The sequence below is a fragment of the Clostridia bacterium genome, from assembly GCA_016887505.1.
Taxonomy (GTDB): domain Bacteria; phylum Bacillota; class TC1; order TC1; family UBA5767; genus UBA5767.
This window is the reverse complement of sequence record CP069393.1, coordinates 461,372-519,042: the sequence shown is the minus strand read 5'-3', so window position 1 is coordinate 519,042 and position 57,671 is coordinate 461,372. Positions and strand designations below refer to the sequence as shown.

At 40.3% G+C, this 57,671-nt stretch carries 54 protein-coding genes, 4 tRNA genes and 1 other annotated feature (2 of these 59 running past the window's edge); of the genes, 4 read left to right on the top strand and 54 right to left on the bottom strand.

Going from position 1 to position 57,671, the window contains the following annotated elements:
- The 52 genes from ltrA to JR334_02280 form a co-directional block, all read right to left on the bottom strand.
- Positions 1–227, bottom strand: partial view of a group II intron reverse transcriptase/maturase gene (gene ltrA, locus JR334_02535; protein ID QRN86126.1) — the 5' end (the start) only. The gene continues 1,072 nt to the left of window position 1, outside the view; 227 of the gene's 1,299 nt are visible here — the first part of the coding sequence; the start codon lies at positions 225–227; its stop codon lies beyond the left edge, outside the window.
- A 553-nt stretch (positions 228–780) separates the two neighbouring features.
- Positions 781–3,255: a leucine--tRNA ligase gene (locus JR334_02530; GenBank protein QRN86125.1), complete on the bottom strand. Its 2,475-nt coding sequence runs from the start codon at positions 3,253–3,255 to the stop codon at positions 781–783.
- 28 nt (positions 3,256–3,283) lie between these two features.
- Positions 3,284–3,625, bottom strand: coding sequence for a ribosome silencing factor (gene rsfS, locus JR334_02525; protein ID QRN86124.1), 342 nt, complete (start codon positions 3,623–3,625; stop codon positions 3,284–3,286).
- Positions 3,603–4,199: a bis(5'-nucleosyl)-tetraphosphatase (symmetrical) YqeK gene (gene yqeK / locus JR334_02520; GenBank protein ID QRN86123.1), complete on the bottom strand. Its 597-nt coding sequence runs from the start codon at positions 4,197–4,199 to the stop codon at positions 3,603–3,605. The genes rsfS and yqeK overlap by 23 nt, the downstream gene beginning before the upstream one ends.
- Positions 4,192–4,830, bottom strand: a complete 639-nt coding sequence (locus JR334_02515) for a nicotinate-nucleotide adenylyltransferase (GenBank protein QRN86122.1) — start codon at positions 4,828–4,830, stop codon at positions 4,192–4,194. The genes yqeK and JR334_02515 overlap by 8 nt, the downstream gene beginning before the upstream one ends.
- 2 nt (positions 4,831–4,832) lie before the next feature.
- On the bottom strand, positions 4,833–6,086 hold the full coding sequence (locus JR334_02510; protein QRN86121.1) for a glutamate-5-semialdehyde dehydrogenase: 1,254 nt from the start codon (positions 6,084–6,086) through the stop codon (positions 4,833–4,835).
- A gap of 10 nt (positions 6,087–6,096) precedes the next feature.
- Positions 6,097–7,218, bottom strand: coding sequence for a glutamate 5-kinase (gene proB, locus JR334_02505; protein ID QRN86120.1), 1,122 nt, complete (start codon positions 7,216–7,218; stop codon positions 6,097–6,099).
- A gap of 10 nt (positions 7,219–7,228) precedes the next feature.
- Positions 7,229–7,519 carry a YhbY family RNA-binding protein gene (locus JR334_02500; protein QRN86119.1) on the bottom strand — a complete coding sequence of 97 codons (291 nt, stop codon included), beginning with the start codon at positions 7,517–7,519 and terminating at the stop codon, positions 7,229–7,231.
- An 8-nt stretch (positions 7,520–7,527) separates the two neighbouring features.
- Complete coding sequence (gene obgE, locus JR334_02495; protein QRN86118.1) at positions 7,528–8,805, bottom strand: GTPase ObgE; 1,278 nt, start codon at positions 8,803–8,805, stop codon at positions 7,528–7,530.
- A 95-nt stretch (positions 8,806–8,900) separates the two neighbouring features.
- Positions 8,901–9,185 carry a 50S ribosomal protein L27 gene (gene rpmA / locus JR334_02490; GenBank protein QRN86117.1) on the bottom strand — a complete coding sequence of 95 codons (285 nt, stop codon included), beginning with the start codon at positions 9,183–9,185 and terminating at the stop codon, positions 8,901–8,903.
- Positions 9,178–9,522: a ribosomal-processing cysteine protease Prp gene (locus JR334_02485; GenBank protein QRN86116.1), complete on the bottom strand. Its 345-nt coding sequence runs from the start codon at positions 9,520–9,522 to the stop codon at positions 9,178–9,180. Before JR334_02485 ends, rpmA begins: the two co-directional genes overlap by 8 nt.
- Positions 9,522–9,833: a 50S ribosomal protein L21 gene (gene rplU, locus JR334_02480; protein ID QRN86115.1), complete on the bottom strand. Its 312-nt coding sequence runs from the start codon at positions 9,831–9,833 to the stop codon at positions 9,522–9,524. Before rplU ends, JR334_02485 begins: the two co-directional genes overlap by 1 nt.
- Before the next feature lie 133 nt (positions 9,834–9,966).
- Complete coding sequence (locus JR334_02475) at positions 9,967–11,427, bottom strand: Rne/Rng family ribonuclease (protein QRN86114.1); 1,461 nt, start codon at positions 11,425–11,427, stop codon at positions 9,967–9,969.
- Positions 11,428–11,436: 9 nt separating this feature from the next.
- On the bottom strand, positions 11,437–12,126 hold the full coding sequence (locus tag JR334_02470; GenBank protein QRN86113.1) for a DUF2344 domain-containing protein: 690 nt from the start codon (positions 12,124–12,126) through the stop codon (positions 11,437–11,439).
- Complete coding sequence (locus JR334_02465) at positions 12,116–14,005, bottom strand: TIGR03960 family B12-binding radical SAM protein (GenBank protein QRN86112.1); 1,890 nt, start codon at positions 14,003–14,005, stop codon at positions 12,116–12,118. The genes JR334_02470 and JR334_02465 overlap by 11 nt, the downstream gene beginning before the upstream one ends.
- Before the next feature lie 9 nt (positions 14,006–14,014).
- Positions 14,015–15,160, bottom strand: a complete 1,146-nt coding sequence (gene rodA / locus JR334_02460) for a rod shape-determining protein RodA (GenBank protein QRN86111.1) — start codon at positions 15,158–15,160, stop codon at positions 14,015–14,017.
- A 2-nt stretch (positions 15,161–15,162) separates the two neighbouring features.
- Positions 15,163–17,244 (bottom strand): penicillin-binding protein 2, encoded by a 2,082-nt coding sequence (locus JR334_02455; protein QRN86110.1) that lies wholly within the window; start codon positions 17,242–17,244, stop codon positions 15,163–15,165.
- 14 nt (positions 17,245–17,258) lie between these two features.
- Positions 17,259–17,771: a rod shape-determining protein MreD gene (mreD, locus tag JR334_02450; protein ID QRN86109.1), complete on the bottom strand. Its 513-nt coding sequence runs from the start codon at positions 17,769–17,771 to the stop codon at positions 17,259–17,261.
- On the bottom strand, positions 17,768–18,586 hold the full coding sequence (gene mreC / locus JR334_02445; protein ID QRN86108.1) for a rod shape-determining protein MreC: 819 nt from the start codon (positions 18,584–18,586) through the stop codon (positions 17,768–17,770). The genes mreD and mreC overlap by 4 nt, the downstream gene beginning before the upstream one ends.
- A gap of 16 nt (positions 18,587–18,602) precedes the next feature.
- Positions 18,603–19,637 (bottom strand): rod shape-determining protein, encoded by a 1,035-nt coding sequence (locus tag JR334_02440; GenBank protein ID QRN86107.1) that lies wholly within the window; start codon positions 19,635–19,637, stop codon positions 18,603–18,605.
- Positions 19,638–19,738: 101 nt separating this feature from the next.
- Positions 19,739–20,422 (bottom strand): DNA repair protein RadC, encoded by a 684-nt coding sequence (gene radC, locus JR334_02435; protein QRN86106.1) that lies wholly within the window; start codon positions 20,420–20,422, stop codon positions 19,739–19,741.
- Positions 20,423–20,593: 171 nt separating this feature from the next.
- Positions 20,594–21,175, bottom strand: coding sequence for a TVP38/TMEM64 family protein (locus JR334_02430; GenBank protein ID QRN86105.1), 582 nt, complete (start codon positions 21,173–21,175; stop codon positions 20,594–20,596).
- Positions 21,176–21,748, bottom strand: coding sequence for a septum formation inhibitor Maf (gene maf, locus JR334_02425; GenBank protein ID QRN86104.1), 573 nt, complete (start codon positions 21,746–21,748; stop codon positions 21,176–21,178).
- A 45-nt stretch (positions 21,749–21,793) separates the two neighbouring features.
- Positions 21,794–22,429 (bottom strand): redox-sensing transcriptional repressor Rex, encoded by a 636-nt coding sequence (locus JR334_02420; protein QRN86103.1) that lies wholly within the window; start codon positions 22,427–22,429, stop codon positions 21,794–21,796.
- Positions 22,430–22,484: 55 nt separating this feature from the next.
- Positions 22,485–23,792, bottom strand: coding sequence for a bifunctional folylpolyglutamate synthase/dihydrofolate synthase (locus JR334_02415; protein ID QRN86102.1), 1,308 nt, complete (start codon positions 23,790–23,792; stop codon positions 22,485–22,487).
- Between the two features lie 8 nt (positions 23,793–23,800).
- Positions 23,801–26,446, bottom strand: a complete 2,646-nt coding sequence (locus JR334_02410; GenBank protein QRN86101.1) for a valine--tRNA ligase — start codon at positions 26,444–26,446, stop codon at positions 23,801–23,803.
- Between the two features lie 45 nt (positions 26,447–26,491).
- Positions 26,492–26,694 (bottom strand) — a binding site (T-box leader).
- A gap of 100 nt (positions 26,695–26,794) precedes the next feature.
- Positions 26,795–27,331: an HD domain-containing protein gene (locus JR334_02405; GenBank protein QRN86100.1), complete on the bottom strand. Its 537-nt coding sequence runs from the start codon at positions 27,329–27,331 to the stop codon at positions 26,795–26,797.
- Positions 27,332–27,405: 74 nt separating this feature from the next.
- Complete coding sequence (locus tag JR334_02400; GenBank protein ID QRN86099.1) at positions 27,406–28,749, bottom strand: hypothetical protein; 1,344 nt, start codon at positions 28,747–28,749, stop codon at positions 27,406–27,408.
- Positions 28,739–30,004, bottom strand: coding sequence for a glucose-6-phosphate isomerase (locus JR334_02395; GenBank protein ID QRN86098.1), 1,266 nt, complete (start codon positions 30,002–30,004; stop codon positions 28,739–28,741). Before JR334_02395 ends, JR334_02400 begins: the two co-directional genes overlap by 11 nt.
- A 258-nt stretch (positions 30,005–30,262) precedes the next feature.
- Positions 30,263–30,868 carry a YihA family ribosome biogenesis GTP-binding protein gene (locus tag JR334_02390; protein QRN86097.1) on the bottom strand — a complete coding sequence of 202 codons (606 nt, stop codon included), beginning with the start codon at positions 30,866–30,868 and terminating at the stop codon, positions 30,263–30,265.
- Positions 30,858–33,209, bottom strand: a complete 2,352-nt coding sequence (gene lon / locus JR334_02385; protein ID QRN86839.1) for an endopeptidase La — start codon at positions 33,207–33,209, stop codon at positions 30,858–30,860. Before lon ends, JR334_02390 begins: the two co-directional genes overlap by 11 nt.
- A gap of 74 nt (positions 33,210–33,283) precedes the next feature.
- A complete protein-coding gene (gene clpX, locus JR334_02380; protein QRN86096.1) occupies positions 33,284–34,549 on the bottom strand; it encodes an ATP-dependent Clp protease ATP-binding subunit ClpX in 1,266 nt (421 codons plus the stop codon).
- An 18-nt stretch (positions 34,550–34,567) separates the two neighbouring features.
- Entirely contained in the window at positions 34,568–35,155 is a 588-nt protein-coding gene (gene clpP / locus JR334_02375) for an ATP-dependent Clp endopeptidase proteolytic subunit ClpP (GenBank protein ID QRN86095.1), read from the bottom strand.
- Positions 35,156–35,252: 97 nt separating this feature from the next.
- The gene (locus JR334_02370) at positions 35,253–36,560 is read right to left on the bottom strand and encodes a trigger factor (protein ID QRN86094.1); all 1,308 of its coding nucleotides are present in this window, start codon (positions 36,558–36,560) and stop codon (positions 35,253–35,255) included.
- Positions 36,561–36,682: 122 nt separating this feature from the next.
- Positions 36,683–36,757: transfer RNA gene (locus JR334_02365), tRNA-Gly, on the bottom strand.
- Between the two features lie 5 nt (positions 36,758–36,762).
- A tRNA-Leu gene (locus JR334_02360) sits at positions 36,763–36,847 on the bottom strand.
- Positions 36,848–36,851: 4 nt separating this feature from the next.
- Positions 36,852–36,928, bottom strand: a tRNA-Lys gene (locus JR334_02355).
- Between the two features lie 5 nt (positions 36,929–36,933).
- Positions 36,934–37,008 (bottom strand) — tRNA-His (locus tag JR334_02350).
- 104 nt (positions 37,009–37,112) lie between these two features.
- Positions 37,113–37,676, bottom strand: coding sequence for an HDIG domain-containing protein (locus tag JR334_02345; GenBank protein QRN86093.1), 564 nt, complete (start codon positions 37,674–37,676; stop codon positions 37,113–37,115).
- Between the two features lie 8 nt (positions 37,677–37,684).
- Positions 37,685–38,230 carry an isochorismatase family protein gene (locus JR334_02340; protein QRN86092.1) on the bottom strand — a complete coding sequence of 182 codons (546 nt, stop codon included), beginning with the start codon at positions 38,228–38,230 and terminating at the stop codon, positions 37,685–37,687.
- Between the two features lie 10 nt (positions 38,231–38,240).
- A complete protein-coding gene (locus tag JR334_02335) occupies positions 38,241–39,032 on the bottom strand; it encodes an aminotransferase class IV (GenBank protein ID QRN86091.1) in 792 nt (263 codons plus the stop codon).
- 4 nt (positions 39,033–39,036) lie between these two features.
- Positions 39,037–40,134, bottom strand: coding sequence for a polysaccharide deacetylase family protein (locus tag JR334_02330; protein QRN86090.1), 1,098 nt, complete (start codon positions 40,132–40,134; stop codon positions 39,037–39,039).
- Positions 40,135–40,153: 19 nt separating this feature from the next.
- Positions 40,154–41,563, bottom strand: coding sequence for a HAMP domain-containing protein (locus JR334_02325; protein ID QRN86089.1), 1,410 nt, complete (start codon positions 41,561–41,563; stop codon positions 40,154–40,156).
- A gap of 71 nt (positions 41,564–41,634) precedes the next feature.
- Positions 41,635–42,291, bottom strand: a complete 657-nt coding sequence (locus JR334_02320) for a flavodoxin family protein (protein QRN86088.1) — start codon at positions 42,289–42,291, stop codon at positions 41,635–41,637.
- Between the two features lie 424 nt (positions 42,292–42,715).
- Positions 42,716–43,492: an SDR family oxidoreductase gene (locus tag JR334_02315; GenBank protein ID QRN86087.1), complete on the bottom strand. Its 777-nt coding sequence runs from the start codon at positions 43,490–43,492 to the stop codon at positions 42,716–42,718.
- A 39-nt stretch (positions 43,493–43,531) separates the two neighbouring features.
- On the bottom strand, positions 43,532–44,086 hold the full coding sequence (locus JR334_02310; GenBank protein QRN86838.1) for a TIGR01440 family protein: 555 nt from the start codon (positions 44,084–44,086) through the stop codon (positions 43,532–43,534).
- Positions 44,087–44,103: 17 nt separating this feature from the next.
- Positions 44,104–45,312 (bottom strand): MFS transporter, encoded by a 1,209-nt coding sequence (locus JR334_02305; GenBank protein ID QRN86086.1) that lies wholly within the window; start codon positions 45,310–45,312, stop codon positions 44,104–44,106.
- A gap of 76 nt (positions 45,313–45,388) precedes the next feature.
- Positions 45,389–46,840, bottom strand: coding sequence for an APC family permease (locus JR334_02300; protein ID QRN86085.1), 1,452 nt, complete (start codon positions 46,838–46,840; stop codon positions 45,389–45,391).
- A 26-nt stretch (positions 46,841–46,866) separates the two neighbouring features.
- A complete protein-coding gene (locus tag JR334_02295; GenBank protein ID QRN86837.1) occupies positions 46,867–47,994 on the bottom strand; it encodes an ATP-NAD kinase family protein in 1,128 nt (375 codons plus the stop codon).
- A gap of 69 nt (positions 47,995–48,063) precedes the next feature.
- Positions 48,064–49,647: an aminomethyl-transferring glycine dehydrogenase subunit GcvPB gene (gene gcvPB, locus JR334_02290; protein QRN86084.1), complete on the bottom strand. Its 1,584-nt coding sequence runs from the start codon at positions 49,645–49,647 to the stop codon at positions 48,064–48,066.
- A 37-nt stretch (positions 49,648–49,684) separates the two neighbouring features.
- Positions 49,685–51,073: an aminomethyl-transferring glycine dehydrogenase subunit GcvPA gene (gene gcvPA, locus JR334_02285; GenBank protein ID QRN86083.1), complete on the bottom strand. Its 1,389-nt coding sequence runs from the start codon at positions 51,071–51,073 to the stop codon at positions 49,685–49,687.
- 235 nt (positions 51,074–51,308) lie between these two features.
- A complete protein-coding gene (locus tag JR334_02280) occupies positions 51,309–52,184 on the bottom strand; it encodes an SDR family oxidoreductase (protein ID QRN86082.1) in 876 nt (291 codons plus the stop codon).
- 378 nt (positions 52,185–52,562) lie between these two features.
- Here JR334_02280 and JR334_02275 point away from each other — a divergent pair, with 378 nt between their 5' ends.
- Entirely contained in the window at positions 52,563–53,633 is a 1,071-nt protein-coding gene (locus tag JR334_02275; GenBank protein ID QRN86081.1) for a response regulator, read from the top strand.
- Between the two features lie 10 nt (positions 53,634–53,643).
- Positions 53,644–54,909 carry a PocR ligand-binding domain-containing protein gene (locus JR334_02270; GenBank protein QRN86080.1) on the top strand — a complete coding sequence of 422 codons (1,266 nt, stop codon included), beginning with the start codon at positions 53,644–53,646 and terminating at the stop codon, positions 54,907–54,909.
- Between the two features lie 152 nt (positions 54,910–55,061).
- Here the strand turns inward: JR334_02270 and JR334_02265 are convergent, their stop codons facing one another.
- On the bottom strand, positions 55,062–56,090 hold the full coding sequence (locus JR334_02265; protein QRN86079.1) for a 3-deoxy-7-phosphoheptulonate synthase: 1,029 nt from the start codon (positions 56,088–56,090) through the stop codon (positions 55,062–55,064).
- Between the two features lie 17 nt (positions 56,091–56,107).
- Positions 56,108–56,500, bottom strand: a complete 393-nt coding sequence (locus tag JR334_02260; protein ID QRN86078.1) for a hypothetical protein — start codon at positions 56,498–56,500, stop codon at positions 56,108–56,110.
- A 223-nt stretch (positions 56,501–56,723) separates the two neighbouring features.
- On the opposite strand from JR334_02260, the gene JR334_02255 reads away from it, so the two are divergent.
- Together JR334_02255 and JR334_02250 are read left to right on the top strand one after the other, a co-directional pair.
- Positions 56,724–57,323, top strand: coding sequence for a flavin reductase (locus tag JR334_02255; protein ID QRN86077.1), 600 nt, complete (start codon positions 56,724–56,726; stop codon positions 57,321–57,323).
- A gap of 13 nt (positions 57,324–57,336) precedes the next feature.
- Positions 57,337–57,671 carry the 5' portion of a rubrerythrin family protein gene (locus JR334_02250; protein ID QRN86076.1) on the top strand. 205 nt of this gene lie beyond the right edge of the window, so only the first 335 of its 540 coding nucleotides appear in the window; the start codon lies at positions 57,337–57,339; its stop codon lies off the right edge, out of view.

Sequence of the window (57,671 nt, the reverse complement as noted above, 5' to 3'; positions counted from 1 at the left end):
TTGTAGCTCATCTGACGTAGTTTTTGATGCAACACTCTGATGTTATCTTCCAAATTCTGTTGATATTTCTCTTTGGTAACTTCATCGACACCAACACTCTTCTTACCATTAAGTTCCTGATGGCACTGTTTTAACAGTTCTTCATCAATCAGGTGTACTAGACTAGTAAAGCGTTCTTTGGGCTTTGCTTTTGCAATACAGGCTATTCTTGTAAGTTTTGTTTCCAATATTTATTCACCTCTGTGTGTGATTATTGTTTCCTCTACAAGAGCCTTCTGATGTGATTGCCTTTCCTCCACGGGAATTACCCTGCTTCATTGGTACTATGCAATCATCCGACTCCCTGACTCCCATTTATCTTCCTTGCTTGATTATCACTTGTAGGATATACCAGTTTCCTGGAGGAATCAGGGTCTCCCGGGTTGCCACTTATTCGAATCGTATGACATGCCAAGTTCTAAGACTCCGGGGCGCTGACAGAGACTCACCTTAGCGTGTCTGCCAGTTTTGCATTCTGCGTGTGTAAGCGCATCTGCCTATCCCAACTACTATAATTTCGGAGCTCAATCACTTCAACTATCGCTTTCGGCCTGTCACCTTGCGGATCTACGCTTAAAACATATCGTTACCGATATATCTCCAAGATCTCACTACCAGGCTGTTGGCTAGACATTACCTGAATAGGACTCTCACCTACTAGAATAAGCAACCTTGCCCGGCCGCACTACACCATTATATGTACTTAATCGTGAGCGCATAAGCGCTCACGAATATATTAGTTTACTTGACCACAATATTAATCAGTTTTCCCTTAATATTGATAAACTTCTTAATCTCTTTGCCCTCGGTGTTTACTTTTACCAGTCTTCGCTCTAAGACGAGTTCCTTCAAAGCTTCTTCCTTGATATTTCTAGATACTATGACCTTGTCTCTTAATTTTCCATTTATTTGAATAGGGATTTCTATTTCATCAAGTATCATACCTGACTCATCATAGCTCGGCCATGCTTGACTGTGCACAGATCCGTCATGCCCCATCAAATGCCAAATTTCTTCTGAGAAATGTGGTGTGAATGGTGCAAGCATAAGATTCAGTTGTGTTAAGGAATAGACCAAAAGAGGTTTATTCAAGTCCGATTTTTCTGTTTGCTCAATGTAATGGTAGAGACCATTCACCAATTCCATTAGAGCACTAACTGCCGTATTGAAATTAAATCGTCCACCTGCATCGGAAGTCACCTTTTTAATAGTGCTGTGGAGCAATGCACGAAGTTTCTTTTCTTCTGATGTTACTGCTTCATCCTTAGGCTCTACGTTCGCAAAATCGTCATGCAATTGATAGAAGAGTCTCCATGCACGATTTAAGAAGCGATAGCAACCTTCCACACCTTTGTCGTTCCATTCCAAGTCACGTTCTGGTGGAGCTGCAAATAGGATAAACAATCTTGCAGTATCTGCTCCATACTTTTCAATGATTTCTTCCGGGCTAACCACATTGCCTTTGGACTTAGACATTTTAGTGCCATCCATCAACACCATACCCTGTGTCAATAAATTTTTGAATGGCTCATTCTCTTTCGTCCATCCCATGTCGTAAAATACCTTGTTAAAGAATCGGGCATACATAAGATGTAGTATCGCATGTTCTACACCACCAATATATTGATCCACATTCATCCAGTAATCTGATTTTTCCTTATCCCAAGGACGGTCTTGGTTTTTCGGATCAGTATAGCGCAAAAAGTACCATGAAGAATCCACAAAGGTATCCATCGTATCAATTTCACGTACCGCTTTTCCACCACATTTGGGACAAATTGTTTCCTTAAAGGTTTCCGATGTGGCAAGTGGTGAGTCTCCACCAGATTTAAACTCTACATCGGTCGGCAATAAGACAGGCAAGGAACTCTCATCGACTGGTACCGTTCCACAAGTTGGACAAGTGACAAATGGAATAGGACAACCCCAATACCGCTGCCTGGATATTAACCAGTCGCGCAATCGGAAATTAACCATGGGTTCTCCCAGCTCTTTTTCCTTCAGGTAAGCAATAATCTCACCTAAAGCCTCATCAGATTTCATGCCATTGAACCTATCGGAATTGACCATATAGCCTACAGCTGGAAAACTTTCCTTCATGGTTGCACCGTCAATGGTCTCCCCTTCAGGCTGGATAACAACTTTAACCTCGATATCATATTTTCTTGCAAATTCAAAGTCTCTTTGGTCATGAGCTGGTACCGCCATGACAATACCAGTACCATAGTCCATCAAGACATAGTTGGCTAGATAGATCGGTACTTTCTCATTTGTTAAGGGATTAATGGCATAGGAGCCGGTAAAAACACCCATCTTTTCGGTATCAGTAGCGACACGATCGATGGTGCTCTGCAAGGAAATTTTGCGGACGAACGCCTCCACTTCCTCCCTTTGTTCTTCGCTTGTTAAATCGGGAACCATGGGATGTTCCGGTGCTATTACCATATAGGTCACACCAAAAAGGGTGTCGGGTCTGGTGGTGAAGACTGGCATTTCAAGGCCAGACTCACTATAAAATACCACCTCAGCTCCTTCACTACGCCCAATCCAGTTTTTCTGCATCGTTTTGACTTTTTCTGGCCAGCCAGGTAAGAGTTCTAAATCGTCCAACAAACGATCTGCATAATCGGTTATTTTGAAGAACCACTGCGAAAGTGCTTTCTTTTCCACAAGCGATTCACATCGTTCGCAACGTCCGTCCACTACCTGCTCATTCGCAAGTACAGTCGCACAGCTTGGACACCAGTTTACAGCAGCTTTTTTCTTGTAAACAAGCCCTTTTTTATAGAACTCAATAAAGATGCGCTGTGTTTCCTTGTAGTAATCTGGCAAACAAGTCGCTACTTCACGATCCCAATCATAAGCCAATCCCAAACTTTTTAACTGATTACGCATATTTTCAATATTGGCAAGTGTCCATTTTGCTGGGTGAATGCCTCTTTGAATAGCTGCGTTTTCTGCAGGTAAACCGAATGAATCCCAGCCCATGGGGTGCAGTACATTGTAACCTGCCATCTTCTTGTAACGAGCCACCACATCACCGATGGAATAGTTGCGCACATGACCCATGTGCAAATTTCCGGAGGGATAGGGAAACATCTCCAACACATAGTACTTTTCTTTATCAGCATCTTCTGTCGCTGTATACTGTCCTTCAGACTCCCATATCTCCTGCCATTTGCTTTCAATCTCATCAAAATTATAGCGTTCTTGCACTGTTATTCACTCCGTTCCTTAAATTTCTTTATGACAATTCAATCTTAATTGCATCTTTCCATAATCTTTCTAGATCATAGTAGCTGCGCTGCTCTTCTGTAAATAGATGTATAATTACATCCCCATAATCAAGTAAAATCCAATCTCCACTAGTATGGCCTTCAATTTGTAAAGGTTCCATACCTTCTTTCGTCATATCCTCTTCAACGTATCCTTGTAATGCCTTATTCTGTCTTGTACTCTTCCCAGTTGCAAGGATAAAATAATCTGCCAATGGGGAAACGCCTTCCATATCTAGCACCACAATATTTGATGCCAACTTATTATCCAATAATGATGCAATTTTCTTAGCTTTTTCCTTTGATTCCAATGGGTCCTCCTAATTCAATAAAATCATTCCAACAAGCCACCGTATTCTCATGCATTTTCTTATTCTGATTGATGACGTGCAATATACTATGTTTCACACAAGCATAAAAGGCTTTTTCTAAATCATTATATGCTAATTCTCGCAGGCCTTCCACCCCAGGATATACTCTAGTAGGTTCGATCATATCTGCAAGATATACAATCTTGGATAAATCACACATATTGGCCGTACCAGTAGTATGCCAAGTAATGGCTTCCAATATATTTTTATCCGTAACACCGTATTCATTTTCCAAAGATTTCGCTGCAACGGGACCATGCAATAGTACAGGATATTCCTTTTCCATTTTTCCTATTTCAATTAGGTAACGTTTTGCCATTGCAAGAAGCGTATCTTCACTTTCTTCCCGCATAGCATCATGATATATTCCAGCTAAATAAGCTGCCTCCTGATCAATTCCAAATAGTTTAGCCATTTTGGCAGATGTAGTAGCTACCCCTTTTGTATGCTTATAGCGGGCAGAACTAAGTTTAGATTGTAACATATGGTCTAGTTCTTTGCCTAAATTATTCATGATGGTTTCCTTGAATGTATAACCTATTATCCTTTATATATTGTTCCACCGCAGCAGGGAGTAGGTAGCGTATCGTTAAACCGGAAGCCACCTTTTTACGAATATCAGTTGAAGATATTTGAAGAGCTGGTACTTGGGTTACATGTATCTTGTTCTGTAGATATCCAGGAAGATCTTCTAAAAAATCAGACAGTTTTTTTCTCCCGGTACCTGGCCTAGCCGCTGCAACAAATGTGCATAAATTAGAAATGCGTTCCACATTCTTCCAAGATAAGATTTCAATAATAGCATCTGCTCCTGTTATAAAGAATAGCTTACAGTTTTCCCCACAAGTTTCACGTAAGCGTTCCAAGGTATCTACCGTATAGCTGAAACCTTCTCGGTCTACTTCCATATTTGAACAATAGAAGTCTGGGTTATCACTAATCGCTAGTTCAACCATCTCAAGACGTTGTTTAGCAGACGTAACATTCTGGTCTTTCTTGTGTGGTGGATCTCCCGTTGGTATAAATAGGATTTTATCCAATTTCATCGTTTCACGCACCGTTTCAGCAAGCACCAAGTGTCCAAAGTGTATTGGATCAAACGTTCCACCCATAATGCCGATGCGTTGTAGCTTCTCATTGTCCATAACTATCCCCGTATCTGACCGTTCCCATAGATAACATACTTATAAGTGGTTAGTTCATTTAGGCCCATCGGTCCGCGAGCATGCAATTTTTGTGTACTGATGCCAATTTCAGCTCCAAATCCAAACATTTCCCCGTCTGTAAAACGGGTGCTGGCATTGACATACACCGCTGCAGAATCGATTCCAGCCAGAAATCGCCTCGCTTGGTCGTAAGATTTAGTAATAATCACATCTGAATGGTGTGTCCCGTATTGGGTAATATGATCCATCGCTTCATCAAGGTCATTAACTACCTTTGCGGTAATAATGTAATCTAGATACTCAGTTGCATAGTCTTCTTCGGTAGCAACTTCGCTATTTTTTAAATATTTTTGGGATTCTTTGCAGGCTCGAATTAAAACATTATTTTCCTTAAAAGCCTTTTCCAGCATTGGATAAAATTGCTCTGCTACATCTTTATGAACCAAAACAGTTTCCAATGCATTGCAAACACCAGGTCGTTGGCTTTTGCCATTATTCACTATATCTACTGCCATCTGCAGGTCTGCTTCTGCATCAACATAGGCATGGCAAATGCCTGTACCCGTTTCAATGACTGGTACTGTTGAATTATTCACAATATTTTGAATTAAACCAGCACCACCCCTTGGAATTAGCACATCCAGATATTCATTCATGGTGCAAAGGATATTCACCGCTTCACGGTCTATTGTCTGAATCAGTTGAATCGAATTTTCCGGCAGGCCAGCATTCACGGCAGCAGTTGCAATGATATTACTCAAAACGACATTTGAATGAAAGGCTGTAGAACCACCTCGCAGTATAACCGCATTTCCGCTTTTAATACACAATCCTGCCGCATCTACAGTAACATTGGGTCTTGCTTCATAAATCATACCGACCGTACCTAAAGGAACACGAATCTTTCCAATCTCGAGTCCATTGGGCCGTTTGAACATCATCTCCGTTTTTCCCACTGGATCATCCAACATGACCAGTTTTCTTAGTCCTTCTGCCATGGCTTCTATGCGGGCCGGGCTTAGCATCAAACGATCCATTAAAGCCTTACTAAGGCCACTTTTATCACCAGCATCTAGGTCCTTCTGATTTTCAGTAATAATTCTATCTTGGTTGACAATCAATGCATCCGCCATCGCCAGCAATGCCTGATCTTTCTTAGTAACTGAGAGTCCAGCCAAAATTCTAGCTGCCTGTTTGGCTTGTTTCCCTTGTGCGTAGATTTCTTCTTTTAGCATGACTATCCTCCTAGTTTAGTGATAGATTATCTCTATGTACCACGGCATCATAATCCTTATCACCTAGTATGTTTTTTATTTCGTAGGTACGTTTGCCTTTTATCTTTTCTAAATCCATAGAAGAATAATTGACAATCCCCTTCGCAAATTCTTTGCCCAGATGGTTCTTGAGTGATACTACACTTCCAACATCAAATCTACCCGAAACTGCAGTTATCCCAATGGGAAGTAAGCTTTTTCCTGATTTTGAAATGGCATTAAAAGCACCTTCATCCACAAAAATAATCCCTTTGGCCATGGCGCTCCATGCCAACCAACACTTACGCGTCTTAACCTTCAAGTGGCTACTTCTGAAAAATGTACCACATTCCTCGCCATCCAAAATACGTTTGATCTCACCAGTATGTTCTCCACTAGCAATAATCATAGGTATTCCCGCAAGTGTGGCTATTTTAGCCGCACTAATTTTGGTTTGCATGCCACCACTTGCAAATTCTGAACCAGCGCCGTCTGCTAAGGAAAAAATACCTTCATCAATTTCAGTAACTTCCTTAATCAAGGTAGCAGCAGGATTCTTTTTAGGATTTTCGGAATATAGTCCTTCTATATCTGATAATAAAATCAGAAGGTCTGCATCAATTAAGGTTGCAACCAAGGCCGCCAAGGTATCGTTATCTCCGAACTTAATCTCATCCACTGTAACGGTATCATTCTCATTAATGATAGGAATGGCCCCATACGACAACAAAGCAAAAAGAGTATTCCGGGCATTTAAATACCTTCCTCGATCTGCTAAGTCTTCTTTGGTCAAAAGAATTTGTCCTACAGTTTTTCCATATTCTGCAAAAAATTTCTCATACATGTGTAGTAGGGCGCCTTGGCCAATTGCTGCCATGGCCTGCTTTTCTGGCATAGTAGATGGCTTGGCACCACCAAGCTTGCCTATACCAGCTCCCACAGCTCCAGATGTCACCAGTATTACTTCCACACCACGGTTTTTCAAATCAGCCAGTTCGCGAACCAGTGTTTCCAATCGAAACAAGTTCATCTCCCCGGTCGGATGAGTCAGCGTCGAAGTTCCTACCTTGACCACCACACGCTCTACCCTTTGACATTGCTCACTTCTAGTCATTTCACACCTCTTATGGTAAGTCGTAAAGCTTCTTGTCTTTGTTTTCTAAATAGAGAAGGAAATTTCGTCCAGCAGCACCTGCCAAAAAACTACCTGTCTGTTTTTCCAATTCAGCTGCTGCCTCTTTAATTTCACCAAAATAATTCTTTTGTACGCGTACCTTCACTAGCTCATTTGCGATAAGCTGCCGATTGCATTCACTAATCACCTGTTGTGTTAAACCTTCTTTTCCAATTGAAACTGTTGGTTTTAGTAGGCTTCCCTGAGAACGCAAATATCTTTTTTGTTTTCCTGTTAACATATTACCTCCTATTCGACAAAATCGAATTCCATATCCATGATTCTTACTGTATCTCCAGGCTGAATGCCTTTCTTTTTCAGTGCTTTAATAACACCCATAGCAACTAGAATTCTATGGAAATGCATCAGAGCTTCGTCACTATCCATCCGGTTCATGATGAATTTCTTAGTAATTTCCTTACCCTCCACAACATAGGTTCCTGCACTATCACGGTGGATCTGGAATTTTTCATCTTCTTTGGCAACAGTCAACTTGTAATCGGTTAGCTCTTGCAAAATCGGTTCTTCTATTTCTTCTAGCAATTCTGCTAGTCGATAACAAAGTTCTTTTGTTCCTTGTTTCGTTACAGCGGAAATCGGGAATACCTCAACCTCATTTGGTAGCTTATTGCGGAATATTTCTAGTCTATCCTCAGCCCCAGGCAGATCCATCTTGCTAGCCACCACGACGTGATACTTACCCAAAAAGTTCTCACTATATTTTCTTAGTTCATCATTAATCTGCACCCATTCTTCATATGGATCACGGATTAAGCCCTCTACTTCGGTACCCACATCTACAACGTGAACAATCAATCTGGTTCGCTCAAGATGTTTTAGAAAATCATGGCCCAGACCTGCTCCTAGGTGCGCACCTTGTATGAGTCCCGGAATGTCAGCCATAACAAAACTTTGTTCCCCTAATTCTATCACACCTAGGTTGGGGGTCAGCGTTGTAAATGGATAATCTGCTATTTTTGGCTTTGCACCGGATATGGATGAAATAAGGGTCGACTTCCCTGCATTAGGGTAACCTGCTAGACCGACATCCGCCAGTAGTTTAAGCTCTAGTTCAATCCATTTTTCTTCACCAGGCTCTCCGTTTTCCACAACTCTTGGTGCCTTGTTCTTATTGGTCATGAAGCGTGCATTACCACGACCGCCACGTCCACCCTTAGCCACTAGAATTCTTTGACCATGTTGGGTTAAATCAGCTAAAACAACGCCACTTTCTTCGTCCTTCACCAAAGTACCTGGTGGTACCTTAAGAACAATGGGTTCGGAGTTTTTTCCGTGCATGTTAGAGCCTCTGCCGTGTACACCGCGTGCACCCTTAACATGGCGTTTATACTTAAAGTCCACCAAGGTTCTCAGCGACTCATCCACCTCCAGGTAGATGCTGCCTCCATCCCCGCCGTCTCCACCATTGGGTCCACCCATATCTACATATTTTTCACGACGGAAAGAGATGCAGCCATCGCCGCCATTCCCCGCCTTAACATTAATTTTCACTCGGTCAAAAAACATGGTATCACTCCCTGATATCAAATCATATTATACCCTATTTTCAGGATTCTATCCTAAAAATCAAAAAAACCCCCTGAAAACAGGGGATTTATTAACTACGCTTCTACGGCATATACACTAGCTTGCTTTCTTGTTTTGCCTTTTCTCTCGAATCGTAAAGTACCGTCGATTAATGCAAACAAAGTGTCATCTTTGCCGATTCCAACATTGTTGCCAGGATGAATCTTAGTTCCTCTCTGACGTGTAATAATGTTTCCAGCTTTCACAACCATGCCGTCGTGTTTTTTAAGTCCCAAACGTTTCGATTCAGAATCTCTTCCGTTTCTCGAGCTTCCTTGCCCTTTTTTGTGGGCAAATAATTGAAGATCTATTCTAATCATCTCTGTCCACCTCCTCTTTGTGGATTATCACATAATCGGGATAATCTTGATGAACCATTCTTACCCCTAATTCAAATGTCTTAATAATCGTGTAGGCTTTTTCATAAAGCTTATCTGACATTGTACCAGCTAAAACAACTTTCGCATGTCCCTCTGGGTCAACTTGATAGACAAATTCATCCCCCAGGAAAAACTCCAAGCCGTTCAGCATTCCGCCAAGCAATGCAGAAATTCCGGCACATACTATATCTTTGCCACTATCTTCATATCCAGCATGTCCGGATACTTCGATAAGGCTATAACGCTGGTCTTGTCTTATAAAAACGATATGAATCATTAGGCCTCGATTTTTTCTACTACTACTTCAGTGTAAGGTTGACGATGGCCTTGTCTCTTACGATAGCCTGTCTTCGGTTTGTATTTAAAAATCTTAACTTTAACACCTTTGCCGTGGCCTGTTACTTTAAGAGTAACTTTAGCGCCTTCTACAACCGGTTTACCAACCTTTAAATCACTGCCATCAGCAATCATGAGAACTTGCTCCGCTTCGATAACACTATCGACATCGGCATCAATTCTTTCCATTCTCACTACATCGCCTTCAGAAACTTTGAACTGTTTTCCACCATTTTGAATTACTGCGTACATTTAAGCACCTCCTCGCTTCAGACTCCCTGTTAAGGTACTCTATAAGAGTTTCAACCTGCTCCATGGGGTTACAAACGGTTTATCCGTCATAGCATAATAGCATAATCACGCCTTTGATGTCAATCTTCTAAGCCTATTTTTCTCCATCTACGTAAAATTCATCGTAAGCAAGCGTTTTATCTTTCTGTATAACTATTTTCTTATCATACTGTTTTTCAAGCAAATCAAAATAGTCCGGTTCGTGATGCATAAGATATTCATACACAGAAGGACTCATTCTGATGTATATCGTACTACTAGCCAAAGTGCTAGCTACCTCGATTGCACGATAGGCAATTAACCTAAGAATATTCTCCTCAGCAAGTACCTTGCCCTTGCCCTGACAAATAGGGCAAGTCTTTTCGAGCAAACTAGATAAAGAGCGTTTCGCCTTTTTGCGAGTCAATTCCACCAGTCCCAGTTTGGTGATTCCCATAACCTGAACCTTCATAGAATCCTTGGCAGTCTCCTCTTCTAGTAGCTTAACCAGATTAAAGCGGTGTTCTTCTTTTTTCATATCAATGAAATCCACCACAATAATGCCACCCATATTCCGCAAGCGAATTTGTCTTGCCACTTCCTTGGCTGCCAACAAATTCGTATTATATGCCGTCTCCTCTAAATCTTTCTTACCCGTATATTTTCCAGTATTAACATCGATTACGGTCAAGGCCTCTGTTTTATCGATAATCAGATAACCGCCATTGTCTAACCATGCTTTGCGCTTCAATGCTTTTCGAAGCATTTCCAATACATCAAATTCATGGAAAGTCCCTGGCTCCATATAGAATATCTTTCCTCTGGCTTCTGGTATAAAACGTTCTATATAATCCTTTAAGACATGGAAAGTTTCCTTATGCATAACCGTGATGCGATCTACATCTTGCTTAATTACATCCCTGAAAACTCTGGTTGCAAAATCCACATCGCCACGGATTAAACTTTTCTGTCCTTTATTTTTTTGGTAACCTGCTTGAATTTCTTCCCAAACATCATTTAGCTTATCATAGTCTTTCCGAAGTTTTTCTTCTTCGATGTTTTCCGCTACTGTTCGAATAACAATCCCTCTGCCGTCATGCAACATTTCCTCTGCCAATCTTCTTAGGCGTTCTCTTTCTTCCGGGTTGGTAATGCGTTTGGAAATGCCAATATATTCATTGTGAGGCATCACCACCAAATAACGTCCAGGTAAGGTGATATCCAATGTCACTCTTGCGCCTTTTTTATCTACTGGTGCCTTCTTGATTTGAACCATCAATGGCTGACCTTGTTTGATATAGTCTTGAATGTTCAGCTTTGTATCCTTTTCACGAACTTCAGAAAGTACTGCCTTGGATACGATATCTTCAATATAAAGGTAGGCATTCTTTTCCAACCCAATATCAACAAAAGCAGCCTGCATCCCTGGGAGTACATTTTCAACGACTCCTGCATAGACATTGCCCACGATGCTTTGATTGTCAACTGGCTCAATGAATACTTCAACCAGGCGGTCATTTTCTACCACAGATATGAATGTTTCTTTTAAGGTGCGATGCACTACGATACATTTCATTGTTAGCTCCTATACTAAGAAAAGGCGGGTTTTCTGATCATTCTTAATTCCATAGGTCATAGTCTTTTCTATGCGCATGGTAAGGTACTGAATTGAAAGCTGTTCCAAAAATGCTTCTGCAACGTGTTCTGGGCGAATATTACCATTACTACCAGCCACCAATTGCATATTTAGAATTAAAAAAGGTTCAGATAAATTCGCTTCTAAACTTAAAATGCCAGCTCGTATATCTTTTTCCTTAACCTTATTCTTACGTTTCGCTATTATCACAATGCTCTCTTTCGCCAAAAAAGAGTTCACAGCTTCAACCAATCTATCTTCTTCAGTATATGGTTTCGCCAATCTCACATGGAGCGTATAATCGGAATGGGATAATAGGGCCATTAATGACTTATGTTTTCCCTCCAACTGACGAATTGCCCCCACAGAAAACCCTTCGGGCAATGTTTTATTCAACGCATCCATAACACTATCTGCATCCATTTCCTTCGTAAGCTCCATTTCGGCGCATTCGGCAAGACTAGTCATGCCTGTTGCGATTGCTGAAGAAAAATTGATTTTGGGTCTTGGATTAAACCCCTCCGTACACGCAATTGGCAGGCCTGCACGGCGAATTGCTTGCGAAAATACTTTCATCAATTCCAGATGCGATACAAAAGCAACAGAATTCTTTTTCGCAAACTCTATCCTATATTTCATTGGATACCTCCTCTTGTAGCAACATATCACAATCCATATCCATGCACACACCACAAGTGTTGCATCCCTCATCTCGACAGTCCGGTGTCAATTCCTCTGACTTCGCTTTTAAAAGTTCAGCATACAAGAAACTTTTTCGCACGCCCGTATCGATAAAATCCCATGGAAGAATATCATTTTCTTTAAATTCACGCTGCGCAAAATCTGACGATGTAAGCCCGCACTCCTCAAACGCTTCTTGCCACCACTTAAAATTAAAGAATTCATCCCAGCCGTCATAGCGGCATCCTTTTTTATGCGCTGCCACAAGCGCCTTGCTTAAGCGCCTGTCTCCTTTAGCAAAGGCAGCCTCCATATGGGATACCTTGGCATTATGGTAGTTGAATACAAGATTCTTAGTTCTCACTTTTTCTTTAATAAGCCTCTGCTTGCGTTCTAATTCAGATAGAGGGTCTTGGGCAATCCACTGGAACGGTGTAAATGGTTTAGGTACAAAGCTAGAAGCACTAAGCGTGACGCTAATCTTACGTTTAGAACCAATTTCAGATGCAACTCGTTTTCCCAAATAGATTACCTTATTGCCCAGATGCACAATACCTTCTAAATCCTCATCTCGCTCAAAAGGCAGTCCAATCATAAAGTAAAGTTTCAGTCTTTCCCAACCAGCCCTAAAAGCATCCTCTGAAACCTTCATCAAATTTTCTTCCGTCACACCTTTATTAATAATATCTCTCATGCGCTGAGTACCAGCCTCAGGTGCAAATGTCAAACCTGTTTTGCGAACAGAAGCAATTTTTTTTGCCATCCCCATAGAAAATGTATCTACCCGTAGAGATGGAAGACTAATCCCAACCCCTGTACCTGCACATACCTGTTGCAATTCATCAACCAGTTGATTTAGTTGAGTATGGTCTGCCGTTGACAGTGAAGTAAGCGAAATATCCTCATGTCCAGTATTCTTCATAAGATCTTTCGCTTGTTTCAGCAATAATTCCTTGCTTCTTTCGCGAACCGGACGATATAAAACACCGGCCTGACAAAACCTACAACCATGTGTGCAGCCCCTAAGAACTTCAAGCATGATTCGATCATGAATAATGTCCATGTATGGAACAATTGGCTTATCAGGAAAAGTAGCCAATTCTAAATCTTTCAGAAGGCTTTTTACTACTTTAGCCGGCGCTTCCGGTATCAATGGCTCAAATTTTTCCACCACACCATCAGGTGAATAGGAAACATCATAGAATTCAGGAACATATATGCCTGGTAATTTACACGCTTTCTTAAGAAAAGTGACCCTGTCTCCACCTTCTGCTTGCACTTTTGCATATAACGAGAATAGTTCAAGAATGGTTTCCTCAGCATCACCAATTAAAAATAAATCAAAGAAATCTGCGATGGGCTCAGGATTAAAGGCACAAGGCCCTCCCCCTAGCACTAGTGGATAATTCCCTTCCATACGTTCTTCTCGGTAAAAAGGAATTTTTGCAAGTTCTAGCATGGATAGTATATTGGTATAGCTCATCTCATACTGCAATGTAAAACCAAGGAAGTCGAAATCCTTCACCTCGGTAAACGTTTCCAGTGTGTAAAGTGGAATATCATTTTCCTTCATTTTTTCCTGCATATCCACCCAGGGGCAAAAAACTCGCTCCATGCAAAAATCCTCATGGTCATTGACAACCTTATAGAGAATTTGGGTTCCCAAATGACTCATGGCAACCTCATAAACATCCGGAAAACCAAAAGCAAAACGAACCGAGCACTCTTCATGATCTTTAACAATACTGTTCAATTCCCCACCTGTATATCGGATGGGTTTTTCCACCAAAGGAAGTATTGCTTCCTCTAGCCAATTTTTATCTACACATTTAGACATATTTACTCCTTAAAAACGAATTGTTTTCTTATGCAAATCTACTGATACGATTAAGCCTAGTGCTGCCATATTGGCCCACATCGAGGATCCACCTGAACTCAAAATAGGGAAGGGAATACCAGTTATAGGCATAACCCCTATGGCCATGCCAGCACTCTCTACGATATGGAAAAACATCATACCAACCACCCCGGAGATAATCAATGCGCCATAAAGATCTAATGATTTTCTAGCAATCATCAGGGCCCTATACATAAGAAATAAGAAACATCCTAAGACTACGATACTACCTATAAATCCAAATTCTTCTCCGATTACAGCAAAAACAAAATCGGTATGATGAAATGGCAAAAAGTTACTCTGGCTTTGGGTTCCCTGCATAAATCCTTTGCCAAATAATCCTCCTGAACCAATGGCAATCAGAGACTGGATAATATTATAGCCTGCACCGAGTCCTCCCTTCCCATCATTGTAGGGATTCAGGAAAACTGTGAATCGCATCAACTGGTAGTCCTCTAAGGGAAGCGGCATACCCATCTGGTAATGCATGACCAAAAGTAAGACTACTGAACCAATACCCAGTCCCAAGAGTCCAAACAGTATTTTCGGATTCGCTCCTGCTGCAAACAACATGAAAAAAGTAATCGCAAAAAATACAAGCGATGTACCCATATCTGGTTGCATCAGAATCAGCCCTACCGGAACTGCTAGATATAGGAAACAAGGAATGAGTTGCACTAGTGTTTCCAAATGATTCTTACGCTTATCCAAGAAATCAGCAAAAAGTATGATAAACAACACCTTGGCTACCTCTGCTGGTTGTAATGAGAGTGGCCCTAGAATAAACCAACTTCTTGCGTTGTTTCTAATCGCACCGATACCTGGTATCAAGACCAAAATTAGTATCAACAACATACCAGCATAAATCAATCGGCTGTAGGTTCGATATTCTCGATAATTTATTATCGCTATTATGGCAAACAGTATTAACCCTGTCCCAATTGAAAACAAATGGCGTTGTAAATAGTAGTATGGTTCGCTAGGCTTTACACCAAAAGATGCTGTAGCCTGTATCACACCACTAATAACCAGGATCAATAATAGCATAACCAAGTATAAAATATCTAAATCTTTAAATTGCTTCTTTTCTGCCATAATTACTCCTCGCCCAAAGGACTACTCAGGTAGGTCGCTATATCAACATCCTTATAGTCTTCTTCTCCAAAGTATTCAGCGAATACGGCTCTAGCCACCATCCCGGCAGAGCTACCACCATGTTGCCCATATTCCACTATACCCGCAAAAGCCACTTGAGGGTCATCATAGGGTGCAAAGGCTACGAATACACCATGGAATTCTGAATTTTTATCGTCACCAGTTCGGCCGGTCTGGGCAGTTCCCGTTTTTCCAGCTACTTCAATTGGAAAATCGCGATAAAGGTAATATGATGTACCACCTGGTTGTGTAACTGCAAGCATGCCTTTGCGTGTGATTTCCATATTCTCTTCGGATACAGTTACTTTTTGCAATACTTCGGGCTCTGATTGCCATACCAAGCCACCTTCAGGAGATTCGATACGTTCCACGAGATATGGTCGGTAGCGAGTGCCCCCGTTCGCCAAAGTCGCTGTATAGTTGGCTAGCTGCAGCATTGTAAAGTTATTCATACCCTGTCCGATAGACGTATTGAAGGTATCATACGCTTGCCAGTTTTTCTCAAAAGCAAAGTTTCCCTCTGCCCATTTATCACTGGCTTCCTTTTCTTTCAGCGCCTGGTCAAGCAAATCTTGTTTTTCCTCTAGGCTGATTTCTTGTTGATTAATTTCTTCTACTTTTTCTTCATATTGGTTTTGGTATCGTTTGAGTCGCATATTTAGATATGACTCTTGGAGTTCAAACTTGTTTTCTGGATTTGCTTGAAACCCTTCACTTACGGAAGGTAAATCCGTTAACCCTGGATCCACACCTAAACCAAACTCTGTTGCCAATTCAGCAATCTTTTCGATGCCTGCCGTTTGACCTGCAAACTGAAAAAATGTATTACATGACTCAGCAACGGCTTCATAGTAGTTGGTTCTACCATGAACTTTCGAACAACTTATGTATGGTTTTTCCCAATAGGCACCAGTACAGTTAATTGAATAGCTAGGGCTGTAATTACTATTTTCCAGATAGGCCATACCCGTGAGCATCTTGAATGTAGAGCCGGGCGGATATGCCGAAGCCACTGCTTTGTTTATTTCTGGACGCATTTCATTGCGGTAATAATAGTCCACTTCTTCTTGGGTCAAGCCATCGACAAAATCCTCCGGATTAAAAGTAGGACGGCTAGCCATGGCCAATATTTTTCCTGTATCTACTTCAATCAAAACACCCGCAGCAGAGCCAGCTTTTTCATTCTCATTGTCATATATTTCTTGAATAACAGTATCCATAGCATTTTCCATGGCCACTTGTATATCATGTTCAATGGTCAATACCACAGTATCCCCTGGTATGGGCTCAATACTGTAATCCATTTCCTGCATAGGTCTGCTGGCTGCATCTACTTGGTACTTCTGAATTCCTTTGTTTCCCTTTAAACCATAATAGTCATCCGCTGTATCAAATATCTCATAGGTGCGTTCTACACCTGATTTTCCAATCTTATCATTCATGTCATATATTTCAGGATCTACTATTTCAAGTTCTGCTTCGCTTATGGAACCAGTATGTCCGATGATATGACCCGCTACCGGGCCAAGTGGATAGGAACGGATGGGGACCGTTTTTATTACAACCCCGGGAAGAGACTCGCGACGTTCCGATAGTTCAGATACCATTTCTACAGCTTCTAATCCCCATGGCATACTAGCAATTTCTGTCGGTTCGAATTTTCTGGCGTTTCCCGAAACTTTTTCACGTATATCTTCTTCGCTATATCCATATTTTTCCAAACATTCCGCTAAATTGGTAATGGCAACTTCACGCTCATCATCGTCTGCTAAATAAGCCAATGTCACCACATAAGAAGGTTTACTAGTCGCATAGACATACCCATCATTACCAACAATATCTCCTCGTGTGGCTTCCACTTCTACGAAACGAAGTGTATTTCTTTCAGCTCGGTCTGCAAACATTTCATTGGTTTGAATCTGTAGGTAAAAAAGCCTGACGCCAAGCAGTGAAAACACCACTACAATGGCCGTCAGGATTACTCGCGTTCGGTTAACCATATTTTTGGTTGTTTCTTTATTCATCCAAAGTCTCCCGGTTATTGTCTCTTGGTTTTCTTAAATGGTCCTGTAATTAGCAAAAAATAGAAAAAAGGAAATAAGGCAACAGTTAATATCCCGTTATAAAAGGCCGATGTTAGTAGCGTTCTCAAGTAATCCAAGCCTAAATAATTTGCATTTCCTAATATAATCATCAAGGCACCATAAAGCAAGTGGTTCACCACGGTAAGTATCCAAACCATTGCAACTGCAATAACAACATTTTCCTTAACAATTTCTCGCTCCACTTGCCCGGTGAAAAAACCAACTAACGCTTTTACAATCGCATTGCTACCCACGAATCTTCCTATAAAGAGATCCTCTACCAGGCCCATAAAAAAGCCTTTTGCTAGCGCCTCTTCTTTGCCCTGCATCAAGCCTATCATGACCACACTAATAAGTAAAAGATCTGGTTTTGCTCCAAATATGGTGAAATGAACCAACACACTAGATTCCAATAGCAGAAAGAAATATGTAATGATTAGCCAAATCAACCACTCTCTAAGTTTCAAGGCGACACCTCGCCTTCAAACTTTACAACTAGTACTTCTTCTAGGCGATCAAAATCCTCAAAAGGAGTAACTATGGCACTTTTCAGCAAGCCATCAGGATTATATTCAATGGAACTGATATACCCTATCTTGATTCCTTTCGGTATCAATCCACCTAACCCTGATGTGATTATAGTCTGATTTAACTCCACAGGAGCATCATGGGGCAAGTAGATGAGCTGCAAAAGGCCGGAACCATCACCGATTCCCTCGAGCACACCTGGAAAGCGCGTCTGCTCCGTCATAGCCGCAACTGAACCTAGCTTATTGTTTAGAAGCCTTACTTCTGCAGTATGAGGGCTCACTTGATATACCTTCCCAACCAAGCCATTATACGTCATGACACCATCATACAGGGCAACACCATCAAGTTCACCCATATTGATGGTCATGGTATCATCCCACGATTTAATACCTCTTGCTATGATATCAGCCGCAATAAATTGTTGCTGTGATACCTCCCGCATACCAAGCAAGCGACGTAGACGGATATTCTCATAGTAATATTCCCGCTCCATGTTCGCTTCAACTTTCATCTGTGCGATCTCGCTCTTAAGCAGTTCATTTTCTCGGGCTACAGCGGGGTGGTTGCTGACACCTTCCGCAAACAAAATGAGATTTTCCGTTCCCTGCATTAATACTTCCTGCATAGGTCTAAAACCTTCTGCTAATATTTTTTCCATTTGGGTCATGTCATGATCATTAGAGGTGAGCCGAACGGTTACGATACAGGCAATCAGAAGAAATAATATGATAATCTTATTTCTATTTTCCATAGTATCACCCCTTCGCTCAGTTGGCTACGTTGGCAAGAATTTTCCTCCATTTATCTAAGTTCTCAACCACGATACCCGTACCTTCTGCTACTGCAGTAAGAGGTTGTTCTGCAACGTATACTGGCATATGCGTCTCATCACGTACCAATTTATCCAAGCCATACAATAATGAGCCACCACCTGCAAGTACGATACCCTTATCCATAATATCCGAAGAAAGTTCTGGTGGAGTATGTTCCAAGCAGTATCGTATTCCTTCTAGGATACGACCTACCGGTTCCTTCAAGGCTTCGCAGATTTCTTCTCCAGTCAGTTCAACATTCTTTGGTAATCCTTCAACCAAATCCCGACCCCTGATAGAACATCTGATATTCTTTCTCTTTTGGTCTTCTGCTGAATCAGTAAAGTAAGCACTACCATATTTCATTTTGAGGTCCTCAGCAGTCCTCTCACCGACCAATAAATTATATTTCCGCTTCAAGTAGCTGACAATATGAGCATCCATTTCATCACCACCTACTCGGATGGAACGATCTGTCACAATCCCACCCAAAGAAATTACCGCAACTTCAGTTGTTCCACCACCAATATCCACAATCATATTACCGGTAGGTTCTCCAACTGGCATACCAGAACCGATTGCTGCTGCCATGGGCTCTGCCAATAACATTACATCTTTGGCACCTGCTTGCAAGGCAGCATCTTTTACCGCACGCTCTTCAACAGCTGTTATACCGGTAGGAACCCCTATTACTACTGCTGGCTTAATCAGTGTGAAACGGGCTTTGGTCTTATTAATAAAATAACGCAACATGGCTTGTGCTACATCAAAGTCTGCAATCACACCATCTTTCATTGGACGAATCGCAACAATGTTCTCTGGTGTGCGACCAATCATTTGTTTTGCCTCGCTACCCACAGCTAGTATTTCCTTGGTATTCTTCTGAATCGCTACAACAGAAGGCTCCTGCATTACTACGCCTTCCCCTCTAATATAAACCAGAATGTTCGCAGTTCCTAAATCTATTCCTAAGTCTTTTGCTTTAAACATTTATACCCCCATATAGTCATTTCGATTATTTGTCATTTATTCAATATACAATCACTTTATTCTATATTATATTCTAGCGAAAGGGAATAACAAGTCACAATTTAAAGGATATCTTCCTCTCTAAAGCTTAGATATCCATCACCTGCCACAATTATATGGTCCAATACCTCAATACCCATAATTTTTCCTGCTTCCACAATACGCTCTGTAATCAAAAGATCCTCTCTGCTGGGGGTAGAATCGCCACTAGGATGATTATGAACTAGGATAATTCCTGCTGCTGCATGTCGAATGGCTTGACGAAATAGTTCTCTTGGATGAACTATGGAACTATTTAAATTTCCGATGGAAATTGTCTCTACAGCCACCACATGATTTTTAGTATTTAAGGCCATGATTCGGAAATTTTCTTTCTTCAGTCTCTTCATTTCTTCCATCACAATCATTGCTGCATCATTGGGACTGTGAATAATCGGACGCTCTGGTTTTTTTTCGTCTAACATACGTTTGCCCAACTCCAAGGAAGCCAATATGCTGATGGCCTTTACCTGTCCCACGCCTTCATACTGTATCAGTTCCTCTACGCCCAATTCCATAATATTACTGAGTGTTCCTTCTTTCAACAGGATGCGGTGTGCAAGTTCCATCGCACTTAGCTCTCTAGTTCCACTGCGCAAAATAATGGCCAATAGTTCTGTGTTGGTTAAACTACTGATGCCATGAGTATAACCTCGTTCTCTAGGTTGCAGTTCTTTGGGGAATTGTTTCATTGTTTTTTTCATCATAACCTCCGTTTCAAAGATTGGTTTCTAAAAAGAGATAAAGAACCCTCTTCCATGGGTTCTTTATCTCTTTCTTTATCGTTCATGAATCGTTGGCTTTAGATTACTGCTTCCTAACCTAAATCAAAGAGTAAACACAATGCTAGATGTTCAAACTATTTACAAACAAAATACCTATAATCGCTCATCAATCTTAATTACCTTTTCCAATACCAGCCAAATAATCGCAATGGCCACAAGCATCAAAATAGATTTTAGGGGTCTATCTAGCATATCTTCAATATGAAATCCTATGCTGCTAAGTATGTAGATCATCACCAGTTTTCCGGTTATAAGGGCAGCAAGAAATTTATAGGTATCCACTTCTGCTAAGGCTGCTCCAGCTGAAACAAAAAAGCTGGGAGTAAATGGTAGGCAATATAATAAAAAGATGGGTGTAAATCCCTTCTTTTGAACCTTTTCTATAATTGAACGCCAACGTTGGTTTTTCTGAGCTCTTCTATGTACTGAAGCCCTAAATAAGTGCCGAATTGCGAAATAAAGCATTGTTGAGCCCACAATGGTCCCCAAATAAGATAGAACATAGCCCGACCAAAATCCGTATGCGTAAACATTCATCGCCACGATACCAGTAAGTGGTAAAACTGGAAGGAATGACTCTAATCCAGCCGCTATAAACCCGACTAGAGGACTCATATTTTGCAGTTTTTCCAACAGCCCCATCCAGTCAATGGATAGAAGCGTCAATGCATTCATTTATCCCATAACCTCTATTTGAAATTTCTGCGATAGCACATGTGCAATTTTTTGTATTGGCAGACCAACCACATTAAAATAGTCTCCCTCAATTTTTTCTACAAGCAAAGCACCCTTACCTTGTATGCCATAAGAACCAGCCTTATCCAAGGGTTCCTTGGTCCTTACATACGCCTTCAACTGTTCATCGGAAGCATCCATCATCCATACCTTCGTCGTAACACTGAAACAATGTATTTTTTCGTTTTTTACCAACGCAACGCCGGTAATAACTTGATGTTCTCTGCCACGAAGGGATTGTAACATGCAAAATGCATCGTCTTCGTCCTTCGGCTTTCCGAGGACCTTATCATCCAATACGACAATCGTATCTGCGCCTAAAACAATTTCATTAGGATATTTCTTAGAAATATCCACTGCTTTTTGTCTGGCTAAATCTGCTGCAATTTCTTTTGGTGGCAGTTCAGGATTTTGCCGTTCTTCGATGTTGGATGGCTCCACTTGGAATTGGTATCCCATACTAGATAGGATCTCTTTTCTACGCGGTGAAGCGGAAGCTAATATTAGTTTCATCTAAACTCCTATTACAATGAAACCCACCAAAGGTGGGTCTCAATACTATTTGCGGTCTTCTGAAGCCATATTGTAAGTCAATAGTTCTAAGTTGGTTGCAAAATCCACATTTCGAATTTGTACATTTAACGGTGTCGTTAACACTCTAGGTGCAAAATTAAGAATAGATCGTACACCTGCATCCACTACTCTATTAACGATATCTTGAGCATGTTCACCCGGTACAGCAATTACAGCAATATCTGGAGATTGCTCTTTACAAATATCTTCCAATTGGTCCAAATGCATTATTTTAATCCCCTGTGCCTTCTTACCAATCTTAATGGGATCAACGTCGAAGATTCCTACATTTTTGAATCCTCTCGCACGAAAACCTTCATACATGCTTAGTGCTAGACCTAATTTACCAGCTCCAATGATAATCAACTTCCATTCTTTATCTACTCCAAGAATTTCCGCAATACTATCATACAAACTCTCAACATCGTATCCAACACCTCTAGTTCCGAATTCCCCGAAATAGGCCAAATCCTTGCGTACTTGAGCAGATGTCGCACCTGTCTTTTCCGCAATATCACTTGAGGATATGGTCGTGATTCCCTGTTCAATAAGGCGATTCAGATATCTTGAATAAATGGATAATCGAATAATGGTCGCCTCTGGTATTTTAAAGCTCTTCATTGTTCACGCTCCTGTCTCTTCATAAAGTGATACAATCCAAAGTTACTCTACTTTATTATATACATTTTTTCGAAAGATTCAAAATGTATTCTCTAGCATATGCAACCATATAAATTGAACCTGCAATACAAACGAGATCGTCTTCACCTGCCAAGGACAAAGCCTTGTCCACTGCTTTTTCAATTGATTCATCCATATACACATCGTGGGTATAGTTTTTTGCTTTCTTATACATCGCTTGCCAATCACCTGCTCGTGGGCTGTTGGGCTTGGTCACCACAATACTATCCGCTAGTGGACCAAGTTTAGCCAGCACTTTACTACGTTGTTTGTCGGCAAGCATACCAATCACATAAATCAGCTTTTTATACTTATAAATTGTGTTCAAACTATGCCGAAGTTTGACGGCACCATCATAGTTATGTGCTGAATCCAAAAGAATCTTCGGTTTTTCTCCAATCAACTCCAACCTAGCTGGCCAATATGTATTTTTAAAGCCTTCTTGAATTTTTTTATCTGAAAAAAACATCCCCTGCTTTTCCAGCATCTTGATTGCCATCATCACCGTCGTACCATTGACAGCTTGGTGGGCTCCCACCAAGGGGGTGCATAAATCAATGGAAAATCCTCGGTCGTCTTTAACCAAAAAGTGGGTCCCGGTTTCTTTTAATTCTAAGACATTATAGTACAATTCTCGACCAATACGCAGATATGGGGCATGCATCTTCTTGGCTCTAGTCCGAATAACCTTCAAGGCATCTGGATCTTCACTCGCCGTAATAACAGGCACCCCTTCCTTAATTATGCCTGCTTTTACAGTCGCTATTTCCTTTACCGTATTACCTAGATAAAACATATGGTCCAACGTAACGTTTGTAATAATGCTAACCGCGGGGGTGATGATATTCGTGGAATCTATCGCCCCACCTAGTCCCACTTCAATTACTGCAATATCTGTCTTTTCCTCATAGAAATACAATAATGCAATTGCAGTAGAAACCTCAAATCCAGTCGGATGTTCATACCCCTGATCCGTCATCACCTTTATTTTTTCCTTGACCTTGGTAGTTAATTCAGCTAGTCTTTCCTCCGGTATCATCTCTCCGTTGATTTGCATTCGTTCACAGTAGGATACCAAATGGGGCGAAATAAACATTCCTGTTTTGTATCCATTTGCTTTAAGAACACTCATCAGCATCGCTGTCGTTGAACCCTTACCATTTGTTCCTCCGACATGCACAAAGCGCATCTTTTTTTCAGGATTGCCCAGTACTTCCATTAGTTTTTCAATCCGTGCCAAACCGGGATGCCAACCAAAAACATCTAGATTCAGTAAATATTCCAACGCCTCTTGATAATTCATCGCAATTCCTATCCTAACTTTTCGATACTGCGTATCACAGCATCCCTTTTTATTTGATAGTCAGAAAGCTTTTCACGTTCCATTTCGACAACTTTTGCAGGAGCTTTCGCCAAGAATCCTTGATTGCTTAATTTTTTCTCCAAACGGTTTACTTCGTCATCTAATTTTTTCTTTTCTTTGTTCAATCTTTTACGTTCTACATCATAATCGATCATGCCTTTCAATGGCATATAAATATGTACTCCCGTAATAATGCTTGAAGCGGCTTCCTCAATCTCGTGATAGCCCTGTTGGGCTACAACAGATGAAGCATTCGTTAGCAAGGCGAAAGCTGATTTGTTTTCCTCAAACATGTTGAAAATCTGCTCATCTTCAGTTTGCAAAATAACTTCTACTTTTTTATGTTCGTCAACATTCATCTCTGCTCGAATATTACGCACCGCTTTCACCGAAGTCATCAGGTAGTCCATATCAACAACACTGCGGTTGTATATGTCACTCTCATCTGCTTCTGGCCACTGGGAAATCATCAAAGACTCTCCCTCGTGCGGCAGGTGTTGCCAAATTTCTTCAGTAATAAATGGCATAAACGGATGTAACAAAGCCATAGTACCAGTAAGTATCTTGCTTAAAACATACTGTGCTGTTTGTCTGCTGGTTTCACTTACTTTACCATATAGTCTAGGTTTAACCATCTCAATATACCAGTCACAGAAATAGTTCCAGGTAAAATCATAAATGCTCTGTGCAGCCTCGCCCAATTCATACATATCAAAGGATTGGGTAACCTTTTGTATTGTCAGATTATATTGTGTCAAAATCCAACGGTCTTCCAGTGTTAAATCATTTTCTTTAGGGGCAGTGCCTGCAAAATCATCCAAGTTCATCATAAGAAATCTAGACGCATTCCAGATTTTATTTGTGAAGTTACGGATGCCCAGCAAACGGTCCTTCTGAAACTTAAGGTCGTTGCCTGGCGTGTTGCCCGTAACCAACATAAACCGGAGAGTATCTGTACCGTATTCATCAATGATTTCCAAGGGGTCGATGCCGTTACCCAGTGATTTAGACATTTTGCGTCCCTGTGCATCAAGGATGAGTCCATGGATAAATACCTCTTTGAAAGGTACTTCTTTTTGAAACTCTAATGCTGTGAAAATCATCCTAGCAACCCAGAAAAAGATAATATCTCTACCAGTTACCAATACGCTAGTGGGATAGAATTGTTCCAATTCAGGTGTCTCTTCAGGCCAACCCATTGTCTCAAAAGGCCACAGGCCTGAAGAAAACCACGTATCCAATACATCCGGGTCCTGATTGAGTTTACTACTACCACATTTGGGACAACTCGTGGGATTTTCTCTAGCACAGATGACTTCACCACAGTCTTCACAATACCATACTGGAATCCTGTGTCCCCACCAAAGTTGTCTAGAAATACACCAGTCACGAATATTTTCAAGCCAACTTAAATATACCTTAGTGAAACGCTCAGGTATGAATTTTATCTTACCATCTAGTACAGCCTGTATTGCTGGTTGAGCTAAAGGCTCCATTTTAACAAACCATTGGCTTGATACTACCGGTTCAATAACGGTACCACAGCGATAGCATTCACCTACGCTATGGGTATATTCCTCTATGCCAACCAGATTGCCTTCCTGCTCTAAATCCTTGACAATCATTTCACGGCATTCATCACGGTCCATCCCGGCATATTTTCCGGTAGACTCGGTCATATTCCCCTTTTTATCTATTACTACAATCTGTTCTAAATCATGTCTACCAGCTATCTCAAAGTCATTCGGGTCGTGTGCAGGCGTAATCTTGACAGCTCCTGAACCAAATGCTGGATCGACATAGTCATCTGCAATCACGGGTATTCTCCTACCCACGATTGGCAATATTAAGTATTTTCCGACCATATCTGCATATCTCTCGTCATCAGGATGAACAGCAACTGCCGTATCCCCGAGCAACGTTTCTGGTCTAGTAGTCGCGATTACAATGTATTCGTCTGTGCCTTCTAGTTGATAGCGGATATTCCATAGATAACTATCATGGTCTGCATACTCTACTTCAATATCAGAGATGGTAGTATGGCACTTAGGACACCAGTTTACGATATATTTTCCTTTGTAAATCAGTCCTTTTTCATAGAGAGAAACAAAAGCCTCTCTAACAGCCGCAGAACACCCTTCATCCATCGTAAAGCGTTCTCTTTGCCAATCACAGGAAGAGCCTAGTAAACGCAACTGGCCCGCTATACGCTCGTGGTAGGTATCTTTCCACTCCCACACTTTTTCTAAGAATTTTTCCCTACCTAAATCGTTTTTGCTAATACCCTCTTTTGCCAAGTTACCCTCAACACGGGCCTGGGTCGCAATACCTGCATGATCCGTGCCAGGCACCCATAAGGTATTGTATCCTTGCATACGTTTAAAGCGTACTAATATATCTTGCAGCGTATTGTCCATGGCATGTCCAAGATGCAACTGTCCAGTAACATTCGGTGGTGGCATAACAATACTAAACGGTTCCTTATCCTTATCTACCTCTTGGTGAAAATAACCTTTATCCTCCCAGATAGAATACCATTTTCCTTCTACTTCACTTGGGTTATATCGTGAAGAAATCATCTTTTTATCATCCATTACACTTCTCCTTCAACTAAAATCATATAAAAAAAAAGAACCTCCCATAAGGACGAGTTCTTCGCGGTACCACCTTAATTGTTGATTCAACCTCTCAAAAGTTATAACGGAACAACCGGTATATCCTACTAGCATTCAGATACACAGCTCCAAGGTGACGTTCCCTAACCGTACTCAGATGACTTCCAGCCTAGGCCATCTTCTCTTAAGGAGTCGTGATAGGTACTCTTCCTTTTCATAGCATTTAACCAATCTATCTTCTTTTTCTTAGAATAGACTATGAGGCCTCTTGTGTCAAGATAGATTCCTTCACATTATAAAAAGAAAAGTGCCTTTAAGTAAGGCACTCTATATTTTGGCAAATACGAAACGACTCTCGTAGAGCGCTTCTCGTTTTTGACTAAAGTTCAACAGATACTCATACGTGGCTAGGCCCTTATCTACCATCGATACGATCATTGCCTCCGGGGATTTTGGCAACCCCACAGGAAACATATGACTTACTATTATATTGCGCTCTGTTTGGTTCAAGTTATAATACTTTTCAGCATTGCGCAATGCCTCTCTCGGATGGTTTAAAGTGTGTTTAAAGGCATCCACAAGCAAATGCTTTGAAGTACGTCTTTCATCAAATTTATACAAATAAAAATCATGCAACAAACCGCCTCTAGCAATACTCGTCTTATCCAAACCCAACTTACAAGCAATTTTATAAGAGTAATAAGCCACGTTTACGCTATGAGCATATACGCTAGCTGAATGATGACTTATATATTTCATTTTCTCATATTCAGGATGATGTACTACCGTTTCTGCCAATTCAATAAATTCTCTACTAATCTCCAAGTTTCTTCTTCTACGAAGTTTTCTTCTTCTTTTGGTCATAGATTTCTCCTTAAATACATCTAGGCTAATAATATGAAATATTCTATCTTATGTCAATATTTCTGCTATTGAATCTAAAATGCATCCAAGGTAGATTGTCCATAAATTGTCTTCACATCTTTAATCATAGACTGTGTTCCAATATACAGGATTTTACCTTTCTTGCCGGCTAATTCTTTTGCCATATCCCTAGCTTCTTCCACTTTGGGTACGTAAATGACGTCTTTCACTAGTTTTCGAATATTTACAACTTGCTCTTTGGAAAACTTCAAAAAATCATTGTTGGCATGGGTTACAATGAGATGATCAAAATGATGCTTCAGACTAGCCACCACACCCATATAGTCTTTTTCTTGAGGTATTCCAATCACACACACCACCGGCGTACATTCAATTTCTTCACTTATCTGGATGACATGCTCAATGCAAGAGCGAGAAATACAACCATCCAATAAGGTAAATGGTTCTTTTTCTAAAATTTCCAGTCTCCCCATCCAAGTCAAGTTGCGAATGCCTTCTCTCATAGCAATTTCATCCAAGACACAACCCATTTTTCGTAAAGAGAACAAAGCCAAAGCTGTGTTCTCTGCTTGGTGTTTGCCTAGTAAACCCAATTCCATATCTTTGTAAACCAGATTTCCCTCTTCATAATAGTCGAAGCAGGTACCAGCTAAGCTCAAATGCACACTGTCAACATCAAAATCTCTACCCATCAAATACAATGGCACCTGTTTTTCCAAGGCTTCCTTCTCAATTACCGCTAGAACTTCTGGTGACTGTCTAGCACAAAACACACCCTTCATGCCTTCCTTGATTACACCAGCCTTATTATAGGCAACTTCCTCGATACTGTCTCCAAGATAATCGGTATGCTCTAAAAACACCTTATTTATTAAGGCATAGTCTCCAAAAACTTGGTTAACGTCATCATATCTAGCTCCTCGTCCCAGTTCCACCACGTTATATTCAGTATTTTGAGCTTGAAATACTTGCATTGCCAATGCAGCGGTTGCTCCAACTGGTCCGATATATGTTTTTTCATCCATATTTTGTTCAATTCTATTTAATGCATTTTCCCATTTCTCAGTCTGTTCTAGGATTAATTCATCCGGCAGAGCCTTACCATCAATACGAATTCTTTCCTTAAAGAATTGCAGATGAGGACTGGTAAATAGACCTGTTTTCTTTTTTTGACTCACCAAAATTTTTGCCAAAAGGACGGCCAGGGAACCTTTACCTTTACTGCCTGTAATCATGATGTTGTGCATAGTCTTATCCCTAACACCCAAATCATTCAAGAGCTGTCTGGTCAACTCTGGTTTCCGAACATTCTTATCTAGCCCCTTCGGTATATTTGGGTACAATCTCATATAAGAACGATATGCTAGTGTTTCCACATCACGCAGATTACTTACCATGATTACTCCCCTTTACTAGTAGTTGTTTCATACTTGCCTTGTATTCCTCCACACCAGGTTGATCAAATGGATTAACCTGTTGGACTAGTGCAGATACGCCACACGCATATTCAAAGAAATACAATAAGGCACCCAATGAAAAGGCATCTCTTGCTGGTACTTCCACTTTTAGGTTTGGAGTTCCACCAGCCAAATGGGCCTTCATCGTTGCTTCACAGGCCATTTTATTAATCCAATTCAAAGATTCACCAGCTAGATAATCTAAACCATCCGTATCTTCAACAAAGGTAGGAATCCTTAGGTCCTCCCTATCATTATCCACCCAAAGCACAGTTTCCATTAAAAAATCAGTACCACTTTGAATAAATTGACCTAGAGAATGTAAGTCTCTCGTGAAACAAGCTGATGCAGGGAATAACCCCTGGGCATTCTTTCCTTCGCTTTCTCCGAAAAGTTGCTTCCACCATTCACAAAAATCGTTCAGAGCAGGGTTATAGGTGACCATTATTTCAACAGCTTTACCTGCTCTATAGAGAGCATTGCGTATCGTGGTATATTCAAGTGCATCACTTTGTCCAGCCAAAATATCTGCTCGTTCTCTTTTTGCGCCTTCCAACAAGTCATGTACATCCACACCAGCACACAGAAGTGGTAAAAGGCCTACCGGTGTAAGCACAGAATATCGTCCGCCTATATCATCTGGCACAACCAATGTCTCCATGTCCATCTTCTGTGCAAACTCTTTAAGCTTTCCTTTTTTAGCATCTGTCGTGGCAATCACATGATGATGCCAGTTTTCTTTATACCGTTCCTCTAGTAGAGCGCGAGCCAACCGGAAAGCCAATGCTGGTTCTAGTGTCCCACCAGATTTAGAAATAAAATTCACATAAAAATCCTTACCTGCCAATTGTTCTTGAACCTGCAACCAAGTATGGCTCGATAAGTTTTGCCCTAAAAAATATATTGGAAAATCTCCACCAAGGAAGTTCAATGCTGCTTTCGCTCCCAAATAGGAGCCCCCAATACCAATAACCAGCAAGGCATCCGAATTGTCACGGATGTTTTGACTAATTTTGGTCATTTTTTCTATTAGTTCTTCATCCTTCGATTCAACTAATTCAACCCAGCCCGTATACTCACTTCCGAGGCATTGCTTTTGCTCCAAAGAGGCTTGAGCCTGCTTCACTTCTTCATCCAATGCTTTTGTCCTCTGGTTTAGAAAAGACCCTAAGTATCTTTTGTCAATGCGAATCATACTTTCTCCTTTTGTTTTAATACCCTTTTTGCTTGACTTCATGATAGCATATTTGGGAGAAAAAATATTGCATTAATTCGAATTTTCCAACAGCATCGAATGAATATGTCCTAAACGAAACACCTTGTACTATGGGAACATTTACATTATTCAAAGCTACCTTGCTCAAATACAACATTCTTCTACTAGCATCACCGTACTCATTGAAATATGAAAGCCCAGGAATGTGTAAACATATTCCTGGGCTTGTTACCTTGTCTATTTTATTATAGCCTGGTCTTCTTCCAATTTATGTTCCATTTCCAACATCAATGGCTCGACTCCTTCATGGTGAAGGGAAGATACTGGAATAATCACATCAGTCTTGCGCATCTCCAACGCTTGGCGAATGATTTTCATATGGTGAGGCCATTTTCCTCTTGAAATTTTGTCCGCCTTCGTGCAAGCAATGATAACCTGTGGATGTGTATTCTGAAGCCAACTGTACATTTGAATGTCTTCTACACTCGGCTTATGGCGCATATCCACCAATAGAACTGTAGCAATCAGGTTGCGTCGTCGCTCAAGATACGTATTAATCATCTGACCCCATTGCTTTTTCATTTCTTTGGGTACCTGAGCATAACCATAACCTGGCAAATCCACTAGATAAAAAGCCTCATTCATCATGAAAAAATTAATGGTTCTTGTTTTACCTGGCTTTCCGCTGGTTCTGGCCAAATGCTTACGGTTCGCAATTCTATTGATCAAAGACGATTTTCCTACATTAGAACGTCCGACTACAGCAATTTCCGGCAAATCGTGTTCTGGGTACTGTTCTTCATATACTGCTGTACAGATATATTCTGCGCTTTTAATGATCATTCGCTTTCTCCAAGGCTACCGCCAGAACATCTTCTACCGTTTCGGCAAGTATGATGTTCATATCTTCTTGCACTTCTTTAGGTATTTCTTCAATGTTCTTCTCATTCTCCTTGGGAATAATTACCGTCTTGATACCTGCTCTATGTGCAGCCAATATCTTTTCTTTCAACCCACCAATCGCTAAAACACGACCTCTGATGGTTACCTCACCGGTCATTGCTATATCTTTTCTAACCTTTCGGTCCAAGAAGATTGAACTAAGTGCCGTAACCATTGTCACTCCTGCAGAAGGTCCATCTTTGGGAATTGCTCCTTCTGGATAGTGAATATGAATATCCATCTCTTTATTGAGATTCTCAGGAAGATGATACTGCTTTGCATTGCTTCTCAAGTAGGTAAGACCAGCGCTAGCTGACTCCTTCATCACATCACCAAGTGAACCAGTTAATTGTAACTTTCCTGTTCCACTCATAACTGATGCTTCTACAGGTAAAATCGTACCCCCTACAGAAGTTACAGCCAAGCCCATCACTAGACCTTTTTCACTTTCCTTGGCCATTTCATCCTTTCGGTACATGGGTACACCTAGTAGTTCTTCTACTTTGGCTTCATCAACTACAATTTTCTTCTCACCAAGTAAAAATAGCTTCGCTGACTTTCTAAATATTGTACCGATGGATCGTTCTAATCCCCGCACACCAGCTTCTCTAGTGTACTGGCTGATGATTTTTACCAAGCCCTCATCCAATATCTTAATGTCTCTTTTTTCAAGACCATTTTCATTCAGTTGTTTGGTCACAAGATGTCTTTTAGCAATTTCTAGTTTCTCAAGTTCCGTATAGCTATCCACTTCAATAATTTCCATACGGTCCATGAGAGGTCTTGGAATAGTATGGGCCACGTTCGCAGTCGTAATGAACAATACCTTGGAAAGATCATAGGGTACTTCAATGTAGTTATCTGAAAACGTGTTGTTTTGTTCTGGATCCAAAACTTCTAGAAGTGCTGAAGATGGATCACCCTTATAGTCGCTACCCAATTTGTCTACTTCATCAAGTAAAATTACTGGATTTACAGTGCCTGCTTTTTTCATAGACTGTATAATGCGTCCTGGCATAGCACCAATATAGGTTTTTCTATGTCCGCGTATTTCAGCCTCATCATGCACACCACCCAGTGAAAGTCTAACAAATTTACGATTCAAAGCTCTCGCTACTGATTTCGCAAGTGAAGTTTTTCCTGTTCCTGGAGGACCTACCAAACATATTATGGGCCCCTTCATATCCTTCTTCATTTTGCGAACTGCTAGATATTCCAGGATTCGTTCCTTCGGCTTCTCCAAACCATAATGGTCGTCATCCAAAATTTTCTTAGCCTTGGTCAAATCCAATCGGTCTCGGCTTTTATCCTTCCAAGGAATATCCAACATCCAGTCAATATAGTTTCGCATCACCGATACTTCTGCTACTGCACTCGGCGTACGATATAGGCGTTCAATTTCTTTCTTAACCTTGTCGTAGGCTTCTTCTGGCATTCCAGAAGACTCTAGCCGGTCTAAAAGCTCTTCATTTTCGCTTTCCTTATCATCTTTATCGTCCAGCTCGTTCTGAATTGCCTTAATTTGCTCTTTCAAATAGTATTCTTTTTGAGACTGGTCAATCTGTTCCTTAACTTTTTCAGCAATCTTTCGTTCAAGTTCAGCAACTTGCTTTTCACGAACGAGAATTTGGCAGATTACTTCAAGACGATTCTTTATTTCAATGGCCTCTAAGATGCTCTGACGGTCCTCTAGAGCAATGTTTAGATGTGAAGCAATAATATCCCCTAGTGCAGCACCATCATTCAAATTTTCCACAATTGCGATGGTGTCATTGGAAATTTTATTGCTGATTAAAGCATAGTCCTTGAAGTCCTTAATCGCCGTACGCATGAGTGCCTCTAGTTCGAGATCGTCTTCAGCTATATGTTGGTCGTAAAGATATTCCACTTCTGCCTGGTAGGTATCGTTCTCGTCTATAAATCGATGCATTCTAGCCCGAGTAACACCTTCCACCAATATGCGTACAGTTGTGCCTGGCAGTCTTAAAAGTTGTTTTACTTCCGCCACTACCCCGATATCGTAAATATCCTCTTTTTGAGGTTCTCCTAACTGGGGATCTATTTGTGATGACAAAAATATCCTTCTATCTTCATCCATTGCCAAATCCACAGATTTAAGAGACTTATCTCTTCCCACATCTAAGTGCATCACCATGTGTGGGTACACCACTACACCACGGAGCGGTAGCATGGGAATCGTTTCCAACAAATCCTGTTCATCATCTATGGTGGTGTATATCATATCTTCTTTTACAGTCATACCATCACCTCTATTTCTAGTTGAAAAGGACAACAGAAAACTGCTGTCCTTTTATCTCACGCAATTTCTTCAGATTGTTCCTTCTTACCGTCTTTTATCTTAAGAATCGGTTTGGTTCTTTCTTTCACGGTCTCTTCCGTGACTATACACTGGACGACATCCGTTCTAGACGGAACTTCGTACATGATTTCCATCATGACATCTTCAATGATGCCTCGCAAACCACGTGCACCCGTTTTTCTAGTCAAAGCTTCCTTGGCAATAGCCTTTAGAGCTGCATCTTCAAATACAAGGTCTATATTCTCATATTCCATAAGGTGCTTATATTGCTTTACTAGAGAGTTTCTAGGCTTCGTTAAGATGTTCATCAATGCTTCTTCGTCTAATTCCTTGAGGGCTACAGATACAGGTAATCTTCCAATAAATTCCGGTATTAGACCGAATTTCAAAAGATCCTCTGGCTCCATTTTCTCCATCAAAGCATCATTCGTCATCAAACTTTTTTCTTGGATATCCGCACCAAAACCAATCGTTTTAGCATTCACTCTTCTTGCGATAATTTTTTCTAGTCCTTGGAAGGCTCCACCGCAGATAAAAAGAATATTTTCCGTGTTAATCTTTAGATATTCTTGATGAGGATGTTTTCGACCACCTTGTGGCGGCACGTTAGATTCGGTGCCTTCAATTATCTTCAACAAGGCCTGTTGAACACCTTCACCTGAAACATCTCTTGTAATAGACGGGTTTTCAGATTTTCTTGCAATTTTATCTATTTCATCAATATAAATGATTCCTTTTTCCGCTTTTTCAATGTCATAATCTGCAGCCTGTACTAGGCGCAAAAGAATATTCTCGACATCTTCACCAACATAGCCAGCTTCAGTTAATGTAGTGGCATCTGCTATGGCGAATGGAACCTTTAGAATTTTAGCCATAGTAACGGCTAGAAATGTTTTACCACTTCCAGTCGGTCCTACAAGCAAAATATTAGATTTTGTAAGTTCCACATCAGAGTCTTGGGACTTGTTACTGCCAATACGTTTATAATGGTTATATACGGCAACACACAGCGCTTTTTTTGCTTGGTCTTGTCCGATAACGTATTCGTCTAGTGCAGCTTTCATTTCTTGGGGCTTCAGAACCTCTCCCATTTCTAAATCATTAGAGATACTTTCTCCAAATTCTTCCTCCATGATGTGATTGCACAGCTCAATGCATTCATTGCAAATAAATACACCTGGGCCAGCAACTAAATGTTTTACTTCTGCTTGGCTTTTGCCGCAGAAAGAGCAAAACAGCTGATCATCTTTTTTCGATGTCATATGCTTACTTTCTCCTTTTTAATCCCTGCTCCTCATGACTTCATCAATTAACCCATATGCCTTGGCTTCCTCAGCAGTCATAAAATTATCTCTATCTGTATCTTTTTCAATTTGTTCCACAGGCTGCCCTGTTCTTTCAGCCATAATGCGGTTCAAGTCAGACTTCATCTTAACAATACGTTTTGCCTGTATTTCTATATCTGTCGCCTGTCCTTGTGCACCACCAAGTGGTTGGTGAATCATAATCTCGGCGTTGGGTAACGCAAAACGTTTGCCCTGCGTGCCTGCAGTAAGTAAAAATGCACCCATACTAGCTGCGAGTCCTACACATATCGTTACTACATCGTTCTTAATATACTGCATGGTATCATATATCGCCATGCCTGCAGTGATCGAGCCACCGGGACTATTGATATAAATATATATATCTTTCTCGGCATCTTCACTTTCTAGAAAAAGAAGCTGGGCAATCAAGAGATTTGCTACTGTGTCATCAATCTGTCCACCCAAAAAAATAATTCTGTCTTTTAGCAGCCGTGAGTAGATATCATACGATCTCTCGCCATGACCTGTCTGCTCTACGACCATCGGTACCAATGGTGCCATATTAATCACGACCTTTCTTCGTATATTCCGTATATAGTAAGAGGTACAGGAATACAAGATTCCTGTACCCAATTATATACTAGTTTATTTATCTATCCTATTTTTCTTCACTAACTTCTGTTATTTTTGCTTCTGACTGAATCAAATCAATCGCTTTTTCGAACGCAATACTTTGCTTCAAGGACTTCATTTCTCCTTGTGCTGTAAAGAATGCTTTGAGGTTTTCAATATCTTGTCCGTACATCTTAGCCATTTTTTCGAGTTCGGCGTCGATATCCTCATCCGTCACTTCGATATTCTCAGCCTTAACAACTGCTTCTAACATCAAATCAATTTTCACTTGAACTTCTGCTCTCGGTTTGTATTCTTCTTTTACTTTGTCCATATCCAGGCCAGAGAATTCCAAGTATTGCTCCAATGTCGCGCCCTGCTGAGACAAACGTTGCTCAAGATCCTTTACATATCCATCAATCTTTGTATCAATCATTACTTGAGGAATTTCTACTTCAATATTTTCAGCAGCTTTTTCCATCAGTTCCATACGTAAGGAATTGGTACTTTGATCTTCCAACGCTTTTTTCATTTTATCTTCAATATCTTTTTTCAGTTCATCCAAAGTTTCAAACTCACTGACATCTTTTGCAAACTCATCATCCAAGTCAGCTAAAAACTTTTTCTTCATGCTCTTTAGGTTAACCTTGAAAATAGCTTCTTTACCAGCAAGATTCTCTGCGTGATATTCTTCAGGGAAGGTTACCTTTACGTCTTTTTCTTCTCCGACAACCATTCCAACCATTCCATCTTCAAAACCCGGTATGAAAGAACCTGAACCAATTTCCAATGAATGATTTTCAGCTTTTCCACCTTCAAAGGCTACGCCATCAACAAATCCTTCAAAATCCATCAAGGCAATATCGCCATGGGCCAAGGTGCCCTCTTCTACGTCTTCAATTTTAGCATAACGATTTCTCATAGTTTCAATTTCATGATCAATCATCTCTTTTTTAACTTCAGCTGATTTTTTATTTACTTCCAAACCTTTGTAATCTCCCAACGTAACTTCAGGTTTAACCTGCAGTTTCGCCTTAAAGATAAACGGTTCATCTTTTGCACATTTAATCAGCTCAACATCCGGTCTATCAATCGGCTCAATGTCTTCCGCTGTAATAGCATTATAATAAGCACCTGGAATAACATCATCTGCAGCTTCAGCTAAAATTGCTTCAACACCGATGTTCTTTTCCAGCAGAGCTGTAGGAGCCTTGCCCTTGCGAAACCCTGGAAGCTCCATTTTACCACCCATCTTCTTGATAGTGGCCTGATAAGCTTTAGCGAATTCCTCTTGGGAAACCTCTATCTCTAAACCGACAAAATTCTTTTCTAATTTTTCAACTTTTACAGACATACAATCCTCCTAAACCCTTTGACAATTTATTCTTTTACTATCTATATCGTCCTTATATATAAAAACATAAAAACACACATAATACAATACCTCGGCAAGATTAACCTGCCGAGGTAGTCATTTGGAGCGGAAGACGAGATTCGAACTCGCGACCCTCGCCTTGGCAAGGCGATGCTCTACCACTGAGCCACTTCCGCATATGTGGTGCGGGTGAAGGGACTTGAACCCCCACGGTTTTCACCACTAGATCCTAAATCTAGCGCGTCTGCCAATTCCGCCACACCCGCACTATGGTACCCCATCCGCGACTCGAACGCGGGACACCCTGATTAAAAGTCAGGTGCTCTAGCCAACTGAGCTAATGGAGCATATTTGGGGTGGATGATGGGACTCGAACCCACAACATCCAGAACCACAATCTGGCGCTCTACCTTTGAACTACACCCACCATAATGCTTAAACCACACGTCATCTCTAACGCAAGTGTTATTATATAGAGTCATCTTTCAAAAAGCAATAGTTTTTTAGGTTTTTTTGTAATTAAGACATAACTCAGCCCATGATATTCAAGTCCAATGATTCTTGAACCGGGCGTAATGCCTCAATAACAAAAGAAATATGTTCATTCAATTCCACACCTAGTTCTGCTGCACCTTTGCGAATATCTTCTCTGCTTACTGCAGCCGCAAAACGTTTGTCTTTCAACTTCTTCGTAACACTTTTCACCTTCAAGTCATCAAGGCTTTTGGATGGTCGAACCAAGGCACAGGCTATAATGAATCCGCAAAGCTCATCCACGGCAAATAAAGTCTTGGCCATCTGTGATTCACGCGCAACACCACTATAGTCCGCATGACCCATAATAGCCTTCACCCACTCCTCATCTACGCCCAAGCCTCTAAGAATCTTAGCACCTTCAAAGGGGTGTTCTTCCTCTGTCGGATAACGCTGGTAATCAAAATCATGTAGTAGGCCAACGATACCATATGCTTCTTCATCCTCACCGAAGAATTTAGCATATGCCTTCATCGCAGCTTCTACCGAATACGCATGTTGTAATAATCCCTTTTTATCAGTATATTCTGTAAGCAATGCATGTGCTGTTTCCCTGTTCATTCTTCCTCCTATTTGATTAACTTAGATATTTCTCTAAATTCAGGTCTATCTGAACTCTCTAATAATTCAAAAAGAATTGATTCCACTGTAGTCAAAATAGCCCCAGCATTTTGCATGCGAGCTAGAGCAAGCTCCATATCACGCTGCTTGCGTGATGAGAGAGCATCTACTGGTATCACGCAACGATAGCCATCGTGCTGTAAATCTAAAACTGTCTGCAATACACAGATATGGGCCTCTATGCCCAGAAGTATAACGGTCTTTTTTTGCGTTTCATGGAGAATCTGTTGCACCTCAGATTCATCTCCAATGCTAAATGAACGCTTCTCAATGAATTTTTGGCGTTTTCCCAACAACTCCATTATTGGTTCTATTGTTCTTCCTAATCCTTTAGGATACTGTTCTGTCACCGAGATGGGAATTCCAAGTACTCTCATACCCTTCAACAGCTTTACAGATTCGCTAACTAGTTCTTGTGGCTCATGCATCACGGCTACCAGCTTATCTTGTATGTCTATCGCGATGCATATACAATCTTCACGTCTTATTCTCACACTATTCCCCTTAATATATTGACAGGTCTTTGTTGACTACCTGGCTGAAAGCTTGCATGCAAGCTCGTAAAACTTGGTTTTTTGAGTCGTATTTGAATGAATCTATACAGCAGATTGGAAGAATATGCAACGATGTGCCTGTTAAAAAAGCTGCATCCATATTTTCCAAATCGGCCTGGCTTATCCTGCTTTTACTTAACTCAAATCCTGCATTCTCGATCGCTAATTCTGCATAGCGCCTGGTAATACCAGGCAACACATTCGTCTCCGGTGTCAGAACTGTTTTATCCTTAATGAAAAATATATTGGATTTTGAGCCTTCTGTCACCAAGTCCTCACCATTAATAAGAAGGACTTCAAATACTTGTTTCTCTGCTACCAATTCCTTGATTCGCTCTTTGTAATCGTCATGCCATACCTTAACCTCGGGATTAGAACGCTCTATACGAGCTGCTGTAAGCCGAACACCATCTTGGTAGTCTGATTGGTTTGGATACACACTTTCTACAAACCCCATTGCAAGACGATAATCGCCACCTGCAAGTATCTTCACATTACAGCTAACTGTCTCATCCCCATTGACCTTAATCAAATCAAACAATACGTTTGGCAGGTCCACTACCTTATCATAACCCATTTTAGCAAGGCTACGGTTCACCCTATCGATATGGGCATCTAAAAATAATGGTTTGCCACCAATGATTCTCATGACATCGTAGGTCGCAGATTTTTCCTCCGACAACTCTTTATCTGTGTCGATAAAACTACCATCTAGATACATTTTGTTAAAAATTGCTTTCATCTCATTATTCCTCGCTTGATACTTCTGGTTCGTAGAAATAAATCTCCTTGCCATTACTGACTACGTTTTCGCTTCCTTCTGGAACAGTTATAATTTGGGCATTGCCATCACTTATAAACTTTGCCTCTGGGTGGTTTATAAAATACTCTAGGTAGGAATACATACCTACGTTATCCACATTCATTTCGCTAGCTCGAACTCGAGGTAGATGCAGTGCATCAAAACGCTCATCAAATGGAGAGTATGCTGGATTGCTTCCCACATTCAAGATTGCCAAGTTTTCATAAGAGACGCCCTCGTAACTGCCTTTTTGCAAGTAAATTTCAAGTTCGTCAGCACGTGGTCTTGAGCCATAAGGAAGAGCTAGTGTGTTAACCTTATATGTTTCGGCGTCGATTAAAGATTCGAGGTTTTGAGCTTGTCCGCCAATTTCCTTTTGAATTTTTTCTGCATCTGCATCCTTAAAATTGACATGGTTCTGCGTATGATTGCCGATATCCATTCCTTGTTCAATAATATAATTAATCTTAGCTATCTCCTCATCACTTGATCCAAAGGCACTAGGTCCATCGGCAAAAAAGGTTACTTCTAATGGAAAATCAGGATGCATTTCGTGGAATGCAACAAGAATACCTACCGCACAGTCTGGATCCACCGTGCCATCTTCTAGATAGCGCATATTATTTTCTTGCGCATCATCAAATGTTATAATCACCGGCGTATATCCTTGTTCAGTCGTAATATTTCCCGTAGCAAAATCAGTCAAGCTAAGTGGTCTATACCCCTGCTCATACAGATTATTCAGATCCTTCCTGAAATTATCTGGTGTTCTAACCCAATCTTGTTCTACCTCATCAATATTATGATACATAAGTACCATAATCTTACCTAGTTCATTCGGCATAAGAGAAAGGTCGATTAGTTCTTTCGGGTCAATAGGTATGGGTTCTTGTGCTTCCTCTGGTATTTCCCGTTCGATAATTGCTTCTTCGGCTGGCGTTTCGTTTAAATCTCCTTCACCAATCGCAACTTCCTTGTTACCACAACCTGCCATAACGAACAGCACCAGTAATAAAATGATGATACTTGTTTTGTTTTTCATATTCTGTCCCCTTCTTCCATTACTGAATGCCCGGTGTATACCGTGGCACACGTAAAATGAATCCTGTAACCTTATCTCCCTGTAATACTTCCATATCTCCCGATGATTCTTCCAATATTTCCTCTAGCAAGAGAAGCGCCTCTACCAAATTCTTCCTAATTGGTGTGGAATTCTTCCGATACACATTGTTCACAAAATCCTCTACAGTAAACTCCTCAATCACCATGGGTTTGGCCCAATAAACCTTGAACTGTAGTTTGGTATAGTCCAGCAAGTCGGATACAGTTTCAACATATATTTTTGTTTGATCACCAGTAAATTCATCCATCCTAGTTATAAGACCATCTAAAAGCTTGATCGTTTTTTTGCGGTCAATATATAACATAGAATTTTCATACGGTTCTAACAAAAATATGTTTTTTTTATCTCGCTTGTTCTGTTCCCTACTGCTTTTCAATTGTTCGATAATCTTGTAGCTTGACACAATTTCACTTTTTAGTCGTATCCTAGTTACCTTACCTTGCGTGTACAAGCTGAGATCTTCTAAAAGCTCTCTAATTTGCTTTCGAATATTTTCTAGTTGCTCATTAGGATCTGATTCCGTATCTTCCGACAAATCGTTCTGATCTAGTGTCTCCACTAAATCATCATATACATTCTTTACATATATTCGGTTGTGCTCCTTTTCCTTTAAACGACTCTGGATTGAAGACATCAGGCTATTCTTCATAAGATTAAAGTCATCGCAAAGATCACCCAGCTCATTGTTCGTCTCGCAACTCATTTCAAAATCGAGCTGTCCCTCAGCAATACGTCTAGTAGAAACCCTCAATGCTTTTACAGGCTTTAGGATTTCCCGATAAATTACAATCAACAATAAGATCGTCGACAATAATAAAATCACTGAGCCATAGTAAAATGGATGCATATAAAAATCAGCCATTTCACTGTAAATGCTATCTTCTATCTCTTTGGGGTCATCCACAATAATGGCATATGCTACAACTTCATTGCCCTCATTTATAGGCCTAATATATTTCCCATTTGTAGAAAACAAATTACCTTGTTCTGAAATCAGCTTAAGCTCATACTCCATATTTAGGCTATTGCGAACTTCTGTTGGATATTTGGAATCAAAGAGCAATATCCCGTCTTTTCGAACCACTCTCAAATGCGCATTATATCGGTCTAACGATTGCTTTACGCCGGCACTAAGATAATCGATTCCTAGATATTCATCATAGGCTACTTCTACATGATCGAAAACCTGATCATATATTGCATATCGCTCACGGAACATCTTCTCGACCGTGTCCTTTTCCACTATGCTCATGTTGTAGCGATATAGAAGCAAAGTAGTAAGAACGGGTATAAGCATTAGTATTAGTACTATGGAAATAAGTTTAACACTCAGTCTACTTCTCCGCACGTAACTCCCTCCAGCTCTTCCGTCTACATTCATTACTCTAATCCTAGCATTTTAGCAATCCTTTTACAAACCTAAAAAGCACATCTTAGTCTTGCCAATTTTTGGCCATAATATCTCAAATATTTTTCCGCTCCTGCCTTTTTTATGCCATAATCCAACCATAAATCATTTTTTACGTCCTCAGGCCGGTCTGCTAGTAATGCTAGCCCTTGCGGTGCCTGATACTCTCCTAATCCTACCGGAATCATCTGAGTCACCAAATAGTAATGCATAATATCAGCCAGAACTCGTTCCTGCCCCCCATGCCTTGCACCTCCAACACATATTGCAGCACCATATTTCCCAGCCAAGAAGGAATAATCCTTATCTTGGTCAAAGGAGCATAATGCATTGGTTCGCTCCATTAATGTCTTTAGCAGTGAACTCATATTACCGAACAATACAGGTGAAAGCATGACCAATACATCTGATTCCACCATGGTCTGCAATACATCTGCAGCGTCATCCTTTCTCGTACAATGGTGCCAACCACCGAACGCTGGTTTTCCCTCCTTATCTACAGGATGGCATTGCCTATGACATTCTCCTTGGCAACGTGCAATGGATTTATCGCCTAGATAAATCAATTTTGTTTCAGCCCCTTCTTCTTCGGCACCTTTCAACAAAATTTCAGCCGCTGTAATGCAATTACCGATTCTTTGGCTCCCCACAATCGCTGTAATTTTCATTCAATATTTAGGCAGGTTCCTTATGGTAATGGTGGGAGGTTAATCGATACTCCTCCACCTGCTTCCTCCTTTTTACGAATATATGATTTTGGTACCACACAATATGGTTATCAACCTGATGCAGTAGTGACTATCGTTTTTTCTTTCTTATTTCATTCTCATATATTATACTATGATAAAAGTAATCAACCTACAAATGTTTCAAAGTAGAAAGGAATTCCATGAATTTAAGCCGTTCGGACATTAAACGATTTATTAAAATATTGATTTTGGCATTGTTGGTAATTTTGTATCTTACACTGCCACCCATATTTGGTACTCGGATCCGCAACCTTATTTTTATTCTATTCTTTATTGCATTATTTGTATTGCCAAATAAATAAGAAATGAGGGCTCCTAGGAGCCCTCATTTTAGTTAATAACCCTACTGAGCAGTCCAACCACCATCTACCGTAATTTCTGATCCTGTACTAAATATGGATTCATCTGACGCAAGAAATAAGTCAGCATAGGCTATGTCTATTGGTCTACCAATATAACCGATAGGATGCATTTTTCCAACCTTTGCAAAATACTCATCTTTGGTTAGGCCAGAATCTGCTGCTTCTTTTTCAGTTAAAGATGTATGTACATAACCTGGGTGTACTGAATTAATCCGGATTTTGTATCCTTTTTCGCCACAAGCAAGTGCAGCAGATTTAGTTAGAATCGTAACTGAACCTTTAGAAGCACAGTACGCTGCTAAGCCAGCTTCTCCCACTTGTCCATCAATTGAAGAACGGTTAACAATAGAACAATTTTCTCCATTGTCTTTCATATTTTCAATGGCATATTTGGTTCCTAAAAAGACACCTGTTGAATTAATTCCCATAAGCCAGTTCCAATCTTCCAAGGTTGTTTCTTCAATATCTTTCCCCAAGGAAACACCAGCGTTGTTCACGAGTACATTTATCTTTCCATACTTTTCTTTGCAAAAAGAGAATAGTTTTAACCAAGACTCTTCCTTGGAAACATCTAAATGACAGAAGCTGGCGATATAACCCTCGTCTGTGATTTTTGCAGCTAGTGCTTCTCCGGCTTCTACGTTTATATCACCAATAATTACCTTTGCACCTTCTCTTGCAAACAGCAGACTGTCTGCCTCACCAATACCCAATGCTCCACCTGATATGATTGCAACTTTACCCTTCAGTCTTTCCATTTCATTCTCCTCCCATGGATTCACAGTCCAGCACGCTCATCATATATCATATTTTGCCCGTTCTCCGCCAATCAGTTTTGGTCTCGTTTTAGCTGCAGTCACATGTGCCGCACCGATACTTTTAACCGACAAACGCAACGGAATCGCTACTCTTTTTAGATGCATTCCAATCAAGGTATCTCCAATGTCTATTCCAGCATCAGCCGCAATCGTTTCCACCATAGCAGGGTTCTTGAGATACCGATAATAGGCACTGCTTAATGATCCACCTGCCTTTGGGTGTGGAACTACAGTAACTCGCTCTAATTCCCTAGAGGCTGCATACTCTGCTTCGACCACCAAGGCTCTATTCAAATGTTCACAACACTGGGTCGCCAAATGTATTCCATGTTTCTTGATTAATGGCATGACCGCTTCGATGATGATTTTCCCGTACTCAGGGACAGATTTTTTTCCAATTCTTGAGCCGTCAATCTCACTTGTGCTACATCCAATCACCAAGAGATCCCCCGCCGATAGAGCGCTTACCTCGATTAATTCTTGCACCAACTTAGTGGTATCAGCTACAATACTTCTTTCAAAATCGTTATCCATCATCTAAACACCTCAATTCATCGATAACGCATCTCGGCTACTGACCGTTTTCTTCCAGTTTCCTTCATATTCCAAGTAACGAAGGCAGCCAGTAACGAAGGCATTGAAAACAGAAATAATACTGTTCTCAGCGACATAAATTTTGTTAGATATCCTCCTAAAAAAGGGGAAACAAAAGCTGCTAGAAATCCACCAGAAAGCATTAGTGCATACACTGCCCCTACCTTTTCAGGAGTCATATCGTCAAATTCCATGGGCATGGTAAATAGAGCAGGAGCCCAACCAGCATTACCAAATCCTGACAAGAATATTCCGAACATCCGGCCAAATCCTGTTAAATACAAGGCCATAGTAGTGCCAATAAATATGGTCAGATGCAATGGCCAAGTGAAGGGTTTTCTGAGCCCGATTTTGCTCATTGCAATGCCACAGGAGAGCCCGGCAATGATTCCTGCAATTGGAAATATGGACATCAGATATGATGATTTTTCTAGAGAAAGCAATGCTTCTGTGTAGAAAAATGTCGCCATATAGGTTGTAACAAACTGAAAACTCCACATATCACAGATATCGGCAATGGTAAGCAGAACTACTTCTCGGTTCTTGATAAGTTCCCTCAAAATATTGCGATTTAGTCGTTCCTCTACTTGCATTGCTTCGGTTTGATCAAAATAATACTTAAGCCACAATAATAGTGCTCCTAAAGAAAATACACCTGGTAGCGCTAGAGTCATCCGCCAGGACCCGAGCAATTTGAATACCGGAATAGTCAAAATAAAAGTCATGGCCGTTGCTAAGTACGGGAGAAGTGAATTTACCGTGTTTAAGTAAGGTCTTTCTTCCTGGGTAAAATAAGTCATAATCACCGTACCCGCAACTGGCAGGCAAAACCCAAAACCTATCCCTATCAATATTCTAGCCAGTAAGAGGGCCCAAAAGCCATTCACAATCAGATTCATAAAAGAACCTATGGACATCAGAATTAAGGCCATGCTGAAAGTTTTCTTGATACCAACGTTTATGAAGAATCCTCCTAAAAAAAGGCCCGAGATGGCTGTAATTAGACCAATTATTGACATGCTTAGACCAGCCTGGGCCATATTCATGCCCAACTCCTCAACTATTAAAGATAAGAACGGTGCCGGCGCAAACCAAAGAATATTTTGCATCATAAGTCCTAAAAACATGACGGTAACAATCAAGAATCTGTGGCTCTTCTCTTTCATACCAACCTAGCTTTCATCGAAAAAAGTAGACCTGCTCCGAAGAGCAGATCTACATACAGGCAACGGAGTTGTTATCTTAAAATTCTTTTTCGCCGTCAGGTGTTACCATCCATACTGGTTCTTTTTTCCAACGGAAAGCGGCCATAAAAGCAATTAGCAATACGCCAATGCCCATGTACCAGCCCCAGCTAATCCATGCACCGATTGGAAGACCAATAGCACATAGGATTGCAATGCCGATAGCAATAAAAAAGGCAAACCATCTGAATCCTTGACCACCTTTTAAAATGTAAGGCCGGTCCCATTCAGGATGATTGATTGCAATTCTTGTTGAGGAGAACATTGTAATCGTATAAGCAATTGCAACGGACAAGGCCATTACTGTGAAAAAGTCTTCCAAATAAGTACCAGCATTCATAATGAAGATTGCACCTAGTGAAAGTCCTAGTACTACTAAGTTTGGAACGATAGGTTGTTGATGTTTGTTAACTTTGGAGAAAACTTTTGGCAAGAAACCTTGTCTTCCCATAGCGTACATCAAACGTACTGTGGAAATCCAGAATCCAAGGATACAGGTACCTATCGTGAACAATACAGCTGTAACTCCAAAGAATATGGAATATCCATACCAGCCTAAGGTACTCTCAATAACTTTTATGGCTACGAATGGAGCGTTGGTTCCAGCTTCAGTTAAAGTAGCCCAATCTCCCATACCTGCCAATGCAAAGAAGAAGAATACATATAAAGCACCGCAAGTTAATACAGAACCCAAGATTGCTTTACTGGTATCTTTAATTGGGAAGTCCCCTTCTTCAACCAGTTGAGGTACAGTTTCAAAGCCGAAAAATGGAGTTACGATCAGGGCAGTTCCAATAATCCAGCCGGCAATACCACCAGTTCCTGCACTTCCGCCACCAGCATGTGCTGATTGGAAGAACGGTGTAAAGTTGGCAAAACTCCAATGTCCGGAAAATAGGAAAATGATTCCTGTTAATGTAACACCAAACAATGCTGAGAACAACATGAACGTTTGGATTTGTCCAGATAAATTAATGTCACTCAAGCTCAATGCCGTATAAAGTATAAGTACTATGGTTGCGATTGTGACAATTGTGCTAAAGTTCATTTCCAAGCGAAATGCATAGTTTATCCACTCTAGAATGCCCATTACAGCTGCAGGGGGCACTGCAATCCAGGCTGCCATAATTGCCCAAGCAGATAGGAAACCCCAGTATTTGTTTAAACCGATCGTATTAAAAACGAGTTCGGCACCTGTATTCGGAAACATAGCTGTTAATTCACAATAAACAAACGCTACAGGTAATACCATTAAGGTCATTAGGAAAAATGATAAAAATGTTGCAGGACCAGCACCCGTCAAGAAAATGCCATCCCAATATCCGATAAACGTTAGAATTGCTCCCGTTGCCAATGCATACACATAGAGCAGTCTCAGACTTTTCTTCAGTTTACCGGCACCTTCCATACGTGTTCCAGCGCCTGGATTCGTTCCGAGATTATCTGACATACGTTGAACCTCCTTCTCTGGTCATACTAAGAATGCACTTTAAACATTACAGACTCACCATAACCAACAGTCACTCTTGCATATCCACTCAGTTCTTCATTTAGTTTCTCGTCGCCTGTGTCAACTAAAAGTGGTTGAGCGAATAGTGAAAACATTTTGTTCTTTGTGGCAATTATTCTTATGTTATCCAATCCGACTTTCCTGATTACTTTCGGACTCAGTTGCTGATTTCCTCTACCAAATAGGTAGCCTTGTCCGCCAATCACGGTTATTATGATTCGTGCTGAATCATACTTTTCCAAATAAGATAGTATTTCAGTTTCATTAACGTCATTAGCCAAAACCTCATTATTGTATACAAGGTCTACACCTAGCAAGGTGTTAGGAAGCTCTAGTTTGTTCATGACGCCTCTAACAGTCGAACCTGTTCCCATGATATATAAAACATCTTTTTCCAGATTGAAAGCAATGTAGCGTGCAACCAAATCTAGTGCTGCTTCCTCACCATATCCGCGTCCACTTTTCAGGTTTTGAACCATCCTTTTTTCATTGGGGACTCTCATATAACCATAAAGCCTAGCTCGTAATATTCCTTCACGAAAAGCATCTTCATCGATGTCCATTACTTCAGCTTCTTTAACATCTTGAACCTTGCCTTCTAGAAACTCCATTACAAGCTTTCCAGCCGTTTTGGGATTTATTGCGTATACAGCAGAGTGAATTTTACATCCCGCGGGAATACCGAGTACTGCAGTTTTTTCTCCAACAGCATCTAGTATATTTCTAGCGGTACCATCGCCACCAGCAAACAGAATAAGGTCTACGCCTATATCGAAGATTTCTTTTGCTGCTCGGATAGTATCCTCCGGAGTAGTGTGTCCAGAATCAATTTCACCAATAACAATCGGTTCTAAGCCTGCAGCTCGAACCTCATCTTCCCCCATTTCTTTGGGATAGGTATATATTTCCAATGGTTCGGTTGTGAAATCCTTGAACTGGCTGATTGCCACAACCGCTTTATTCGGGCATTCAGGTTTTGCGCCCAGCTCCAGAGCTTTGGCTAAAATGGCTTCACCGTCAGATCCCTTAAGACCAACTCTTCCACCTATTCCAGCTACTGGATTAACAATAATTCCTATTTTTTTAGCCAAAATGTCACACCCTTTTCTAGATTAACCCGAAGGGCAGCCAATAAATGGCTGCTCCTCGGTTTAAAATGTATGCTATTTTACTTTTAGATATTTATCGCCGTGTTTTTTCAAGAATGCTCTCCACGTAATTGCCCATTTTGCTGGATCATCCAGGTCTTCTGGATTAGCAAGGTCGTGAGATGCGCTCTTATGCGGAGCAGAAAGTACTACTTCTGGATTTTCATAGGCTTCATCTGCAACCACTTTCAAGGTCATAAAGTATTCTTCCAAATCACACTTGCTATACGTTTCGCATGGTTCCAATGTCATAGGCTCTGGAATAACCCATGGGTGGTGAGAAGCCCAATACCAAGGAATTCCGTAGTCATTGATTCGTTTGTTAATATCATCTGTACCAATACCAGTATCTTTTTTAAGCTCTTCCCAACTGTAACGGCATTGTTCTTGTCTGGTAATGCCGTTTCCGAGGAATGCTTCTCCAAGACCCTTGATGGAAAGGAGTTTCTTCTCAAGGTAGTTATTGTTCAATACAGAAATATTTGCACACATGCGTAAACCTTCTGCGCCATGCATCATAGCCCAACTATATGCTCTCATGATTACGCCAGCAGTACCAATATACTCTCTAAGTTTACCGAAACTTTCTGGTCTATCGTAATCTCTGTAATATTTGTCTCCGTCAAATTCAATAGTCGGTAGTGGTAAGAATTTAGTCAAAAATTCGCGAACGCCAAGAGCTCCGTTTGCTGGACCCTCACCACCGTGTGGAGTACCAAACGTTTTATGTACATTGAAGTGGCACATATCTACGCCTGCTTCTCTTGCTCTAACCACGCCAAGGAAGGCATTGGCATTGGCTTGGTCGTAGTAGACTAAACCACCTACGGAGTGAACTTTTTCAACAAACTTGTCGATATTAGGATTGTAAATACCAATATCTTCAGGGTTTGTCATAAAGATACCAGCTAAGTGATCACCAATTTCATCAACAGCTTTCTTCAAAGCTTCATAATCAGGAATACCTTTTTCATCCGGATACAAGGTAACAACTTTATAACCAGCTGTATTTGGAGCTGCAGCATCACATGGATGTGAAAAGATTGTAGTGATAATGGTGTCTCTCTTGTCATCTTTTCTAGAAGCATGGTAGGCACGCATTACGGATGCACCACAGTATACAGCATGGTTACCACCACCAGGTTGGAAACTAAAACGATCCATCCCTGAAACTTCCTTCATGATTTGTTCAAATTTATAGAACAATTCCAAAGTACCTTGAATGGTGCTATCAGGCTGTTCTGGGTGTACCTCTGCAAAGTTAGGATTAAGAGCCATTGCTTCGCTTAAACGTGGATTGTATTTCATTGTGCAGGTTCCTTCACTTAAGTCATTACTTAAGTTGGAACCCATTGCTTCCTGAGTCAGATGGATGTAGTGAGCCAAAACATGTTTTTGGTCTACTTCCGGTAAAAGAAGAGGTGCACTTCTTTTTACACTGTCAGGTAACGCTGCAGCAACATCGCCAACAGCTTCAACGATTTCATCCTCAACTTCAGGAACTAATATGCCTCTCGTACCTGGAGTAGAAAGCTCATATATCATCGGTTCATCCCAGCGAGCTTCGTGGAAATTCGTTCTTACATATGGTTTACTCATCTATACTTCAACCTCCATTTTAATTTTTTAAACCCTACTAACATATTTCGTTCAGTGCTACTACCAAATCATCAATATCTTCTTTGGTAAGCATTTCAGTTACACAATACAATGCTGAACTTCCTAGTTCGGGGAATGATTTTGTCAAATCGATGCCACCAAAAATTTTCTTTTTAAGAAGTAGTCTGTTAATTTCAGCAACAGATTTTCCACAATCATCAAAGTTAACAACGAATTCTTTGAAGTTGTATCCATCATATACTTTTACGCCTGGAACCTTAGCAATTTCAGCCTTGGCATAAGCCATACGCTGTAGGATCGTTGAGCCAAGGTCTTTCATGCCAGCAGGACCCATGAGTGCCAAATAAACAGCGGCAATCATTCCATGTAAAGCAGCACAGGTACCAATAAAGTCTTTGCCTTTTTCACGAGATCCATAGGAAGTTCTCTCAAATGCAACCTGGCCGAATCCATACTCGCCTTCTTTTACTGTAGGTAATACACCAAACAATAATGACGGGTACTCAGCTACGAATTTTTCTTCATCTTTTGTTGCAATGAATCCACCTAGTCCACCACCACAAGACATGTGGATACCTAGTGGTTGTAATTCACCAACAGCGTAGTCTGCACCGAAATCTCCAGGTGCTTCCAATACGCCCAATGAAGTAGGATCTACACCTACTGCCACTGTTGCACCTTTAGCATGTGCAATCTCAACAATTTCCGCACCTTGGGTTTCAATGAATCCAAGATAGGATGGATTTTCGAAATAAACCATGGCTGTTTTATCAGAAACCTTGCTTCTTAGATCATCAAGATCTAAACACCGATTCTCAAAATCATATTTTACTTCTACGATTGAAATATCAGGTTTGCAATAGTTTTCGTTAATTATTTTTCTATCAGGACTAATATTCTCAGATACTAATATTTCTTTTCTGCCTGTAGTTCTAGAAGCCATTCTTGAAACGATGGCTATTGCATTCGCCCAATCATAGGTCGGAGTATTACATGCTTCAAAACCGGTTAAGTCTCCCAGCATACTTTCACTTTCAAACAAGATTTGGAATTTGCCATGGTCAGAGAAGGCTTCACCAACATAGGAGGTAAGAATCTCATCACGTCCACCAATGGTGTCACATACAGCTGGTACATAGTGATTCCAAATACCACCACCTAAGAAACAAATATTATCTTTTACGTTCTCATTTTTTGCGAATATTTTTTCAACGTGTCTTTGTAATCTTGCCTCAGATAAAATAGGGGCAGGCATCTTCATTTCACCGTGAAATCTCAGACGATCTGGTATCTCTTTATAAATATCTTCTTCACTCTCAAAACCCAACTCGTCCAACATTGCCTGTCTAACTTCAGGTACTGAATTAGGAATATAAGGATATACAATATTACCTTTACCGCTCATTAAGTTTCCCTCCAATTTATTAGTTTTGGTTGCATTGTGCCTAGAAGCCCATCCCCCCTATCGATTCGGCACAAACATCAAAAAATCGTTCCGAATATTTCTTAACTAAATATTAGATTCACCATAATAAATCGTACTCCTATGGACACTTCCTAGCATATTGTGGCAATTCTTGCTATATCGCAAACCGTTTTCTAAAAGTTGTTATTTTTTGTTCAGCATTTGACAATATCTGTTAGCACATTGCCATGTTGAAGTTCTCCGCTAAAGTGCTCCCACCATCAATAAATATCTGAGTCCCAACCAAATAGGATGCTTCGTCACTAGCTAAAAAAGCGACTAGTTCTCCGATTTCTTCCATAGAGCCCAAACGTCCTAGCGGTATTGAAGTAGCAAGTTTTTCTATTTCTTTGTTTGGATTTATTGGATTAGATTTTAGTACACACTGCTGAAGCGATGGGGTTAGAATGTGGCCCGGGCAAATTGCATTCACGTTAATACCATATCTAGCTGCCTCGTAGGCCAGAGCTTGGGTAAAACCCCAAATAGCAGCTTTAGCAATAGCATAGGATGGCTCGATATTGTCTACTTCTTTCAGCTCTGGCGCAAAAGACATATTAATAATTTTTCCATAATCCTTCTCTAACATATACGGATAAACAGCACGAGAACAATTCCATACGCCTTTAATCGTTTCGTCGAAAAGTGCATCTCGCTCGGTATTACTCAGTTCCATAAATGATTTTAATGTTATGAATCGAACGCTATTCAATAAGATGTCAATTCTTCCTTCTTCATGTACCATCTCATTCAGTACAACCTTAACTGCGTATTGATCACACACATCAAGCAATATCCCATTAACGCAATAGCCTTGTTTTCTTAACTCATGAGCCCTTTCATGTACACTTATATCACTGTCCACCATATAAACCTTTGCTCCATGCTTGGCTAATCCCATGACTCCAGCCAGCCCATTACCTTTAGTGGCCCCGGTCACAATTGCAATTCGCTTGTCTAATTTCTTTTTGTGTATCTCCATCGTTTCCTCCAGCAATAAACCATCAATCAATTTTATTTGTCCTATATAATACTCTTCTTTATCATTCATACATCCCCTATGAAGATAACCTTACAAATAATGATAAAAAGTATCTTTTGCAATAAAAAGTTCAATGATTTTATCGTTTTCCTTGAAACTATTGGCAATTCTTGTCATGCAAATTGCAAATTCATGTTTTTGCGTGATGAGAATCAATATCATTAACGGCTACTCCAGTCTGGCTGTTTCTAATTCTTTAGCATACGAAATGACATTTTAGGACAAAAAAGAATGTTTCCTTTATGTAGGCATATTGGTTTTTTTTACTCACAATTTTCAATTAAAACTTGAATTTTATTCCATATATATTTTAATTCATTTTCAATTTTTCATCTTTTTTGTTATCATTAATATTAGGCAATTGATTCACCTGAAGGGGGGAACTCTATGATCCGAATTCTCATTGCTGAAGACGAAATGTTGGAGATGAAGTACCTTAACAAAATCTTATCTCAAAATAGTCATTTTCAAATCGTACATGCAGCAAATAACGGTAAATCCGCTGTTGAGTATGTCCAAAATAATCCAATTGATATAGCCATATTGGATATTAAGATGCCTGTTATGGGGGGCTTACAAGCTACAGAGGAAATCAAAGCTATCGATAAGAATATTCAGATTATTATCAACACAGCCTATGCAGAGTTTGAACTAGCGCAAAAAGCGCTACGCTTGGGTGCAGATGAATATATTATTAAACCTGCTAAAGATTATCTGCTTACTCAGATTATTGAAAAGTTATACCTTAAAACCAGGCAACAACAACAGACAGGTGGAATAAGTAACAATCAATACAATCTTTCAGACTACCCTCTAATGGAGGAAAAAACACTCATTGGTGCCATGCAACACTATGATGTAAAACTTTTCAAGCGAAGCTATCAAGATTTCATGCGAACTATTCTTATGACTCCAAAAGGTACATCCGTAATCAAATATTGCCTTAAAGATTTCGTAAATGAAATCAGCCGGACCATGGTGCTTATTGGTTTTGATACGGAAAGTATCAACCAATTTAGAAATCAAACAATACATCGTTTAGAAAATGCAAATAGCATTCAAGCTATCAAAAATCTTTTGCTTGAAAGCGAACAAACAATATCAGAAAAGCTTCTCCTACATGACTCTTCAACAATCTATCAGACAAAAAACATTGTTAATTTCATTCAGAATAATTTTCAAGAGGATATAACCCTTAAATCATTAAGTCACCAGTTTCACTTTAGTGAATCACATCTTTCAAGATGTATTAGCAAAGAAACAAATATGTCTTTTCCCCAGTTTCTGAATAAATTGAGGATCAACCATGCTGTACACCTTTTGGAAAATTCAAACCTTAAGGTTAGCGAAATCGCCACGGAAGTTGGCTATCATGACACTAGCCATTTCAACCGTACTTTCAAATCATTCCTAGATTTGACACCTTCTGCATATAGAGCTAAATGCAAGGAGAGATAGTATGCCTCTTATGAAGTTAGTAACAGAGATACACAACATCGATAAGGAAACGCTTAAGGAAATTGAAGAATCTTTTGCACTAGCAACTGGAATGGGTGTTGTTTTTACTGATCCCCAAGGGATACATCTTGGTGAAGGATCAAACTTCTGCACTTTTTGCAAATCTATCCATAGCCATGATGGTGGTCTAAAATGCTGTTATGCCTCTAATCGAGTGGCCGGATTACGCGCTTTAAAACAAAAAAAACCATACATATTTCAATGCCATGCAGGTTTAATCGACATTATCATTCCTATCATAATTGATGATAAATTTGTTGGAACAGTAATGGCTGGTCAAGTACGTTGTGACAACTTGGAGGATGATACCTTTCCCAGTATAGGTGAACAAGACTACAATATGCCTTGGTTTAACACTGAGTATTTTAAAAAGGCACGCGAAGAAACAATGATTATTTCTAAAGAAAGAATCATCGCCGCAGCCAATAGCCTTTTCATGCTAGCAAATTATATCGTGGATAAAAATATCAAAGAAACCTTGGAAGAAGAGCTCCTCAAAAAGCAGGATATTCTCTTCCAGCAAGAAAAGAAACGAACCATATTGGAGCACAGCTTGCGCTTTGCCAAGCTAAGTGCCATGCAGAATCAAGTAGATCCGCATTTTATGTTCAATATTCTATCTAGTATAATTCGATTACTAGAACTTGAAGAATATGACAGTGCACAAAATATCCTAGAAACCTTTACCAAAATGTTGCGCTACAGCCTACATAATAAAACCAATCTAGTAACCTTAGAACAAGAGCTAAACTATATAGAAAAATACTTGTATCTACAAAACTTCCGCTTTGGTGATCGTGTTAAATTTGTGATTGATGTAGAAGATACATTGAAAAGCCTCATGCTTCCCTTCTTCTCGCTTCAAATATTTGTGGAAAACTCAATAATACATGGATTAGAACCTTTAGATCGCGAAGGCGTTGTTCAAATACTGGGACGTGAATCAGAAAATTACTATACCATTATCGTAGAAGATAACGGCGCAGGAATGGATGAGGAACAATTAAACCGTTTCTTTAAAAACATAAAGAAATCCCCATTATCCGATGAAGAGCATTTAAGCACAGACACCCATTACGGTTTAGCCAACACCATCGAAAGATTGAGACTGCATTTTGAAGATGCCTTTACTTATTATGTGGAATCATCCAAAAATATTGGTACAAAAATCATTCTTAAAATTTACAAAAAACATATTCCCAATAGTTCACTCTAGAATCTACTTCGTAGCGAGATGATTGGTGACTATAACGAAATATGACTCATTAATTAACAAAGCAGGCAGACTCTATGAGTCTGCCTGCTACTAGATTATGCACGATTATATTCCGTACAATAATCGTGCTCTTTTCGTTTTAAAACCTTTTATCAGAGTGCTTCCGCTATATCAAAAATCATTTTTTCAGTTTTTGCCCAACCCAAGCAGGGGTCAGTAATAGACCGGCCATAGGTATTCGCCCCGATTTCTTGCCTACCATCTTCTATATAACTTTCTACCATCAATCCTTTGATGGCTTTCTTAAACAAGGAATCATAATGGCAGTTTCGAATCACTTCGTGAGCAATTCTAGGCTGTTGGCTAAAATCTTTATTGGAGTTCGAATGATTCGTATCAATAATAATGGACAAATTCTTTAAATTCCTACTTTCATAGGCGTGGATCAGAGTACTAATATCTTCGTAATGGTAGTTTGCAATACTGTTGCCAAACTTATCAACCGCTCCTCGCAAAATAGCATGGGCTAATGGATTGCCTTCAGTATGTACCTCCCAACCACGGTAGATAAATTTATACTCTGCTTGAGCTGCCTGGATGGAGTTTAACATGATTGAAATATCACCGCTGGTAGGATTTTTCATTCCAATAGGAATATTGATACCACTAGCAACCAATCTATGCTGTTGGTCCTCCACGCTTCTTGCACCTACTGCTACATAGCTTAGTAAGTCATCTAAATATACATGATTCTCTGGATAGAGCATCTCATCAGCACTAGTCAGCCCCGTTTCAGTGATGGCTCTTAAGTGTAGCTTTCGGATTGCTACAATGCCTTGGGCCATGTCGGTTCCTTTTTCAGGATTAGGTTGGTGCAACATTCCCTTATACCCTTGGCCGGTAGTACGCGGTTTATTGGTATAAATTCTTGGTATCATCAAAATCTTATCTTTTACTTTTTCCTGTATCGTCGCCAATCTAGTTATGTAATCTACAACAGCATCCTGATTATCAGCCGAACATGGGCCAATAATCAAGATGAACCGGTCATCTTTACCTGTGAAGATTGCTTCTATTTCCTTATCTCTTTGTTCCTTTATCTTCTTAATGCTCTCCGTAACCGGCATGCTTTCAATAATTTCCTGTGGCTCCGGTATCTTTTGTACTTTCGTGAATTTCATATTGTTCTCCTTCTCACTTAATCCCAAGTGCCTACTTTTTCGACGAATAGTTTGCCTTCTTCACAGTTAGGACAGGGGTACTCTCCTGTTCTCATCTCTACTACTGTCATCGTTTTATTACACCTCGGACAGCGGTACTTTGTCTTATAACTTTTCTTGCCATTCACGATGCTGATACTCAAACAATCCATCACTCGATTACATTTTTCGCACCGATAAATTTCGCGATTTGCTCTTACCTCAACACAGGGCCCTTCCATTCTTTGAAACAAATTATTCTGCATTTGCTTGCTAGCGATTTCTGACTCAATCAAATAAGAACCTGGTTTGGTATACAATAAGCCTTTGCCTACCCTGAGTTCTCTTTCAAAGGAACAAACTGTACAGCTCACTCTCAATTTATCACCCAATACATCACCTTCTATTCATTCAAAAAGTATCTCACAATAATTCAGTTTATGCTCATTTAGGACTTGCCTTTAAAAAATTATAACATACTTGCTGTAAGAAAAGCGCTGTCAATATGATTGATCAGAAATTACATCCACATTCTCATTCAAGTTAGGCAAAATGAAGAATTCACAAGTTATCTATGATATACTAAATTAAACTACATTGAAAAGAGGTGCTACGATGAAATTATGGCGTTGTGAAGTATGCAACCATGTTTTTGAAGGGGACGCGCCTCCTGATAAATGTCCTGTCTGTAATGTTGGGCCAGAACGTTTTGTGGAAGAAATCCCCAAAGAACATAAACCAGGAAGTAATCTAAAAAAGGCAACCCGCAAGATGAGCTACGGTCTTTATGTCATCAGCTCTCGTAAAGGCGAAAAACTAAACGGTCAAGTAGCCAATGCTGCTTTCCAGGTTACAACCAACCCTACTACTATTGCTATCTCCGTCAATAAAGAGAATCTTACGAAGGAATGTATAGATGAATCAGGGTACTTTGCGCTAAACATCTTGGGTACAGACAACATGAGAATGGTACGCCGCTTCGGATTTCGCTCAGGTCGTGAATTTGATAAATTTAAGAATATGAATTTCGGGCTCACACCAAATAATATGCCGTATCTTAAGGATGCAGCCGGCTGGATTGAATGCAAGGTTATTCCCGATAAAACCATAAACATTGGTACGCATACGATTTATATTGCAGATGTTTTAGACGGTGACGGTCGCGATGATGCACCTGAAACTATGACATATGCATACTATAGAAAAAACAAATAAGGAGAATAAAACAATGGATGAAAAATTAAAAGGTACAAAGACGGAAGCCAATTTATGGACTGCCTTTTCCGGTGAATCACAAGCTAGAAATAAATATGATTACTTTAGCAGTCAGGCAAAAAAGGATGGGTATGTTCAAATTCAAAAATTCTTTGAAGAAACTGCCTTAAATGAAAAAGAACACGCTAAAATCTGGTTTAAGTTAATTCATGGTGTGAATAGTACTACTGAAAACTTAAAAGATGCAGCAGCCGGTGAAAACTATGAATGGACCGACATGTACAAGGGATTTGCAGAAACTGCAAAAGCAGAAGGTTTTGATGATATTGCAGCCCTCTTCGAAGGTGT

Coding starts and splice junctions, on each gene's coding strand:
- JR334_02270 (QRN86080.1), top strand. CDS start 53,644: ATGAAGTTAGTAACAGAGATACACAACATCGATAAGGAAACGCTTAAG.
- JR334_02455 (QRN86110.1), bottom strand. CDS start 17,244: ATGAATAAAGAAACAACCAAAAATATGGTTAACCGAACGCGAGTAATC.
- JR334_02255 (QRN86077.1), top strand. CDS start 56,724: ATGAAATTATGGCGTTGTGAAGTATGCAACCATGTTTTTGAAGGGGAC.
- proB (QRN86120.1), bottom strand. CDS start 7,218: ATGACTAGAAGTGAGCAATGTCAAAGGGTAGAGCGTGTGGTGGTCAAG.
- yqeK (QRN86123.1), bottom strand. CDS start 4,199: ATGAATAATTTAGGCAAAGAACTAGACCATATGTTACAATCTAAACTT.
- obgE (QRN86118.1), bottom strand. CDS start 8,805: ATGTTTTTTGACCGAGTGAAAATTAATGTTAAGGCGGGGAATGGCGGC.
- JR334_02410 (QRN86101.1), bottom strand. CDS start 26,446: ATGGATGATAAAAAGATGATTTCTTCACGATATAACCCAAGTGAAGTA.
- JR334_02300 (QRN86085.1), bottom strand. CDS start 46,840: ATGTCAGATAATCTCGGAACGAATCCAGGCGCTGGAACACGTATGGAA.
- gcvPA (QRN86083.1), bottom strand. CDS start 51,073: ATGAGCGGTAAAGGTAATATTGTATATCCTTATATTCCTAATTCAGTA.
- JR334_02510 (QRN86121.1), bottom strand. CDS start 6,086: ATGCTAAAAGAAGAAATCTACGCACAAGGGAAACAAGCCAAACAGGCA.
- gcvPB (QRN86084.1), bottom strand. CDS start 49,647: ATGAGTAAACCATATGTAAGAACGAATTTCCACGAAGCTCGCTGGGAT.
- JR334_02515 (QRN86122.1), bottom strand. CDS start 4,830: ATGGACAATGAGAAGCTACAACGCATCGGCATTATGGGTGGAACGTTT.
- JR334_02395 (QRN86098.1), bottom strand. CDS start 30,004: ATGATTCGCATTGACAAAAGATACTTAGGGTCTTTTCTAAACCAGAGG.
- JR334_02310 (QRN86838.1), bottom strand. CDS start 44,086: ATGGATAACGATTTTGAAAGAAGTATTGTAGCTGATACCACTAAGTTG.
- JR334_02330 (QRN86090.1), bottom strand. CDS start 40,134: ATGAAAAACAAAACAAGTATCATCATTTTATTACTGGTGCTGTTCGTT.
- JR334_02265 (QRN86079.1), bottom strand. CDS start 56,090: ATGAAATTCACGAAAGTACAAAAGATACCGGAGCCACAGGAAATTATT.
- clpP (QRN86095.1), bottom strand. CDS start 35,155: ATGGCACCATTGGTACCGATGGTCGTAGAGCAGACAGGTCATGGCGAG.
- JR334_02280 (QRN86082.1), bottom strand. CDS start 52,184: ATGAATGATAAAGAAGAGTATTATATAGGACAAATAAAATTGATTGAT.
- JR334_02390 (QRN86097.1), bottom strand. CDS start 30,868: ATGATCATTAAAAGCGCAGAATATATCTGTACAGCAGTATATGAAGAA.
- JR334_02315 (QRN86087.1), bottom strand. CDS start 43,492: ATGGAAAGACTGAAGGGTAAAGTTGCAATCATATCAGGTGGAGCATTG.
- JR334_02430 (QRN86105.1), bottom strand. CDS start 21,175: ATGAATGCATTGACGCTTCTATCCATTGACTGGATGGGGCTGTTGGAA.
- JR334_02345 (QRN86093.1), bottom strand. CDS start 37,676: ATGAACAGGGAAACAGCACATGCATTGCTTACAGAATATACTGATAAA.
- JR334_02400 (QRN86099.1), bottom strand. CDS start 28,749: ATGGTAAGTAATCTGCGTGATGTGGAAACACTAGCATATCGTTCTTAT.
- rplU (QRN86115.1), bottom strand. CDS start 9,833: ATGTACGCAGTAATTCAAAATGGTGGAAAACAGTTCAAAGTTTCTGAA.
- JR334_02485 (QRN86116.1), bottom strand. CDS start 9,522: ATGATTCATATCGTTTTTATAAGACAAGACCAGCGTTATAGCCTTATC.
- JR334_02320 (QRN86088.1), bottom strand. CDS start 42,291: ATGAAAATTACAGCGATTGTGGGGAGCCAAAGAATCGGTAATTGCATT.
- JR334_02370 (QRN86094.1), bottom strand. CDS start 36,560: ATGTCTGTAAAAGTTGAAAAATTAGAAAAGAATTTTGTCGGTTTAGAG.
- JR334_02415 (QRN86102.1), bottom strand. CDS start 23,792: ATGAATTATCAAGAGGCGTTGGAATATTTACTGAATCTAGATGTTTTT.
- JR334_02470 (QRN86113.1), bottom strand. CDS start 12,126: ATGAAATATAGGATAGAGTTTGCGAAAAAGAATTCTGTTGCTTTTGTA.
- JR334_02335 (QRN86091.1), bottom strand. CDS start 39,032: ATGAAAGCAATTTTTAACAAAATGTATCTAGATGGTAGTTTTATCGAC.
- JR334_02465 (QRN86112.1), bottom strand. CDS start 14,005: ATGTCTAAATGTGTAGATAAAAATTGGCTAGAGGAAGCAATACTTCCT.
- maf (QRN86104.1), bottom strand. CDS start 21,748: ATGAAACTAATATTAGCTTCCGCTTCACCGCGTAGAAAAGAGATCCTA.
- JR334_02440 (QRN86107.1), bottom strand. CDS start 19,637: ATGTTTAAAGCAAAAGACTTAGGAATAGATTTAGGAACTGCGAACATT.
- JR334_02420 (QRN86103.1), bottom strand. CDS start 22,429: ATGAAGAGCTTTAAAATACCAGAGGCGACCATTATTCGATTATCCATT.
- clpX (QRN86096.1), bottom strand. CDS start 34,549: ATGACATCGAAAAAAGATGATCAGCTGTTTTGCTCTTTCTGCGGCAAA.
- mreC (QRN86108.1), bottom strand. CDS start 18,586: ATGGAAAATAGAAATAAGATTATCATATTATTTCTTCTGATTGCCTGT.
- JR334_02305 (QRN86086.1), bottom strand. CDS start 45,312: ATGAAAGAGAAGAGCCACAGATTCTTGATTGTTACCGTCATGTTTTTA.
- lon (QRN86839.1), bottom strand. CDS start 33,209: ATGATATACACCACCATAGATGATGAACAGGATTTGTTGGAAACGATT.
- JR334_02500 (QRN86119.1), bottom strand. CDS start 7,519: ATGTTAACAGGAAAACAAAAAAGATATTTGCGTTCTCAGGGAAGCCTA.
- rodA (QRN86111.1), bottom strand. CDS start 15,160: ATGGCAGAAAAGAAGCAATTTAAAGATTTAGATATTTTATACTTGGTT.
- radC (QRN86106.1), bottom strand. CDS start 20,422: ATGATGAAAAAAACAATGAAACAATTCCCCAAAGAACTGCAACCTAGA.
- JR334_02405 (QRN86100.1), bottom strand. CDS start 27,331: ATGACCAAAAGAAGAAGAAAACTTCGTAGAAGAAGAAACTTGGAGATT.
- JR334_02275 (QRN86081.1), top strand. CDS start 52,563: ATGATCCGAATTCTCATTGCTGAAGACGAAATGTTGGAGATGAAGTAC.
- JR334_02475 (QRN86114.1), bottom strand. CDS start 11,427: ATGAAATGTATCGTAGTGCATCGCACCTTAAAAGAAACATTCATATCT.
- rpmA (QRN86117.1), bottom strand. CDS start 9,185: ATGATTAGAATAGATCTTCAATTATTTGCCCACAAAAAAGGGCAAGGA.